At 73.1% G+C, this 57,671-nt stretch carries 46 protein-coding genes, 2 tRNA genes and 1 pseudogene (1 of these 49 running past the window's edge); 7 read left to right on the top strand and 42 right to left on the bottom strand.

The window, feature by feature from the left end; genetic code table 11:
* From AB0D01_RS31855 to hrcA, 7 genes are all read right to left on the bottom strand, one after another.
* Positions 1–553, bottom strand: partial view of a PfkB family carbohydrate kinase gene (locus AB0D01_RS31855; RefSeq protein WP_363061350.1) — the 5' portion only. Its footprint begins 545 nt before the window's first position; only the first 553 of its 1,098 coding nucleotides appear in the window; it begins with the start codon at positions 551–553; its stop codon lies beyond the left edge, outside the window.
* 199 nt (positions 554–752) lie between these two features.
* Positions 753–1,655: a ribonuclease Z gene (locus AB0D01_RS31850; RefSeq protein WP_363061348.1), complete on the bottom strand. Its 903-nt coding sequence runs from the start codon at positions 1,653–1,655 to the stop codon at positions 753–755.
* 3 nt (positions 1,656–1,658) lie between these two features.
* Positions 1,659–2,018: a histidine triad nucleotide-binding protein gene (locus tag AB0D01_RS31845; RefSeq protein ID WP_363061346.1), complete on the bottom strand. Its 360-nt coding sequence runs from the start codon at positions 2,016–2,018 to the stop codon at positions 1,659–1,661.
* A gap of 108 nt (positions 2,019–2,126) precedes the next feature.
* Entirely contained in the window at positions 2,127–2,870 is a 744-nt protein-coding gene (locus AB0D01_RS31840) for a 16S rRNA (uracil(1498)-N(3))-methyltransferase (RefSeq protein WP_363061344.1), read from the bottom strand.
* Positions 2,867–3,958, bottom strand: a complete 1,092-nt coding sequence (locus AB0D01_RS31835) for a nitronate monooxygenase (protein WP_363061343.1) — start codon at positions 3,956–3,958, stop codon at positions 2,867–2,869. The genes AB0D01_RS31840 and AB0D01_RS31835 overlap by 4 nt, the downstream gene beginning before the upstream one ends.
* Positions 3,959–4,231: 273 nt before the next feature.
* Entirely contained in the window at positions 4,232–5,371 is a 1,140-nt protein-coding gene (dnaJ, locus tag AB0D01_RS31830) for a molecular chaperone DnaJ (protein ID WP_363061341.1), read from the bottom strand.
* Positions 5,372–6,388, bottom strand: a complete 1,017-nt coding sequence (gene hrcA / locus AB0D01_RS31825) for a heat-inducible transcriptional repressor HrcA (RefSeq protein ID WP_363061339.1) — start codon at positions 6,386–6,388, stop codon at positions 5,372–5,374.
* A gap of 175 nt (positions 6,389–6,563) precedes the next feature.
* Here hrcA and AB0D01_RS31820 point away from each other — a divergent pair, with 175 nt between their 5' ends.
* On the top strand, positions 6,564–7,295 hold the full coding sequence (locus AB0D01_RS31820; RefSeq protein ID WP_363061337.1) for an MBL fold metallo-hydrolase: 732 nt from the start codon (positions 6,564–6,566) through the stop codon (positions 7,293–7,295).
* Between the two features lie 28 nt (positions 7,296–7,323).
* Positions 7,324–8,121, top strand: a complete 798-nt coding sequence (locus AB0D01_RS31815; RefSeq protein WP_363061336.1) for a DUF3097 domain-containing protein — start codon at positions 7,324–7,326, stop codon at positions 8,119–8,121.
* A gap of 54 nt (positions 8,122–8,175) precedes the next feature.
* Here the strand turns inward: AB0D01_RS31815 and hemW are convergent, their stop codons facing one another.
* From hemW to lepA, 3 genes are all read right to left on the bottom strand, one after another.
* Positions 8,176–9,408 carry a radical SAM family heme chaperone HemW gene (gene hemW / locus AB0D01_RS31810; protein ID WP_363061334.1) on the bottom strand — a complete coding sequence of 411 codons (1,233 nt, stop codon included), beginning with the start codon at positions 9,406–9,408 and terminating at the stop codon, positions 8,176–8,178.
* 32 nt (positions 9,409–9,440) lie between these two features.
* Positions 9,441–11,330: a long-chain fatty acid--CoA ligase gene (locus tag AB0D01_RS31805; RefSeq protein ID WP_363061332.1), complete on the bottom strand. Its 1,890-nt coding sequence runs from the start codon at positions 11,328–11,330 to the stop codon at positions 9,441–9,443.
* A 248-nt stretch (positions 11,331–11,578) separates the two neighbouring features.
* Entirely contained in the window at positions 11,579–13,444 is a 1,866-nt protein-coding gene (gene lepA, locus AB0D01_RS31800) for a translation elongation factor 4 (RefSeq protein ID WP_363061331.1), read from the bottom strand.
* 233 nt (positions 13,445–13,677) lie between these two features.
* Here lepA and rpsT point away from each other — a divergent pair, with 233 nt between their 5' ends.
* Positions 13,678–13,944 (top strand): 30S ribosomal protein S20, encoded by a 267-nt coding sequence (gene rpsT / locus AB0D01_RS31795; protein ID WP_266788134.1) that lies wholly within the window; start codon positions 13,678–13,680, stop codon positions 13,942–13,944.
* Between the two features lie 366 nt (positions 13,945–14,310).
* On the opposite strand, the gene holA is transcribed toward rpsT, so the two are convergent.
* The gene (gene holA, locus AB0D01_RS31790) at positions 14,311–15,303 is read right to left on the bottom strand and encodes a DNA polymerase III subunit delta (protein WP_363061420.1); all 993 of its coding nucleotides are present in this window, start codon (positions 15,301–15,303) and stop codon (positions 14,311–14,313) included.
* Positions 15,304–15,364: 61 nt separating this feature from the next.
* Between holA and AB0D01_RS31785 the strand changes: the two genes are divergently transcribed.
* Positions 15,365–15,607, top strand: coding sequence for a hypothetical protein (locus AB0D01_RS31785; protein ID WP_363061329.1), 243 nt, complete (start codon positions 15,365–15,367; stop codon positions 15,605–15,607).
* Positions 15,608–15,665: 58 nt separating this feature from the next.
* Here the strand turns inward: AB0D01_RS31785 and AB0D01_RS31780 are convergent, their stop codons facing one another.
* The 14 genes and pseudogenes from AB0D01_RS31780 to AB0D01_RS31715 all read right to left on the bottom strand — a co-directional run bounded on the left by AB0D01_RS31780 (position 15,666) and on the right by AB0D01_RS31715 (position 29,994).
* Positions 15,666–16,526, bottom strand: a complete 861-nt coding sequence (locus AB0D01_RS31780) for a YceI family protein (protein ID WP_363061418.1) — start codon at positions 16,524–16,526, stop codon at positions 15,666–15,668.
* Positions 16,527–16,683: 157 nt separating this feature from the next.
* A pseudogene (locus AB0D01_RS31775) lies at positions 16,684–19,065 on the bottom strand (ComEC/Rec2 family competence protein); the annotation flags it as partial.
* Complete coding sequence (locus AB0D01_RS31770) at positions 19,062–20,069, bottom strand: ComEA family DNA-binding protein (protein WP_363061416.1); 1,008 nt, start codon at positions 20,067–20,069, stop codon at positions 19,062–19,064. The pseudogene AB0D01_RS31775 and the gene AB0D01_RS31770, both read right to left, overlap by 4 nt.
* 255 nt (positions 20,070–20,324) lie before the next feature.
* Positions 20,325–21,170 carry a DegV family protein gene (locus tag AB0D01_RS31765; RefSeq protein WP_363061327.1) on the bottom strand — a complete coding sequence of 282 codons (846 nt, stop codon included), beginning with the start codon at positions 21,168–21,170 and terminating at the stop codon, positions 20,325–20,327.
* A gap of 87 nt (positions 21,171–21,257) precedes the next feature.
* Positions 21,258–22,037: a hypothetical protein gene (locus AB0D01_RS31760; protein ID WP_363061414.1), complete on the bottom strand. Its 780-nt coding sequence runs from the start codon at positions 22,035–22,037 to the stop codon at positions 21,258–21,260.
* A 155-nt stretch (positions 22,038–22,192) separates the two neighbouring features.
* Positions 22,193–25,066 (bottom strand): leucine--tRNA ligase, encoded by a 2,874-nt coding sequence (gene leuS, locus AB0D01_RS31755; protein WP_363061325.1) that lies wholly within the window; start codon positions 25,064–25,066, stop codon positions 22,193–22,195.
* A gap of 247 nt (positions 25,067–25,313) precedes the next feature.
* Positions 25,314–25,386: transfer RNA gene (locus tag AB0D01_RS31750), tRNA-Ala, on the bottom strand.
* Between the two features lie 184 nt (positions 25,387–25,570).
* A complete protein-coding gene (locus AB0D01_RS31745) occupies positions 25,571–25,804 on the bottom strand; it encodes a hypothetical protein (protein WP_363061323.1) in 234 nt (77 codons plus the stop codon).
* Positions 25,805–25,946: 142 nt separating this feature from the next.
* Positions 25,947–26,019 (bottom strand) — tRNA-Ala (locus AB0D01_RS31740).
* 124 nt (positions 26,020–26,143) lie between these two features.
* Positions 26,144–26,764: a histidine phosphatase family protein gene (locus tag AB0D01_RS31735; RefSeq protein ID WP_363061412.1), complete on the bottom strand. Its 621-nt coding sequence runs from the start codon at positions 26,762–26,764 to the stop codon at positions 26,144–26,146.
* A 68-nt stretch (positions 26,765–26,832) separates the two neighbouring features.
* A complete protein-coding gene (gene rsfS / locus AB0D01_RS31730) occupies positions 26,833–27,279 on the bottom strand; it encodes a ribosome silencing factor (protein ID WP_030008628.1) in 447 nt (148 codons plus the stop codon).
* A 120-nt stretch (positions 27,280–27,399) separates the two neighbouring features.
* The gene (locus AB0D01_RS31725) at positions 27,400–29,118 is read right to left on the bottom strand and encodes an LCP family protein (protein ID WP_363061321.1); all 1,719 of its coding nucleotides are present in this window, start codon (positions 29,116–29,118) and stop codon (positions 27,400–27,402) included.
* 31 nt (positions 29,119–29,149) lie between these two features.
* The gene (gene nadD, locus AB0D01_RS31720) at positions 29,150–29,767 is read right to left on the bottom strand and encodes a nicotinate-nucleotide adenylyltransferase (RefSeq protein WP_363061320.1); all 618 of its coding nucleotides are present in this window, start codon (positions 29,765–29,767) and stop codon (positions 29,150–29,152) included.
* A 59-nt stretch (positions 29,768–29,826) separates the two neighbouring features.
* A complete protein-coding gene (locus tag AB0D01_RS31715; protein WP_363061318.1) occupies positions 29,827–29,994 on the bottom strand; it encodes a hypothetical protein in 168 nt (55 codons plus the stop codon).
* A 141-nt stretch (positions 29,995–30,135) separates the two neighbouring features.
* Between AB0D01_RS31715 and AB0D01_RS31710 the strand changes: the two genes are divergently transcribed.
* Entirely contained in the window at positions 30,136–31,230 is a 1,095-nt protein-coding gene (locus AB0D01_RS31710) for a M48 family metallopeptidase (RefSeq protein ID WP_363061410.1), read from the top strand.
* On the opposite strand, the gene AB0D01_RS31705 is transcribed toward AB0D01_RS31710, so the two are convergent.
* The 7 genes from AB0D01_RS31705 to AB0D01_RS31675 form a co-directional block, all read right to left on the bottom strand.
* Entirely contained in the window at positions 31,214–32,422 is a 1,209-nt protein-coding gene (locus AB0D01_RS31705; protein WP_363061316.1) for a hypothetical protein, read from the bottom strand. The genes AB0D01_RS31710 and AB0D01_RS31705 overlap by 17 nt on opposite strands.
* Before the next feature lie 67 nt (positions 32,423–32,489).
* Positions 32,490–33,029, bottom strand: a complete 540-nt coding sequence (locus tag AB0D01_RS31700) for a hypothetical protein (RefSeq protein WP_363061314.1) — start codon at positions 33,027–33,029, stop codon at positions 32,490–32,492.
* A gap of 77 nt (positions 33,030–33,106) precedes the next feature.
* Positions 33,107–34,390, bottom strand: a complete 1,284-nt coding sequence (locus tag AB0D01_RS31695; protein ID WP_363061312.1) for a glutamate-5-semialdehyde dehydrogenase — start codon at positions 34,388–34,390, stop codon at positions 33,107–33,109.
* Between the two features lie 404 nt (positions 34,391–34,794).
* Positions 34,795–35,193 (bottom strand): hypothetical protein, encoded by a 399-nt coding sequence (locus AB0D01_RS31690; protein WP_363061408.1) that lies wholly within the window; start codon positions 35,191–35,193, stop codon positions 34,795–34,797.
* A gap of 96 nt (positions 35,194–35,289) precedes the next feature.
* Positions 35,290–36,417 (bottom strand): glutamate 5-kinase, encoded by a 1,128-nt coding sequence (proB, locus tag AB0D01_RS31685; RefSeq protein WP_363061310.1) that lies wholly within the window; start codon positions 36,415–36,417, stop codon positions 35,290–35,292.
* An 83-nt stretch (positions 36,418–36,500) separates the two neighbouring features.
* On the bottom strand, positions 36,501–36,938 hold the full coding sequence (locus AB0D01_RS31680; protein WP_363061308.1) for a GtrA family protein: 438 nt from the start codon (positions 36,936–36,938) through the stop codon (positions 36,501–36,503).
* Positions 36,935–37,990, bottom strand: coding sequence for a glycosyltransferase family 2 protein (locus AB0D01_RS31675; protein ID WP_363061307.1), 1,056 nt, complete (start codon positions 37,988–37,990; stop codon positions 36,935–36,937). Before AB0D01_RS31675 ends, AB0D01_RS31680 begins: the two co-directional genes overlap by 4 nt.
* 158 nt (positions 37,991–38,148) lie before the next feature.
* Between AB0D01_RS31675 and AB0D01_RS31670 the strand changes: the two genes are divergently transcribed.
* Both AB0D01_RS31670 and AB0D01_RS31665 read left to right on the top strand, forming a co-directional pair.
* The gene (locus AB0D01_RS31670) at positions 38,149–41,019 is read left to right on the top strand and encodes a bifunctional glycosyltransferase family 2 protein/CDP-glycerol:glycerophosphate glycerophosphotransferase (protein WP_363061305.1); all 2,871 of its coding nucleotides are present in this window, start codon (positions 38,149–38,151) and stop codon (positions 41,017–41,019) included.
* Positions 41,016–42,188 (top strand): glycosyltransferase, encoded by a 1,173-nt coding sequence (locus tag AB0D01_RS31665; RefSeq protein ID WP_363061303.1) that lies wholly within the window; start codon positions 41,016–41,018, stop codon positions 42,186–42,188. The genes AB0D01_RS31670 and AB0D01_RS31665 overlap by 4 nt, the downstream gene beginning before the upstream one ends.
* Positions 42,189–42,275: 87 nt before the next feature.
* Here the strand turns inward: AB0D01_RS31665 and galE are convergent, their stop codons facing one another.
* The 10 genes from galE to AB0D01_RS31615 all read right to left on the bottom strand — a co-directional run bounded on the left by galE (position 42,276) and on the right by AB0D01_RS31615 (position 57,465).
* The gene (galE, locus tag AB0D01_RS31660; RefSeq protein WP_363061301.1) at positions 42,276–43,256 is read right to left on the bottom strand and encodes a UDP-glucose 4-epimerase GalE; all 981 of its coding nucleotides are present in this window, start codon (positions 43,254–43,256) and stop codon (positions 42,276–42,278) included.
* A 16-nt stretch (positions 43,257–43,272) separates the two neighbouring features.
* Positions 43,273–44,901, bottom strand: coding sequence for a glycosyltransferase (locus AB0D01_RS31655; RefSeq protein ID WP_363061300.1), 1,629 nt, complete (start codon positions 44,899–44,901; stop codon positions 43,273–43,275).
* Between the two features lie 141 nt (positions 44,902–45,042).
* On the bottom strand, positions 45,043–46,488 hold the full coding sequence (gene obgE, locus AB0D01_RS31650; protein ID WP_363061298.1) for a GTPase ObgE: 1,446 nt from the start codon (positions 46,486–46,488) through the stop codon (positions 45,043–45,045).
* Between the two features lie 176 nt (positions 46,489–46,664).
* Positions 46,665–46,919 (bottom strand): 50S ribosomal protein L27, encoded by a 255-nt coding sequence (gene rpmA, locus AB0D01_RS31645; protein ID WP_030027134.1) that lies wholly within the window; start codon positions 46,917–46,919, stop codon positions 46,665–46,667.
* A gap of 13 nt (positions 46,920–46,932) precedes the next feature.
* Positions 46,933–47,253, bottom strand: coding sequence for a 50S ribosomal protein L21 (gene rplU, locus AB0D01_RS31640; protein ID WP_030159347.1), 321 nt, complete (start codon positions 47,251–47,253; stop codon positions 46,933–46,935).
* Positions 47,254–47,534: 281 nt separating this feature from the next.
* Positions 47,535–51,659, bottom strand: coding sequence for an Rne/Rng family ribonuclease (locus tag AB0D01_RS31635; RefSeq protein WP_363061296.1), 4,125 nt, complete (start codon positions 51,657–51,659; stop codon positions 47,535–47,537).
* A 234-nt stretch (positions 51,660–51,893) separates the two neighbouring features.
* Positions 51,894–52,673: a TIGR03936 family radical SAM-associated protein gene (locus AB0D01_RS31630; protein WP_363061407.1), complete on the bottom strand. Its 780-nt coding sequence runs from the start codon at positions 52,671–52,673 to the stop codon at positions 51,894–51,896.
* Positions 52,674–52,797: 124 nt separating this feature from the next.
* Positions 52,798–53,829, bottom strand: a complete 1,032-nt coding sequence (locus AB0D01_RS31625) for a hypothetical protein (RefSeq protein WP_363061294.1) — start codon at positions 53,827–53,829, stop codon at positions 52,798–52,800.
* Between the two features lie 117 nt (positions 53,830–53,946).
* Positions 53,947–55,872 (bottom strand): TIGR03960 family B12-binding radical SAM protein, encoded by a 1,926-nt coding sequence (locus AB0D01_RS31620; RefSeq protein WP_363061292.1) that lies wholly within the window; start codon positions 55,870–55,872, stop codon positions 53,947–53,949.
* Positions 55,873–55,944: 72 nt separating this feature from the next.
* A complete protein-coding gene (locus AB0D01_RS31615; RefSeq protein WP_363061290.1) occupies positions 55,945–57,465 on the bottom strand; it encodes a CYTH and CHAD domain-containing protein in 1,521 nt (506 codons plus the stop codon).
* Positions 57,466–57,671: the final 206 nt, after the last annotated feature.

Below are 57,671 nucleotides of genomic sequence, written 5' to 3'. Positions count from 1 at the left end.
CCGCGAAGATCCGCGAACCGCGCCGGGCCGCCTCCGCGATCCACCCCTCGCCCTGCCCGGCGCCCAGGGAGGCCACCGCGGCGCGGGCCTTGGGAGGGCAGCGCGGGAAGGGGCCGGGGCCCGCCGGGGGCGGGGCCTCGTGGCCGTGGGAGACCATCGTGCGTTCGCCCTCGTACGCCATGGAGACGGTGACGGGGCTGTGCCAGCCGGCGATGGTCCGCGACATGGAGAGGTCGATGCCCTCGCCCTGTTCGAGCGCGTCCCAGCAGTACTCGCCGTAGTGGTCGTCGCCGAACGCGGCGGCCAGGGAGGTGCGCAGGCCCAGCCGGGCCAGGGCGGTGGCCATGTTGGCGACGCCGCCGGGGCTGGAGCCCATGCCGCGCGCCCAGGACTCGGTGCCGCGCACGGGGGCGGATTCGAGGCCGGTGAAGATGATGTCGAGGAAGACCGTTCCGGTCAGGAAGACGTCACAGCCCGGTTCGTGCGGGTCGCGTACGGGACCCAGCGGGTCCAGTTGTCCCGGGCGGTTGATCCGGCTGTCCCGACTGCTCACGGCGTCTCCCCGTCGAAGTGTCGTTTCTGCTCGCACGGCGGCCACCGGAGCGGAACCGGTGGAAAGCTGCGAACCCTGCCCTCACGGCCAGGGCCGAAACCCAGTGTGACCCACCTCACTCAAGGAATGGTCCGTTCTCCGCCTCGAACCGCTCGACGCGGACGCCCCCGCCGCAGGTCGGGGCGGGGGCGCGGCCGGCTCAGCGCTTCGGCAGGGCCACCCGCGCGAGGTCCGACGCGATGGTCAGCTCGCCCTCGAACCCCGCCCGCCGGGCCTGGCGTTCGAACTCCGACGGATCCCCGTAGCGCTGCGAGAAGTGCGTCAGCACGAGGGCGCGCACGCCCGCGTCCCGCGCCACCCGCGCCGCCTGGCCGGCCGTGAGGTGCCCGTGGTCCACCGCGAGGCGCTCGTCCTCGTCCAGGAACGTCGACTCGATGACGAGCATGTCGCAGCCCTCCGCGAGGGCGTCGACCCCCTCGCACAGCCGCGTGTCCATGACGAAGGCGAACCGCTGCCCCGCCCGGTGCTCGCTGACGTCCTCCAGGGCGACGGCCCCGAGGCGTCCCTCGCGCTGGATCCGCCCGACGTCGGGGCCCTTGATCCCGTGCCGCGCGAGCAGCTCCGGCACCATCCGCCGCCCGTCCGGCTCCGTCACCCGGTAGCCGAAGGACTCCACCGGGTGCGACAGCTTCCGCGCCTCCAGCGTGTACGTCGGCCCGACCGCGAGCACCCCGTCGCGCTCCACCGGCTCCTCGGCCAGGGCCACCGTCTCCCGGTAGGCGGTCGCGTACCGCAGCCGGTCGAAGAACTTCTGCCCCGAGGCCGGGTAGTGCGCGGTGACCGGGTGCGGGACCTGGTCGAGGTTGATCCGCTGGATCACCCCGGCCAGGCCCAGGCTGTGGTCGCCGTGGAAGTGCGTGACGCAGATCCGGTTGATGTCGTGCGCCGCGACGCCGGCGCGCAGCATCTGGCGCTGCGTGCCCTCGCCGGGGTCGAAGAGGATGCCCTCGCCGTCCCAGCGCAGCAGGTAGCCGTTGTGGTTGCGGTGTCGGGTGGGAACCTGGCTGGCGGTGCCGAGGACCACGAACTCGCGTACGGACACGGTCTATCCGGGGGGCCACTGGAGGCCGCGGCCCCCGAGGACGTGGGCGTGGGCGTGCCAGACGGTCTGGCCGGCTCCGGAGCCGGTGTTGAAGACGATCCGGTAGCCGTGGTCGTCGATCTTCTCGTCGGCGGCGACCGCCCCGGCCTCGCGCAGTATGTCGGCGGCGACGGCCGGCTCGGCGGCGGCCAGGGAGGCGGCGTCCTTGTAGTGCGCCTTGGGGATGACCAGGACGTGCGTCGGCGCCTGCGGGTTGATGTCCCGGAAGGCGACCGTCGTCTCGGTCTCCCGGACCACCGTCGCGGGGATGGTCCCCGCGACGATCTTGCAGAACAGGCAATCCGCCTGAGGTTCCCCGGCCATGGCCGCGCCTCCCGTGATCGTGATCGGTCCGGGCATCGTATCGGCCCGGCCCGGGGTCACGGACGGCCCGGGAGCGGACTGCGGCGGTCCGGGAGCGGGGCCCCGGGCCTACGCCCAGCGCCCCGTACGCGCCAGCAGCACCGCCGCGGCCGCCGTCCCGGCCGTCGACGTACGCAGCACCGAGCGGCCCAGCCGGTACGGCCGGGCCCCGGCCTCCGCGAAGACGGCCAGCTCCTCGGGCGACACCCCGCCCTCCGGGCCGACCACCAGCACCACCGAGCCCTTCTCGGGCAGTTCGGCCGTCGCCAGCGCCTGCGAGGGGGTGTCCCGGTCCTCGTGCAGGACCATCGCCAGATCGGCCCCCGCGAGCAGCGCCGCCACCTGCTTCGTGGACAGCGCCTCGGCCACCTCCGGGAACCGCACCCGGCGGGACTGCTTGCCCGACTCCCTTGCCGTGGCACGCCACTTGGCCAGGGACTTCGCCCCGCGTTCGCCGCGCCACTGGGTGATGCACCGGGAGGCCTGCCAGGGCACGATCGCGTCGACGCCGGTCTCCGTCATGGTCTCGACGGCCACCTCGCCCCGGTCGCCCTTGGGCAGCGCCTGCACCACCGTGATCCGCACGGCGGGCTCCTCCTCCTGCGACACCGCGGAGACGTCGACGACCAGCCGGTCCTTGCCCTCCGCCGCCGCGACGACGGCCTCCGCCCAGGCGCCCCGCCCGTCGGTGAGCACCACCGCCTCGCCGGGCGTGAGCCGCTTCACCGACACGGCGTGCCGGCCCTCGGGGCCCTCCAACACGAAGCGGGGCCCCGCGGGGACCTCTTCGACCACGAACACGGGGGCCGTCATGACTCGCTCCTCATCTGCGTGGCCTGCACCACGCGCCGCGCCTCGGCCAGTTCGGCCGCGAGCACCTCCACCAACTGTCCGGCGGGCAGCGTGCGCGCCAGCCGGTGCCCCTGCCCCGCCCACAGGGCCATGCCCTGCGCGTCCCCGGCCGCCGCGGCCGCCTTGCGCAGCCCGGAGGTCATGTGGTGGAGCTGCGGGTAGGCCGCGGGCGCGTAGGGTCCGTGCTCGCGCACGAAGCGGTTGACCAGGCCGCGCGCGGGGCGCCCCGAGAAGGCCCGGGTGAGTTCCGTGTGCGGGAACATCGGGTCGGTCAGGGCCTTCTTGTGCAGCGGGTGCGCGCCGGACTCGGGGCAGGGCAGGAAGGCCGTGCCGAGCTGCGCCGCCTCCGCGCCGGCGGCGAGGACCGCGGCCAGCTGGGCGCCGCGCATCAGTCCGCCCGCCGCGATCAGCGGGAGGGCCACGGCCTCGCGCACCTGCGGCAGCAGGGCGAGCAGGCCGACGCCGGCGGTGCCGTCCGTCTCGGGGTCGTCGCGGTGGGTGCCCTGGTGGCCGCCCGCCTCCACGCCCTGGACGCACAGGCCGTCGGCGCCCGCGGCCTGTGCCGCGCGGGCCTCGTCGACGGAGGTCACGGTGACGATGGTGCGCGTACCGGCCCTGCGCAGGCGTTCCAGTACGGCGGGGGCGGGGCAGCCGAAGGTGAAGGAGACGACGGGGACCGGGTCCTCGACGAGGATGGCGAGCTTGGCCTCGTAACCGTCGTCGCAGGTGCCGATGATGTCCTCTTCGGCGAGGGAGACCTCGTACCAGCCGGCCTCGCCGGCGAGCTGTCCGCGGTACGCCTCGACGGCCGCCTGGTCGACGTGGCCGGTCTGCGGCATGAAGAGGTTCACGCCGAAGGGGCGGCGGGTCAGGCCCCGGGTCTGTTTGATCTCCTGGTACATGCCGTCGGCGGTCTTGTACCCGCCGGCGAGGAAGCCCAGCCCTCCGGCCTCGGACACGGCCGCCGCGAGCGGGGGGCAGGAGGCGCCGCCCGCCATGGGGGCCTGCACGATCGGGTACGGGTGGAGACCGTTCGCTGCCAAGGACATGGACTGCATCGTGCCATGTCCCGCTCACGGGGCCGAATCACGGCATTCGCCTGGCATAGTCCGCCCCGTCCGGCGTTTCCGACGCCCCTCCCCCGACGGTCCGCGACCGGCTCCCGACCGCTTCCCGACCCGCTCGCGACCTCCCGGGACGCCGCCGGGGAGCCCCCGTACACCCGCCCGGCGACCGCCCTCCCGGAGCCGTCCCGAACGCGCGCGAGCCCGGTCCGGGAGGTCCGGACCGGGCTCGTACGGCGCAGGGCGCGAAGGTACGGCTCAGCGGCCGTTGAAGGCGTCCTTCAGGCGGCTGAACAGCCCCTGCTGGCCGGGCGCGAACTGGCCCATCGGCCGCTCCTCGCCCCGCAGCTTGGCGAGCTGGCGCAGCAGTTCCTCCTGCTGGGAGTCCAGCTTGCCGGGGGTGGTGACCTCGACGTGGACGATCAGGTCGCCGCGCCCGCCGCCGCGCAGGTGCGTGACGCCGCGGCCGTGCAGCGGGATCGCCTGGCCGGACTGGGTGCCCGGGCGGATGTCGATCTCCTCCATGCCGTCCAGCGTCTCCAGCGGGCACTTGGTGCCCAGGGCCGCCGCCGTCATGGGGATGGTGACCGTGCAGTGCAGGTCGTCCCCGCGCCGCTGGAAGGTCGGGTGCGGCAGCTCGTGGATCTCGACGTACAGGTCGCCGGCGGGGCCGCCGCCGGGGCCGACCTCGCCCTCGCCCGCGAGCTGGATCCGGGTGCCGTTCTCGACGCCGGCGGGGATCTTGACCGTCAGGTTGCGGCGGGAGCGGACCCGGCCGTCGCCCGCGCACTCGGGGCACGGGGTCGGGACCACGGTGCCGAAGCCCTGGCACTGCGGGCAGGGGCGCGAGGTCATGACCTGGCCCAGGAAGGACCGGGTGACCTGCGAGACCTCACCGCGACCGCGGCACATGTCGCACGTCTGCGCCGAGGTGCCGGGAGCGGCGCCCTCACCGGAGCAGGTGGTGCAGACCACGGCCGTGTCGACCTGGATGTCCTTGGTCGTGCCGAAGGCGGCCTCGTCCAGCTCCAGGTCGAGGCGGATCATGGCGTCCTGGCCGCGGCGGGTGCGCGAGCGCGGGCCGCGCTGCGAGGCCTGGCCGAAGAAGGCGTCCATGATGTCGGAGAAGTTGCCGAAGCCGCCCTGGCCGAAGCCGCCGGCGCCACCGCCGCCGCCCGAGGAGGACAGCGGGTCGCCGCCGAGGTCGTAGACCTGCTTCTTCTGCGGGTCCGAGAGGACCTCGTAGGCCGCGTTGATCTCCTTGAAGCGCTCTTGCGTCTTGGGATCGGGGTTCACGTCCGGGTGCAGCTCGCGCGCGAGCCGCCGGAAGGCCTTCTTGATCTCGTCCTGGGATGCGTCGCGGCGCACGCCGAGAACGGCGTAGTAGTCCGTGGCCACTTACGACTCCGCCAGGATCTGTCCGACGTAACGTGCCACTGCGCGTACCGCTCCCATCGTTCCGGGGTAGTCCATGCGGGTCGGTCCGACCACGCCGAGTTTGGCGACTGCCTCGCCGCCCGAACCGTAGCCGACGGAGACGACCGACGTGGAGTTGAGCCCCTCGTAGGCGTTCTCGTGACCGATCCGTACGGCCATCCCCGACTCACCGGCCTCGCCCAGCAGCTTCAGGAGCACCACGTGCTCCTCCAGCGCTTCGAGCACGGGCCTGATGGTCAAGGGAAAATCATGTCCGAAGCGAGTGAGGTTGGCGGTGCCGCCGATCATCAGCCGCTCCTCCGCCTCCTCGGCCAGCGTTTCGAGGAGGGTCGCCAGGACGGCCTTGACGGTCGCCCGGTCGTCGATCTCGAACGACTCCGGAAGGTCCTGCACGAGCTGCGGCACGTCGGTGAACCGGCGGCCGACGACCCGGGAGTTCAGCCGCGCCCGCAGGTCGGCGAGCGAGGTGTCGGCGAACGGCGTCTGGGTGTCGACGAGCCGCTGCTCGACCCGCCCGGTGTCCGTGATCAGCACGAGCATCAGCCGGGCCGGGGCCAGCGACAGCAGCTCGACGTGACGGACGGTGGAGCGGGTCAGGGACGGGTACTGGACGACGGCCACCTGGCGGGTGAGCTGCGCGAGCAGGCGCACCGTGCGGCCGACCACGTCGTCGAGGTCGACGGCGCCGTCGAGGAAGTTCTGGATGGCCCGACGCTCGGGCGTCGACAGCGGCTTGACGCCCGCCAGCCTGTCGACGAAGAGGCGGTAGCCCTTGTCCGTGGGGATGCGACCGGCGCTCGTGTGGGGCTGGGCGATGTAGCCCTCCTCCTCCAGCACGGCCATGTCGTTGCGCACGGTGGCGGGCGAGACGCCGAGGCGGTGGCGCTCGGTGAGGGCCTTGGAGCCGACGGGCTCCTCCGTCCCGACGTAGTCCTGGACGATGGCGCGCAGCACTTCGAGCCTGCGTTCACTGAGCATCGCGCACACCTCCGGATGCGGGTCGGTCGTCGGTCGGGCGGCCGTGGCGGGGCGCCGCTGGGTTCTCCGGTCTTCGTTGGCACTCTGCGCGTGCGAGTGCCAGAGATCCCCCGGTCAGTGTACGGCCGGGTGGTACGCCGCGGGCAAGGGTGGCCCGCCAGGGTAGCGTCACGCCATGGACGTGCGATGGGAAGAGGCCGGCTGGGAACGGCTGACCGGACGGGTCGGCCGCAGGCGTCTGCCGGTGTGGGACTGCACCGTGGGACTGGTGGTGGGGGACGGGGCGACGCTCCTGATCGACCCCGGATCGTGTGTACGCGAGGGGGCCGGTCTGCGGGCCGAGGCGGAGCGGCTGACCGGCGGGCGCGTGACCCATATCGCATTCACCCACGGACATTTCGACCACGTGCTGGGCGCGCCCGCGTTCGCCGGCGCGGAGTCCTACGGCGCCGTCGGGCTGGACCGGCTGCTGGGGACCCCCACGGGCCGCGAGGAGCTGCGCGCGAGCGCGGTGCGCCACGGCCTGGATCCGGCGGAGGCGGCGGAGTCCGTGGAGCTCGTACGGGCGCCCCGGCACCTCGTGTCGGGCGAGTGGACGCTGGACCTGGGCGGGGTGCAGGTGCTGCTGGCCAACGTGGGCCCGGCGCACTCGTGGCACGACCTGGCCGTCTTCGTGCCGGGCGAACGCGAGACGGTGTTCTGCGGGGACCTGGTCGAGGAGTCGGGCGAGCCCCAGGCCGGTCGGGACGCGGTCCCGGGGCAGTGGCCGGCCGCGATGGACCGGCTGCTGTCGCTCGGCGGACCGGACGCGCGGTACGTGCCGGGTCACGGCGCGGTGGTCGGGGCGGACTTCGTACGTGAGCAACGCGACACTCTGGCGGCCCTGTTCGGCGTGTCGGGCGCCTGAGCGCGGCGGCTCTCCTAGGGTCGGCCGGATGCGCGAGTACTCCCCCGACCTGACCCCGCAGTGGAAGCGGCCCAAGGCCGTTCCCGAGGTTCCCGCCGACCCCGACCTGGTGGTGGAGGTGGCCGGTACGGACTTCTGCGGCGCGGTGGTGGCCTGCGAGGCGGGCACGGTGACCCTGGAGGACCGCTTCGGCAAGCGGCGGGTGTTCCCGCTGGAGCCGCGCGGCTTCCTGCTGGAGGGCGCGGTGGTGACGCTGACCCGCCCCGGGCGGGCGCCGGCCGCTCCCGCGCGCACGGCGTCGGGTTCGCTGGCGGTGCCGGGCGCCCGGGCCCGGGTGGCCCGGGCCGGGCGGATCTACGTGGAGGGCCGGCACGACGCCGAGCTGGTCGAGCGGGTCTGGGGCGACGACCTGCGGATCGAGGGCGTGGTCGTGGAGTACCTGGAGGGCGTCGACGACCTCCCGGCGGTGGTGGCGGAGTTCGGCCCGGCCCCGGACGCCCGGCTCGGGGTCCTGGTGGACCACCTGGTGCCGGGCTCGAAGGAGTCCCGCATCGCGGCGGCGGTGACCTCCCCGGACGTGCTGATCGTCGGTCACCCGTACGTGGACGTGTGGCAGGCGGTGAAGCCGTCCGCGCTCGGCATCCCGGCGTGGCCGACCGTGCCGCGCGGCCGGGACTGGAAGACGGGCGTCTGCGCGGCGCTCGGCTGGCCGGAGAACACCGGGGCCGCCTGGCAGCACATCCTGTCCCGCGTGACCTCGTACAAGGATCTGGAGCCCACCCTGCTCGGCGCGGTGGAGCACCTCATCGACCACGTCACGTCCTGAGGCCCCGCACGGGGCCGGCGCGGCCCGCGCCGCGGGGCGGGGCGGGCGGCCCGGTCAGTCGACCAGGTCCCGCACCACGGCGTCGGCCAGCAGTCGCCCGCGCAGGGTCAGCACGGCCCGCCCCGCGTCGTAGGGGGTGGGTTCCAGCAGCCCGTCGGCCAGGGCCTTCGCGGCGGCGCGGAGCCCTGCGGGGGCGAGCAGCGACAGCGGGACGCCGTCGACCAGCCGCAGCTCCAGCAGGATCCGCTCGACGCGCCGGTCCTCGGCGGAGAGCAGTTCGCGCCCCGCGCCCGGGGAGCGGCCCTCGGCCAGCGCGGCCGCGTAGGCGCCGGGGTGCTTGACGTTCCACCAGCGCACGCCGCCGACGTGGGAGTGCGCGCCGGGCCCGGCGCCCCACCAGTCGGCGCCGCGCCAGTACAGCTCGTTGTGCAGGCACCGGCCGGCCTCGGAGGTCGCCCAGTTCGACACCTCGTACCAGTGGTAGCCGGCCTCCGCCATGACGGAGTCGGCGATCAGGTACCGGTCGGCGTGGACGTCGTCGTCGGTCATCGGGACCTCGCCGCGGCGGATCCGCCGGGCCAGCTGGGTGCCCTCCTCGACGATCAGGGCGTACGCGCTGACGTGGTCGGGCCCGGCGCCCAGCGCGGCGTCCAGGGAGGCCCGCCAGTCGTCGTCGGACTCGCCGGGGGTGCCGTAGATCAGGTCCAGGTTGACGTGCTCGAAGCCGGCGGCGCGGGCCTCGGCCACGCAGGCCTCGGGGCGGCCCGGGGTGTGGGTGCGGTCGAGGACCTTCAGCACGTGCCGTTTGGCGCTCTGCATGCCGAAGGAGACCCGGTTGAACCCGCCGGCACGCAGTTCGGCGAGGTAGCGCGGGTCCACCGACTCCGGGTTGGCCTCGGTGGTGATCTCGGCGTCCTCGGCGAGGCCGAACTCCTCGCGGATGGCCGCGAGCATGCGGACGAGGTCGGCGGCGGGCAGCAGGGTGGGCGTGCCGCCGCCGACGAAGACCGTGCGCACGGACCTCGGGTCGTCGCCGAGCACCTTGCGGGCCAGGCGGACCTCGTCGATCAGGGTGTCGGCGTAGTTCTCGCGGGAGGCGAGGACGCCGCCGGTGCCGCGCAGCTCGGTGGCGGTGTAGGTGTTGAAGTCGCAGTACCCGCAGCGGGTGGCGCAGTACGGGACGTGCAGGTAGAACCCGAGCGGCCGGTCCGGGGCGCCGGTGAGGGCGTGCGCGGGCAGCGAGCCGTCTTCGGGCATGGGGTCACCGTCGGGCAGTGCGGAAGGCATGTGGCCATTGTCCCGCACTGCCCCATGGTCGTTTACGCCTCGCGGGAGCCCTCGTACATCTCCTCGATGAGGTGCTTGAACTCGCGCTCGACGACGGGCCGCTTCAGCTTGAGGCTGGGCGTGAGGTCGCCGTGCTCCACGTCCAGGTCGCGCGGCAGGATGCGGAACTTCTTGACCGTCTGCCAACGCTGGAGGCCCTCGTTGAGGGTCTGGACGTAGGTCTCGACGAGACGGTTGGTCTCGGGGGCGGCCAGGACCTGGGCGTACGTCCTGCCCTCCAGCCCGTTCTCGGCGGCCCAGCCCAGGATCGCGGGCTCGTCGAGGGCGATGAGGGCCGAGCAGAAGTTCCGGTCGGCGCCGTGGACGACGATCGTCGACACGAACGGGCAGATCGCCTTGAACTGGCCCTCGATCTCGGCCGGGGCGACGTACTTGCCGCCCGAGGTCTTGATCAGGTCCTTCTTGCGGTCGGTGATGCGCAGGTAGCCGTCGGGCGACAGCTCTCCGATGTCGCCGGTGTGCAGCCAGCCGTCGCTCTCCAGGACCTCGGCGGTCTTGTCGGGCTGACGGTGGTAGCCCTGCATGATGCCGGGGCCGCGGAGCAGGACCTCGCCGTCGTCGGCGATGCGCACCTCGGTGCCGGGGAGCGGCTTGCCGACGGTGCCGGTGCGGTAGGCCTCGCCGGGGTTGACGAAGGAGGCGGCGCTGGACTCGGTGAGTCCGTAGCCCTCCAGGATGTGGATGCCCGCGCCTGAGAAGAAGAAGCCGATCTCGGGAGCGAGGGCGGAGGCGCCGGAGACGGCGGCGCGCAGGTTGCCGCCGAAGGCGTCGCGGAGCTTGGAGTAGACGAGCGCGTCGGCGACCTTGTGCCTGGTGCTGAGGCCGAGGGGCGCGGTGGCGCGACCGGTGCGGCGGTAGTTGTCCTGGGTGACCTTGGCGTACTCGCGGGCGACGCCCACCGACCACTTGAAGATCTTGTACTTGGCGCCGCCGCCGGCGCGGGCCTTGGCGGCCACGCCGTTGTAGACCTTCTCGAAGATGCGCGGGACGGCCGCCATGTAGGTGGGCTGGACGACCGGCAGGTTCTCGATGATCTTGTCGATGCGGCCGTCGACGGCGGTGACGTGACCGACCTCGATCTGGCCGGAGGTGAGCACCTTGCCGAAGACGTGGGCCAGCGGCAGCCACAGGTACTGGATGTCGTCCTTGGTGATCAGGCCGGTGGCCACGGTGGCCTTGGCCATGTACGACCAGTTGTCGTGCGGCAGGCGTACGCCCTTGGGGCGGCCGGTGGTGCCGGAGGTGTAGATGAGGGTGGCGAGCTGGTCGGCGGTGATGGCCGCGATCCGCTCCCTGACGGCCTCGGGGTGCTTGGCGAGGTGCTCCTTGCCGCGCGCCTCCAGCTCGGCCAGGGTCAGCACCCAGCCCTCGGGGTCGCCGGCCTCGGGCTCGACGCCGGCCCCGTCGATGACCACGACGTGGATCAGGTTCGGCAGGTCGGCGCGCCGCTCCCGGGCCTTGGCCAGCTGCGCGGCGTCCTCGGCGATCAGCACCCGGCTCTCGGAGTCGGCGAGGATGAACGCCGACTCGTCGGCGTTGGTGCTCGGGTAGATCGTGGTGACGGCACCGCCCGCGCACATCACGCCCAGGTCGCACAGGATCCACTCGACGCGGGTGTTGGAGGCGAGCGCGACGCGCTCCTCCGAACCCAGGCCCAGCGAGACCAGTCCGGCGGCGATCGCGAACACGCGGTCGGCGGCCTGGCCCCAGCTGAGCGACTTCCACTCCTCGGGGCCGCCCTCCGGTCCGGCCGGCACCGGGAAGCGGTAGGCCTCGCCGTTGGGGGTGGCGGCGACGCGGTCAAGGAAGAGGGCCGCCACGGTGGGCGGACGGTTCTCGATCATGGTCTGTGTGTCGCTCACGACATCCTCCGGACCGGTCCACGCGACGGGGCGTGGGCGTGGGGCGCTTGGGCAGGCAGGGTTTTCAGACGGGCGGATTTCTAAACTGGCGAGTAACCATCGAGCAGTGATCAGACTAGAGGCCGCGTGCCCGACGCGTAAGACTCCCCGAGCGGCCGGTTCATAACGAAAAGGGCCCCCGCGCGTACGCACGGGGGCCCTTCCGCGTGACACCGGACGGGGGCTGGGCCCCCTCCCCGGTGTCGGCGCTACTTCTTCTTGCCGGTGGACTCGTCGCTGGACAGGACGGCGATGAAGGCCTCCTGCGGGACCTCCACGGAGCCGACCATCTTCATCCGCTTCTTGCCCTCCTTCTGCTTCTCCAGCAGCTTCCGCTTACGGGAGATGTCACCGCCGTAGCACTTGGCGAGGACGTCCTTGCGGATGGCGCGGATGGTCTCGCGGGCGATGACGCGGGAGCCGATCGCGGCCTGGACCGGCACCTCGAAGGCCTGCCGCGGGATGAGCTCGCGCAGCTTGGCGACCAGGCGCACGCCGTAGGCGTAGGCGGCGTCCTTGTGGCAGACGGCGGAGAAGGCGTCGACCTTGTCGCCGTGCAGCAGGATGTCGACCTTGACCAGGCTGGAGGACTGCTCGCCGGTGGGCTCGTAGTCCAGCGAGGCGTAGCCGCGCGTCTTGGACTTCAGCTGGTCGAAGAAGTCGAAGACGATCTCCGCGAGAGGCAGGGTGTAGCGGATCTCGACCCGGTCCTCGGAGAGGTAGTCCATGCCGAGCAGGGTGCCGCGACGCTGCTGGCAGAGCTCCATGATGGCGCCGATGAACTCGGTCGGGGCGAGCACGGTGGCGCGGACGACCGGCTCGAACACGTCCGAGATCTTGCCCTCGGGGAATTCGCTCGGGTTGGTGACGGTGACCTCCTTGCCGTCCTCCAGCACCACCCGGTAGACCACGTTGGGCGCGGTCGCGATGAGGTCGAGGCCGAACTCGCGTTCCAGGCGCTCGCGGACCACGTCCAGGTGCAGCAGGCCGAGGAAGCCGACGCGGAAGCCGAAGCCGAGGGCCGCGGAGGTCTCCGGCTCGTAGACGAGCGCGGCGTCGTTGAGCTGGAGCTTGTCCAGGGCCTCGCGCAGGTCCGGGTAGTCCGATCCGTCCAGCGGGTACAGGCCCGAGAAGACCATCGGCTTCGGGTCCTTGTAGCCGCCGAGGGCCTCGGTCGCGCCGTTGTGCAGGCTGGTGATCGTGTCACCGACCTTGGACTGACGGACGTCCTTCACGCCGGTGATGATGTAGCCCACCTCGCCGACGCCGATGCCGTCGGCCGGGGTCATCTCCGGGGAGGAGACACCGATCTCCAGCAGCTCGTGCGTGGCGCCCGTGGACATCATGCGGATGCGCTCGCGCTTGTTGAGCTGGCCGTCGACCACACGGACGTAGGTGACCACGCCGCGGTAGGAGTCGTAGACCGAGTCGAAGATCATCGCGCGGGCGGGGGCGTCCTTGACGCCGACCGGGGCCGGAACGGTCGCGACGACCTTGTCGAGCAGGGCGTCGACGCCCATGCCCGTCTTGGCGGAGACGCGCAGCACGTCCTCGGGCTGGCAGCCGACCAGGTTCGCCAGCTCCTCGGCGAACTTCTCCGGCTGGGCGGCCGGCAGGTCGATCTTGTTGAGGACGGGAACGATCGCGAGGTCGTTCTCCATCGCCAGGTACAGGTTGGCGAGGGTCTGGGCCTCGATGCCCTGGGCGGCGTCGACGAGGAGGATCGTGCCCTCGCACGCCGCGAGGGAGCGCGAGACCTCGTAGGTGAAGTCGACGTGACCGGGGGTGTCGATCATGTTCAGGATGTGCGTGTTGCCCTGGCCCTCGCCCGTCGTGGGCGCCCAGGGCAGACGGACCGCCTGCGACTTGATCGTGATGCCGCGCTCACGCTCGATGTCCATGCGGTCGAGGTACTGGGCACGCATCTGCCGCTGGTCGACGACACCGGTGAGCTGGAGCATCCGGTCGGCGAGGGTCGACTTGCCGTGGTCGATGTGCGCGATGATGCAGAAGTTGCGGATCAGAGCCGGGTCGGTACGGCTCGGCTCGGGCACGTGGCTGGGGATCGCGGGCACGCAGTGTCCTGATTCTCGGTCGCAGTCGGAAGCGTCGGTCGGTCGCGTCGGTCGGTCCTGATCGGATCCTTCGGATCGATACGCAGACTCCCATGGTCCCATGGACGGGGCAGTGCGCTCGGTTTGGGCCGGTCGGAGCGCGCCTGGTAGCCTGGGCAGCTGTGTCTCGTATGCCCTCTCAGCTGTCGGGACACAATCCGAAGATCAAACTCTGAACCTGAAAAGGCTCTTTCGTGGCGAACATCAAGTCCCAGATCAAGCGGAACAAGACGAACGAGAAGGCGCGCCTGCGCAACAAGGCCGTCAAGTCCTCGCTCAAGACCGCGATCCGCAAGGCCCGCGAGGCCGTCCTCGCCGGTGACGTCGAGAAGGCCACCGTGGCTTCCCGCGCCGCCGCGCGTGCGCTCGACAAGGCTGTCTCGAAGGGTGTCATCCACAAGAACGCCGCCGCCAACAAGAAGTCGGCGCTGGCCTCCAAGGTTGCCACCCTCCAGGGCTGAGCTCCTGATGTGAATCGCCGGTAAGGACCCAGCGGGCCCTCTCTCCCGCTCCGGACCGGCCCCCGCGCCGCACGCGGCCTGCGTTCGCCACGCGGGTGCGGCGCACACCAAGCGGTAGTCGAAGGCCCCGGCCCCTCCCTTCCCCAGGGAGGAGCCGGGGCCTTCGTCATGCCCGCGCCGCCCGACCGGCGCCCGCGCACGGCACGGCACGGCACGGGACCGTACGGGGGACGGCACGGAGCCTGGAGCGGTACGAAAGAACCCGCCACGAGGCGAGGGGGCGGGACCCTGCCGGGCGGTACCGGCGCATGGGCGGTACGGGTGCACGGGCGCTGCGGGGCCGCCACGAGGCGCTGCGGGGCCGCCTCAGCGGCGTTGGGGGCGGGCCGCGCGGGCCACCGCCACGACGGCCTTCTCCAGCGCGTACTCGGGGTCGTCGCCCCCGCCCTTGACCCCCGCGTCCGCCAGCGCCACCGCGCGCAGGGCGTCCGAGACGGCGTCCGCCGACCAGCCCCGCATCTGCTGCCGGACCCGGTCGATCTTCCACGGCGGCATGCCGAGGTCCCGGGCGAGATCACCGGGACGGGCCCCGCGCGGCGCGGAGGCGAGCTTGCCGATCGCCCGCACGGCCTGGGCCAGGGCGCTGGTGATCAGGACCGGTGCCACACCCGTCGACAGGGACCAGCGCAGCGCTTCGAGGGCCTCGGCCGCGCGGCCCTCGACGGCCCGGTCGGCGACCGTGAAGCTGGAGGCCTCGGCCCGCCCGGTGTAGTAGCGGCCCACGACGGCCTCGTCGATGGTGCCCTCGACGTCCGCGCACAGCTGCGCCACCGCGCTCGCCAGCTCCCGCAGGTCGCTGCCGATGGCGTCGACCAGGTTCTGGCAGGCGTCGGGGGTCGCGGAACGACCCAGCGTCCGGAACTCGCCCCGCACGAACGACAGTCGGTCCGCGGCCTTCGTCATCTTCGGGCAGGCCACCTCGCGGGCACCCGCCTTGCGCGCGGCGTCCAGGACCGCCTTGCCCTTGACCCCACCGGCGTGCAGGAGGACCAGCGCGATCTCTTCGTACGGATCGGCGAGGTAGGCCTTGAGCTCCTTGACCGTCTCCGCGCCCAGGTCCTGCGCGCCGCGCACGATCAGGACCTTGCGCTCGGAGAACAGCGAGGGGCTCGTCAGCTCGGCCAGCGTGCCGGGCTGGAGCTGATCGGAGGTGAGGTCGCGCACGTCGGTGTCGGCGTCGGCCGCGCGCGCGGCCGTCACCACCTCGCGCACCGCACGGTCGAGGAGCAGGTCCTCCTGCCCCACCGCGAGGGTGATCGGGGCGAGGAGATCGTCGGTGGAGTTCTTCCTGGTGGCCATCGTCCCCAGCATCCCACGCCGCACCGACAGTCCCCCGCGCCCGGTGCCCGAGAATGGTCGGGTGAACGTGCGACATGTACTGGTCCTGCCCGACCGCGACGCCGCCGAAGAGGTGGCCCAGGAGGCCGTCGACCGCTTCGGCCTGCCCGAGGAACCCCAGCTGGTCCGCGACGCCCTCGCCGGCGAGGACGACGCCGAGGACGCCCAGTGGCTGGTCGTCGTGGAGGACCCGAGGGAACGGCTCGACACCGGCGCCCTGGACGACCTCGCCGCCGAGTACGAGGGCTGGCTGGAAGCCCCGTAGACCACCGCCCGGCCCCGACCGGGCCGGGGCCTCGCCCGCGGCCCGCGGCGCCCGCGGCCTACGCCTTGTGGACGATCTGCACGTCGAGCGTCACGTCCACGCTGGAGCCGATCGCCGCGACGCCGTGGGCCAGGATCGACTGCCAGTTCAGCGTGAAGTCCTCGCGGTGCAGTTCCGCCGTGGCCCGGCAGGCCGCTCTCGGTTCGCCCTCCAGGCCCGTGCCGTGCCCCAGGTACTGGGTGTCCAGGGTGACGGAACGGCTGACGCCGTGGAGGGTGAGGGCCCCCGCGACCGCCCATCGGCTGCCGCTGCGGTGGATGAACCGCTCGCTGTAGAACTCCACCGTGGGGTGGCGGGCCGCGTCCAGGAAGTCGGCGGACCGCAGGTGGTCGTCCCGCATCCGCAGACCGGTGTCGATGCTCGCCGCGTCGATGATCACGTGCATGGAGGAGTCCTCCATGCGCTCCGCGATGCGGACCGCGCCGGCGAAGGTCGTGAACCGGCCGTGGATCCGGGCGAATCCGATGTGCCGGGCGGAGAATCCGATCGACGAGTGCGTCGGGTCCAGCTCCCAGTGGCCGGGCGCCGGCAGCCTCGGCGGCTCCACCGCGTCCAGGATGATCTCGGCGGTCCCGGGCTGCGCCGGGTCCCCGACGAGCGTCGCCCCGTGGAACGGCGCGTAGCCCTCGGCGGTGACGGACAGCCGGTACTCCCCCTCCGGCACGGCGGCGGTGAACCCGCCGTACGGGTCCGTCTCCCCGCTGACGACCCGTCTGCCGATCGGGTCCGTCACCTCGAACTTCGCCTGCCGGACCGGCTGGTGGACCGTGTCGAGCACCCGACAGCTCAACAGCTTCGCCGTGGGCGGCAACGTCAGAGTGGCGGATGTCTGTGAACCGGCACTTCCGGCCGTCTCCATCCCCCGTCGGCGACCGAACATGGCTGATGCACCCCCGTGCTGTGTGGACTTGGACCGTTCTGGCGAAGACGCATTCGATCATGCTGCCGGGTTGGGGGCAAACAGAATGGTCGCGCCCGGTATGCCCGGGCCGCCGGCGACGCCGGCCGGCCGGGAACGCACGCATCCCCGCGCCGCTCCCGGCGACCGCCACGGAACCGTCCCGGTCGGTGCGCAGCACCGTCGTCCCCCGCTCCCGCAACCGGCCGACGGTGCTCGGCGCGGGATGCCCGTAGCGGTTGCCGGCGCCGACGGGGACGATCGCGATCCGGGGTCGGATCCGGTCCTGGAGACCGGGGTCCTGGTGGGCCGATCCGTGGTGGGCGACCTTCAGGACGTCCACCGGCCCCAGCTCGGGATGGCTTTGCAGAAGGGCCTGTTGGGAGGGCGGTTCGAGGTCGCCGAGGAGCAGCAGCGTCACCCCCGACGTGCGGACCAGCAGGGCCACGCTCGCGTCGTTGGGCCCGCGCGGCGCCGGCCCGGACCCCCTCGGCCACAGCACCTCCCACCCGAGCCTCCCGACCTGCCGCCGCTCGCCGGCGAGCGCGGGTACGACGGGCACCCCGGCGGCGGCCGCCGCCCGCCGGACGGCCCTCGCGTGCTCCGGCGGCTCCTCCACCGTGGTGGTTTGAATCACACCCACCGACCGGCCCCTCAACACGCCCGCGAGTCCTCCGACGTGGTCGGCGTGGAAGTGCGTCAGCAGGAGCAGCGGCACCCGGTGGACCCCGAGGGACCGCAGGCAGGCGTCCACCGGTCGCGGATCCGGTCCGGCGTCGACCACGACGGCCGTCCCGGGGGCGACGGCCAGCACGGCGGCGTCCCCCTGGCCGACCGCGCACTGCACGTAGCTCCAGTCCGGCGGCGGCCAGCCGGTGAGGGCCCGCGTGAGCTGCGGCGGTCGCAGTACGGCGACCAGCAGCAGGATCGCCACGGCCGCGCACACGGCACGCCGCCGGCCGAACCGCGCCGCGAGCCCCACGAGGACCACCGTGACCACCCCGAGCAGCAGCGCGCCCCGCAGCCCGCCGGGCCAGGGCACCTCCGCCCCCGGCAATCCGGCCCCGCCCCGCGCCACGGCGGCGATCCACCCGGCCGGCACCCCCGCGCACCAGGCGAGCACCCGCGCCGCCGGCATCCACAGCGGGGCGACGGCGAGGGTGGCGAAACCGAGCACCGTCGCCGGTCCCGCCGCGAGTTCCGCCAGCAGGTTGCACGGCACCGCGACGAGGCTGACCCGGGCGGAGAGCATCACCACCACGGGCGCGCACACCGCCTGCGCGGCGGCGGCCGCCCCCAGCGCGTCGGCCGTGCGCGCGCCCACGCCCCGCCGCCGCAGGGCCGCGCTCCACCGGGGCCCGAGGGTGAGCAGGGCCCCGGTGGCCAGGACCGACAGCAGGAATCCGTAACCGCGGGCCAGCCACGGGTCGTAGAGCACGAGCAGCAGCACCGCCCCGGCCAGTGCCGGCACGAGCGACCTCCGCCGGCCGGTACCGAGGGCCAGCAGGGTGATCGCCCCGCACGCCGCGGCTCGCAACACGCTCGGCTCGGGCCGGCACACCACGACGAAGCCCAGCGTGAGGGCCGCTCCGCACAGGGCCGTGGCCCTCAGCGACAGCCCCAGGCGGGGCGCGAGCCCCCGCCGCTCGACGAGCCGCGCGCGGGCCGGGGGCCCGATCAGCAGGCACAGCACCACGGTGAGGTTGGAGCCGGAGACGGCCAGCAGGTGCAGCAGGTCGGTGGCCCTGAACGCCTCGCGCAGGTCGTCCGGGACCCCGGAGGTGTCCCCGACCACCAGCCCGGGCAGCAGCGCCCGCGCGTCGGGCGCGAGCTCCCGGACGGCTTCCCGCAGCCCCGCGCGCAGGCTCCCGGCGAACCGCTGGGCGGCGTCGGGCCCGCCGGTCACCTCGGGCGGCGTGTCCCCGGCCGGGCGGACCAGCGCCACGGCCCGCTCCCCGCCCGCGGTCGGAGCCAGGGCGGCGACCACCTCGACCCGGGTCGACGGCAGCAGGCCGGCCCAGTCGGGATGCGCGGCCGACACCCGTACCGGGGTCACGGTCCGCGTCCGCGTCCCGTCGGGGCCCCGCACCGCCGTCACCACCGCGTCCAGCATCACCCCCGGCGGGCCGTTCCCGCCCCGGGTGGCGCGGGGGTCGGAGCCGACGGTGAGTTCCAACAGGACCCGGGCGTGCTCCCGGGCCAGCCCCGCCACGGGCCCCGCCCGCGCCTCGGCCCGCTCCAGCCCGGCCACCCCCGCGCCCGCGGCCGCGCACAGCAGGGCGGCGGCCGCGGCCGTACCGACCCGCCACAGGGGCTGCGGACGGCGCCGGCCGGCGAGCAGCAGCGCCCCCGCCGCGACCACCGCGAGCCCCACCCCGACGGCGGTCCAGCGCCCCGGGGCCCCGAGGGCCAGGGCGGTGGCGGCCCAGGCGGCCCCGGCCGGCACCGCGAGCCGCAGATCGACCGGCCGCCCCTCCTCGGCCCCCCGCGACCCGCTCACAGCCGCACCAGCCCGCGCAGTTCGGCGAAGCGCCGCTCGCCGATCCCCTGGACCTGTCGGAGTTCCTCCACGGACCGGAACCCGCCCCGGGCCGTACGGAACTCCACGATGTGCCGGGCGAGCACGGGGCCGACCCCGGGCAGCCCGTCCAACTGCTCGACCGTGGCCGTGGCCAGGCTCAGCGGCCCCGCCCCGGGCCCCGCGCCACCGCCGGGGCCCGCACCGGCGCCTCCGGGAGGCGGCGGCTGCGCCGTGACCCCCACCAGCACCTGTTCGCCGTCCACCAGCACCCGGGCCCGGTTGAGCCCGGTGGTGTCCGTGCCGGGCCGTACTCCCCCGGCGGCGGCCAGCGCGTCCTCCACCCGCGAGCCGCCGGGCAGTCGCCGGACCCCGGGCTCCCTGACCTTGCCGCCGACGTCCACCACGACACGGGCGTCGGACGCCGTGGCGGCGCTCGCCGAGGGCGCCGCCGCGACGGCGGCGGGGGCGACGACGGCCGGCGCGGTCACCGGGCCCGGACGGGCGGCCCAGAACTGCCGGCCGGCGAACCCGACCGCGACGACCAGCACCACCGCGACGGCCGCGACCGTGCGCGGCTCGACCCCGCACCGGGCCTGCACCCACAGCGGCAACCGTTCCCGCAGGGCGGACCTCCACGCTCCCGCCCGAACCGGCGCCGACCCACCCGGGCGCCCGCTCTCCGACCCCTCCGACCGATCCGGCCCCTCCGGCCCCTCCGGCCCCTCCGGACGATCCGGCCCCTCCGGCCGCACCGGCCGCACCGGCCGCGACGCTCCCGCCCCCACGGCCGGCGTCGCGAGCTCCGTCCCCGCCGACCCGCCGGACCCCGACGGCTCCCCGGCCGCCTCCTGCCCTGCGGGCGGCGGAACACCCCCGGCCAACAGCGCCTCGGCCCGCCTGCGCACCGCCTCGGGGTCGGGCCTGGCCCGGGACCGCGAACGCAGCCGCCGCCGGTACCGCTCCCGGCCGTCGGAGCGCCCCATCGGCCCCGCGCCACCGGGCGCGAGGGCACCGCCGGCCACCGGCCCGGCGATGGCGTCGTATCGGGTCCGTGCCTCCGAGAGGCCTTCCGCGTCCTGCGTGTGAAGAGTCATGCCCCGACGCTAGGGGCCTTCCCGGATCCCCGCTCGGAGCCCTCAATTCCGGTGGATGAAGGCCCCGTTGTGGATATCCCCGCCACCCGTTCCGGTGAAGCCCCGCCCCCTACCCACCCCGCCCGACCCCTCCAGGGTCCCCACTCAGCGCGGCGACACCACCGCCGCCAGCAACCCCGGACCGGTGTGGGCTCCGATCACCGCGCCCACCTCGCTGACGTGCATCTCGACCAGGCCGGGGATCCGTTCGCGCAGCCGCTGCGCGAGCTTCTCCGCCCGCTCGGGAGCCGCCAGGTGGTGGACAGCGACGTCCACGCTCCCCGCGCCCGCCCGCTCGACGGCCAGCTCCTCCAGGCGCGCGATGGCCTTGGAGGCCGTCCGTACCTTCTCCAGCATCTCGATGCGGCCGCCGTCCAGCGTCAGCAGCGGCTTGACGGCCAACGCCGAGCCGAGGAGGGCCTGCGCGGCGCCGATCCGCCCGCCCCGGCGGAGGTAGTCGAGGGTGTCGACGTAGAAGTACGCCGACATGTCCGCGGCCCGCTTCTCCGCGGCCGCCACGGCGTCGTCGACCGAGCCGCCCGCCTCGGCGGCCTCGGCGGCGGCCAGGGCGCAGAACCCGAGGGCCATCGCGACCATCCCGGTGTCGACGACCCGGACCGGGACGTCGGCCGTCTTGGCCGCGACCACGGCGGCGTCGTACGTGCCGGAGAACTCGGCGGAGAGGTGCAGGCTGACGATGCCGCCGGCGCCGGCGTCCACGGCGGCCCGGTAGGCCCGTACGAACTCCTCGGGACCCGGCCGGGAGGTGGTGACCGGGCGGCGCTTCTGGAGGGCGACGGCGAGGCTGCGCGCCGAGATCTCGGTGCCTTCCTCCAAGGCTTCGTCGCCCAGGACCACGGTCAGGGGGACGGCGGTGATCCCATGCCGCGCCATCGCCGGCTGGGGCAGATAGGCCGTGGAATCCGTGACGATCGCGACATGGCGGGACATGAGCCGGAGGTTACCGGCAGCGGAGGCGATCCGGCAGCCCGGGCCCGCCCACCACGTCGAACACCCGGTCCCCGGCCCGGCCGTGCCTCAGGTGGTGGTCTCGGGCCGCGGCGCCTTCTGCCACGGGTACGGCGTCGCCTGCGGCGCCGCATCGATCGCGGCGGGCCGCGTCGCCCCGGTCCCCCGCGCCGGTCCGTTCCCGGCCCCTTCGGGCGCCCCCTCCGGCCCGGAGGCCCCGGCCGCACCCGCGGCGGCCTCGGCCGCCTGACGCGCGTCCCACGCCTCGGCGGCGGCCGCCAGGTGGTCCACCGGCTCCCGCGACCAGTCCCGCAGCGCGCCGGATTCGAGCTTGATCTCCGCGGAGAGGGTGTCCAGGTCCTGGGCGGCGAACTGGCGGGCCCGGTCGCGGGCCGCCCACCGCAGCGAGTCGGCGGCTTCCGTGATCTTGGAGGTGCGTTCCCGCAGGTCGGGCAGGCTCGCCGCGATCCGCTGCCGGTCGGGCTCCTGCTCCAGCCGCTTCAGCTCGTCGTCCAGCTCGTGCCCGTGCGCGCTGAGCCGCTCGAACAGGACGATCGACTCCTTCAGCGAGCTGTCCGTCTGCGCTCCCTGGTAGAGGGCCTGCTGCGTGGTCCGCATCGAGGTCCGCAGGTCCAGGCGCAGCTGTGCGAGCGCGCCCGTGACGCCGACCTGGCCCAGGCTCTTCGCCTTCAGCGTGGTGTCCTCGACGGTCCTGCGGGCCTGGGTGATGGTGCGGTCCACGCCTCGCTTGGCCGCGCCGACCACCTTCACCGTGGCCCAGGCGCCCAGCCCCAGGAAGGCGAACAGCACCAACAGGCCAAAGATGATCAAAGCGACGCCCGCCTCCATGAGGTTCCCCTTCTTCGCCTGTTGCTTCCCTCCCACCGTAAACGCCACGGGCAGGCCAGGGGTTCCAATCGAACCCCCAACCTGCCCGTACGGGATGACCCTCATACCGAGGACCGAGAGGACCTGGAGGTCCCATCGGCGCCGGCTCCCCCGATTCAGATGACGATGTTGACCAGCTTCGGCGCGCGCACGATCACCTTGCGGATCTCGGCGCCGTCCAGCGCGGCGACGACGGCCGGGTCGGTGACCGCCAGCTGCTCCAGGTCGGCGTCGGAGATGGCGGGAGCGACCTCCAGGCGGGCCTTGACCTTGCCCTTGACCTGCACGACGCACGTCACGGTCTCGTCGACCACGTACGCCGGGTCGGCCACGGGGAAGTCCCGGTGGACCACCGAGTCGGTGTGGCCCAGCCGGTGCCACAGCTCCTCCGCGATGTGCGGGGCCAGCGGGGCGACCAGCAGCACCAGTCGCTCGGCGACGGAGCGCTCCAGCGGGCGGCCCGCCTTCGTCAGGGTGTTGTTCAGCTCGGTGATCTTGGCGATGGCGGTGTTGAACCGCAGCCCCGCCATGTCCGAGCCGGCCCCGTCGATGGCCTTGTGCAGGGCGCGCAGGGTGGCCTCGTCGGGCTCCCCGTCGACGACGGTGACGGCGCCCGTCTCCTCGTCCACGATGTTGCGCCACAGGCGCTGGAGCAGCCGGTACTGGCCGACGACGGCGCGGGTGTCCCACGGACGGGAGACGTCCAGCGGGCCCATCGCCATCTCGTACAGGCGCAGGGTGTCGGCGCCGTACTCCTCGCAGATCTCGTCGGGCGTGACGGCGTTCTTCAGGGACTTGCCCATCTTGCCGTGCTCGCGCTTGACCGGCTCGCCCTGGAAGAACCAGCCGCCGTCGCGCTCCTCGACCTCGGCCGCCGGGACGTACACGCCGCGCGCGTCGGTGTAGGCGTACGCCTGGATCATGCCCTGGTTGAACAGCTTGTGGAACGGCTCGGCCGACGAGACGTGGCCCAGGTCGAACAGCACCTTCGACCAGAAGCGGGCGTACAGCAGGTGCAGCACCGCGTGCTCGGCGCCGCCGACGTAGAGGTCGACACCGCCGTGCGGGGCGCCCTCGCGCGGGCCCATCCAGTACTGCTCGATCTGCGGGTCCACCAGGGCCGAGTCGTTGTTCGGGTCCAGGTAGCGCAGCTCGTACCAGCAGGAACCGGCCCAGTTCGGCATGGTGTTGGTCTCGCGGCGGTACGAGCGCACCCCGCAGCCGTCGCCCAGGTCCAGCTCGACGTTGACCCAGGCCTCGTTGCGCGACAGCGGGGTCTCCGGCTTCGAGGCGGCGTCGTCCGGCGCGAAGGTGCGCGGCGAGTAGTCCTCGACCTCGGGCAGCTCCAGCGGGAGCATCGACTCGGGCAGCGGGTGCGCGGCGCCGTCCTCGTCGTAGACGATCGGGAAGGGCTCGCCCCAGTACCGCTGGCGGCTGAACAGCCAGTCGCGCAGGCGGAAGTTGACGGTGCCCTCGCCGATGCCGCGCTCGGTCAGCCAGGCGGTGATGGCGGCCTTCGCCTCGACGACGCCCAGGCCGTCCAGCGAGACGCCCTCGCCCGTGGAGTTCACGATGGTGCCGTCGTACGAGGTGAACGCGTCGGCCCACTCGGCCGGGTCCGCGTCGCGGTCGTCCGAGGGCTCCACGACGCAGCGCACCGGCAGTTCGAAGGCGCGCGCGAACTCGAAGTCGCGGCTGTCGTGTGCCGGGACGGCCATGATCGCGCCGGTGCCGTAGCCCATCAGCACGTAGTCGGCGATGAAGACGGGGACCAGGTCGCCGCTGACCGGGTTGGTCGCGTAGGCGCCGGTGAAGACACCGGTCTTGTCCTTGGCCTCGGCCTGGCGCTCGACGTCCGACTTCGCGGCGGCCTGCTTGCGGTACGCGTCCACGGCCTCGCCGGGGGTCGCGGCGCCGCCGGTCCACACCTGGTGCGTGCCCTCGGGCCACTCGGCCGGGACGATCTTCTCGACCAGCTCGTGCTCGGGCGCCAGCACCATGTAGGTGGCGCCGAACAGGGTGTCGGGGCGGGTGGTGAAGACGGTGATCGCGCCGGCGTCGCCGACGGCGAAGTCCACGCGCGCGCCCTCGCTGCGGCCGATCCAGTTGCGCTGCTGGAGCTTGATGGCCTCGGGCCAGTCCAGGGCGTCCAGGTCGTCGATCAGGCGGTCCGCGTAGGCGGTGATCCGCATGTTCCACTGGCTCAGCTTGGCCTTGAAGACGGGGAAGTTGCCGCGCTCGGAGCGACCGTCCGCGGTGACCTCCTCGTTGGCCAGTACGGTGCCCAGGCCGGGGCACCAGTTGACGGGCGCGTCGGAGGCGTAGGCCAGCCGGAAGCCGTTCAGCACGTCGGCGCGCTCGGCCCCGGTCAGTTCGGCCCAGGCGCGACCGCCGGGCACCTCGCGGGAGCCGTTCTCGAAGGCGGCGACCAGCTCGGTGATCGGGCGGGCCTTCTTCGCGTCGGCGTCGTAGTAGGAGTTGTAGATCTGCAGGAAGATCCACTGGGTCCACTTGTAGTACGCGGGGTCGATCGTCGCGAACGACCGGCGCTTGTCGTGGCCCAGGCCCAGCCGGCGCAGCTGGACCTTCATGTTCTCGATGTTCGCCTCGGTCGACACGCGCGGGTGGGTGCCGGTCTGCACGGCGTACTGCTCTGCCGGCAGGCCGAAGGCGTCGAAGCCCAGGGTGTGCAGGACGTTGTGGCCGGACATCCGCTGGTGGCGGGCGTAGACGTCGGTGGCGATGTACCCGAGCGGGTGGCCGACGTGCAGGCCCGCACCGGAGGGGTACGGGAACATGTCCATGATGAACTTCTTGGGCCGGGCGACGACCGCCTGGTCGCCCGCCAGGTCACCGGTGGGGTTCGGGGCCTCGTACGTGCCCTCCGCGTCCCATACGTCCTGCCAGCGTGCCTCGATGTCGGCGGCCATGGCAGCCGTGTAACGGTGCCCCTCGGCCGCCTCGGGGGCCGGGGTGTTCGTCTCGCTCATGATTCCTGAAGCTCCATCGATCGACTCTGCCGTCTCTGCCTGCCCAAACGAAAAAGCCCCTCGCACAGGAGGGGACGCCGCGCCGATGCCGACCTCACGAGGGGTCGGTGCTGATCAGCGCGGCTCGGTAAGCAGAAGGCGTACGGCACGCATGGCGCCAGGGTACCGCAGCGGCCCCGGCGGACGCCCGTTCGTTCCGCGGAACGAGAAGAGGGCCACCCGGATCGGGTGGCCCTCTTCTTCACTGTGGAGCTAAGGAGAATTGAACTCCTGACCTCCTGCATGCCATGCAGGCGCTCTACCAACTGAGCTATAGCCCCTTGTTACTTCGTTTACCGCTTGTCGCTTCGGTTTCCCTTGCCGGTTCCCCCTGGCGACATCCCAAACATTACACGGTCATGGCCCGAGACCAAAAATCGGTTTCCGCGGAGCCCGAGCCATGTCCGTTTTGAGCATCTTTGGCCAACTTCACCTGGCCGACCTCACCCGGCCGACCTCACCCGATCACGCTCTCGCGAACTGATAGAACCGCTTGAGCGTGCAGTGCTCGTCGAGCAGCCGGCCGTAGATCGGCTCGCCCTCCAGCTCCCGGTACGTCTCGATCGGGTCGCCCTTTATGATCAGCGCCCGCGCGCATTCCTCGCACCAGTACTGGTAGTCGGGATTGACCGGGTCCATGTCCCGAACGATCGGCGTGCCGTTCTCGCACCAGTCGCACCGCCGCCGGTGTGCACCCATCCGTCAGCGACTCCCTCCCGCGTCGGGCCGTCGTGTCCCCCTCCGGCGCTGTCGATTCTGCCATGCCGGTACCGGCCGGGTCAGCAGGCCAAAGGGACAAACGGAAGGATCCCGCCCCCTGTTGGGGACGGGATCCTGATTGTGGAGCTAAGGAGAATTGAACTCCTGACCTCCTGCATGCCATGCAGGCGCTCTACCAACTGAGCTATAGCCCCGCTCTCCGCCGCGTTCCCCCCGTTTCCGGTGTTCTTCGCTGCGAACAAGAAGAACTCTAGCCTGTGACCAGCCGGAAAGTGAAATCCGGGGGTGGGGCGGTCCGCGGCGGCCTGTGGCGACCCCTCAGTCGTCGTCGCCGAGCACCGGTTCCGGCAGCGTGCCGGCGTTGTGCTCCATGAGCCGCCAACCCCGCACGCCCTCGCCGAGGACGGACCAGCAGCAGTTGGAGAGCCCGCCGAGGCCCTCCCAGTGGTACGCGTCCAGGCCCAACAAACGGCCGATCGTCGTACGGATGGTGCCGCCGTGGCTGACCACCACGAGGGTGCCGCCGTCGGGCAGCCGGTCCGCGTGCTTCAGGACGACGGGCGCGGCGCGGTCGGCGACCTCGGTCTCCAGCTCACCGCCACCACGACGCACCGGCTCCCCGCGCTTCCACGCCGTGTACTGCTCGCCGTGCTTGGCGAGGATCTCGTCATGCGTGAGGCCCTGCCACTCCCCGGCGTAGGTCTCGCGCAGCGCCTCGTCGTGCTCGACGGACAGGCCCGTGACCGCCGCGAGCTCGGCCGCCGTGGCGGCGGCCCGCCGCAGGTCGGAGGCGACGATGGCATCGGGCTTCAGGGAGGCCAGCAACCGGGCGGCGCGACGCGCCTGCGCCACGCCCGTCTCGGTCAGCTCGATGTCCGTGGAGCCCTGGAAGCGCCGTTCCAGGTTCCACGACGTCTGGCCGTGCCGCCACAGGACGATCTTCCTGCCGGTCTTGCCCGCGGAGGTCGAGGCGGTCGCGGAGGTCGAGGCGGTCGAAGGGGTGGTGCTCAGAACAGATCACCGTCCAGTTCGTCGTCGCCCGCCGCCTCGCGCAGCTTGGCGTGCTCCTCGGCCTTGCCGATGGTGAGCTTGGCGTCCTCGGGCAGCTCGATCTCGGGGCAGTCCTTCCACAGGCGCTCCAGCGCGTAGAACACGCGCTCCTCGCTGTGCTGGACGTGGACGACGATGTCGACGTAGTCGAGCAGGATCCAGCGGGCGTCGCGGTCGCCTTCGCGGCGCACCGGCTTGGCGCCGAGCTCCTTGAGCAGCCGCTCCTCGATCTCGTCCACGATCGACTTGACCTGGCGGTCGTTGGGCGCGGAGGCGAGCAGGAAGGCATCGGTGATCGACAGCACGTCGCTGACGTCGTACGCGATGATGTCGTGCGCGAGCCGGTCGGCCGCGGCCTGGGCGGCGGCGGTGATGAGCTCGATGGAGCGGTCCGTGGCGGTCACTGGCCATGCTTTCGGGTTGGCGGGCAGATCCTTACAAGGGTCTCATGTACCGCCGGCCCCGCCCGCGCGGAACAGCCCGCGCGGACGGAACACCTGCTCACAGCCCTGACCGGAGCCCGATCAGGAGGGCTTGTAGTCCCTGCCCAGCGTCACCACGACGTCCGCGTTGACCGCGCTCTCGGCCTTCTGCACGACCGTCTCGGGGAGCCCCAGGGTCTTGGCCACCTCGACGGCCCGGTCGCGCCGGTCGTCGTCCTGGTACGTGATCCGGGTGCCCTCGGCCGTACGGTCGGACCTGCCGCCGTCGACGAAGCCGTAGCCGGCGTTGAGCAGGGCCGCCTTCGCCGCGATCCGCGCCCCGTCCTCCCCGCCCTGGCCGTCCTGCCCGCCGGTCCGCCCGGTGGCGTCCTTGAGCCCGACGCGCAGGGTGGCCCCGGCCCGGTCCGCCGTGAAGGAGCCGCCGAGCAGTTCCTTGACCACCTTCCTGTTGGTCTCGTCCGTCAGGCCTCCGTCCGCCTTCAGGGCGAGCACCTCGGTGCGGTACGCGCCCACCTTGGCGTGCTCGCCGATCCGCGACAGCAGCGCGCCCAGGTTCCGGGAGTCCAGGCCCGGGTCGAGGATCTGGCCCATGCTCTCGACGGTCGTGGCCGCCGCCGTCGGGTCGGAGGGGATCTTGCGCAGTACGGCGAGGAGCACCCTCCCGGTCCGCTCCAGCTGCCGGGTCTCCGGTTCGCCCTGGGCCCGGTGGGTGGCGTAGGCGATGGCCATGGCTCCGGTGAGGCTCTGCTTCGGGCCCTGTCCGACGGCCGGGGTCTTGGCCCGCTCGTCGGCGGGGACGGCGGTGTCGGTGTCGGTCTCGACGCCTCCGACGAGGTCGACGAGCCGCTCCAGGAAGGGGGTGTCCAGGCGCCAGGTCCCGCCGATGCGGGTGCCGAGCACGGTGTCGAGGGACTCGCGGGTGCCGAGGGCTCCGGCGTCGACGGCCTTGCCGAGGGGGCCCGCGGTGCCGTCCTGGCCCTGGACCCTCAGGTCGTTCGGCAGCAGGACGGTGGCGCCCTGGCGGGTGGTGACGTTGTCCACCAGCAGCGCGGTGGAGCTGGTGCCCCGCTTCGTGTCGCGCACGTGCACGACGATCACGTCGCGCTTCTGTTCCCCGGTCGCGGCGGGGGCCCGCTCGGCGCCGGGGCCGTCGAGGAAGGGCAGTCCATCGGTGTACCAGAGGTATCCGGCGCCTCCGACGACGAAGAGGGAGAGGGCGACGACGAGCGCGACGCCCCGGTTGCGGCCGCGCCGGCGGGCTTCCTCGCGGCGTTCGGTGCGGCTCTCGGTGAAGGCCAGCCAGTCGATGACGTCCTCGGAGTCGGCCTCCGGCCCGTCGGCGAAGGCGAACGGCTCCGCGTGGGGGTCGGCGTCCGGTGGCTCCGGCCTGCCCCGCCCCGTGACGGGCTCCCGGCGCGGCTCGGGCACCGGGGCGGGCCCGGGCGCGGGGTGGTGCGGCTCGGGCACGGGGGCGGCCTGCTGCGGAATCCACTGCTGGGCCTGCGCCTGGGCCTGCTGCTGTGGCTGGGGCGGCTGGTACTGCTGTGGGTACTGCTGCTGTGGGTGGCCGTGGTCGTACGCGTACGGCGGCGGCTGCTCGTACGGCTGCTGCGGCGGGAAGGCCTGGGGCGGGTAGGCCTCGGGCGGGTAGGCCTCGGGCGGCGCGTGGCCGTACCGCGGCTGCGGCGGGAAGGCCGGGGAGGGCGCCGGGGCGTAGACCGGTCTGCCGTACGGGTCGTAGCCGACGATCCGCTGCTCCGGGTCGGCGTACGGGTCGTAAGGATCCTGTGGGTCGTTCACCGCGGGCCCTCCCTTTTCCGAAAGAAACGACCTAGGCGCCCCGGTACAGCTCGCGCTTGTCGATGTAGCGCACCACGCCGTCGGGCACCAGGTACCAGACGGGATCGCCCTCGGCCACGCGGGCACGACAGTCCGTGGAGGAGATCGCCAGCGCGGGGACCTCGACCAGGGAGACGCCGCCTTCGGGCAGGCCGTCGTCGGTGAGCACGTGACCGGGTCGGGTCACGCCGATGAAGTGGGCGAGGGAGAAGAGCTCGTCGGCGTTGCGCCAGGTGAGGATCTGGGAGAGGGCGTCGGCACCGGTGATGAAGAACAGGTCGGCGTCGTCGTTGAGCGCGCTCAGGTCCCGCAGGGTGTCGATGGTGTAGGTGGGGCCACCGCGGTCGATGTCGATGCGGCTCACCGAGAACTGGGGGTTCGAGGCCGTCGCGATGACCGTCATGAGGTAGCGGTCCTCGGCGGGCGACACGGCCCGCTGGGACTTCTGCCACGGTTCGCCCGTCGGGACGAACACCACCTCGTCGAGGTGGAAAAGGGCGGCCACTTCACTGGCGGCCACCAGGTGTCCGTGGTGGATCGGGTCGAACGTCCCGCCCATCACGCCGAGCCGGCGCTTGACCGGGCCCGTAGGCACTTCCTGCTCTCCCATGAGCGCAGAGCCTACTGGCCCGGCAGCACGTGCACGGTGGCCGGACCCGAAAGGGGGGTTTAGCGGTCGCGGTTCAGACGCGTGGTCACCCAGAGCATCAGGAGCAGGATGACCAGCGCGCCGCCACCGGTCAGGTACGGGTTCAGGCTGTCGTGGTTGCCGCCGTGCTGCTCGGCCCCCTCCGATGCGAGAAGGACCAGGTTGTGGGCGGCGGTGGGGAGGCTCATCAGGCAGGTACCTATCGAGTCGGGGAGCGAGCGGAGACTTCGCTCACATCGTATGCGGGGGCCTGGGGCACGCTCACGCCGACTCAGGCGTTGGAGAGGATAGACGCAATGGAGCACAGGTCGATCAAGGGGGAGGGTCCGATGGCGGACACCGGATTCGAGAAGACGCCGGCGCGGAGCCGCAGGAGGTTCCCCGGCATTTCCTCGCGGGCCTACGAGCACCCCGCGGACCGCTCGGCGCTGGTGGCGCTGCGCAAGCTGGCCGGGTTCGACACCGTGTTCAAGGCCCTGAGCGGGCTGCTGCCGGAGCGCAGCCTGCGGCTGCTGTTCCTGTCGGACTCGGTACGGGTCGGGGAGACGCAGTTCGCCCATCTGCACGAGATGCTGCGGGACGCGTGTTACATCCTGGACCTGGAGAAGGTCCCGCAGATGTACGTGCAGCAGGACCCGAAGCCCAACGCCATGTGCATCGGTCTGGACGAGCCGATCATCGTGGTGACGACGGGCCTGGTGGAGCTGCTCGACGAGGAGGAGATGCGGGCGGTCGTGGGCCACGAGGTGGGCCACGCGCTGTCGGGGCACGCCGTGTACCGCACCGTCCTGCTGTTCCTGACGACGCTGGCGCTGAAGGTGGCGTGGATCCCGCTGGGCAATGTGGCGATCATGGCGATCGTCACGGCGCTGCGGGAGTGGTTCCGCAAGTCGGAGCTGTCGGCGGACCGGGCCGGGCTGCTGGTGGGGCAGGACGTCAACGCCTCGATGCGGGGCCTGATGAAGATCGCGGGCGGCAACCACCTGCACGAGATGAACGTGGACGCCTTCCTGGCGCAGGCCGAGGAGTACGAGGAGAGCGGCGACCTGCGCGACTCGGTCCTGAAGATCCTCAACGTGCTGCCCCGGACGCACCCCTTCACCACGGTGCGCGCGGCCGAGCTGAAGAAGTGGTCGCAGAACCGCGACTTCCAGCGGATCATGGACGGCCACTACCCGCGCCGCGAGGAGGACAAGGACGCCTCGGTGACGGACTCCTTCCGCCAGTCCGCCTCGCACTACGCGGAGTCGGTGCGCACCAGCAAGGACCCGCTGATGAAGCTGGTCGGCGACATCGCCGGCGGCGCCGGTGACCTGGGCGGCAAGCTGCGCGACCGGTTCACCGGGGCGGGTGCCTCGGCGAACGGCAAGGACGCGGCCGGCGAAGGCGGCCCGGACGCGCCGGGGGCTACGGGCCGGGGCTGACGGAGGAGCCGCCGGTGGGCGGTGCCGGGGTCCGGGCGGTCGGGGCCGCCGGCGCCGCCGAAGGTGGGGCGTCGCGGTCCGCGTCCGGGGCCAGTACGCCGCACAGCCCGGCCGTGCGGCGGGGCCGGCCGGACGCGTACGGGTCGCTCGCGGGCGGGCCCACGGTGGTGGGCCGGGCTCCGGCGAGGAGCGGCCGGAAGCCCGCCGCCGGGTCGGCGGAGCAGTCCTGGGGGCCGGCCATCACGTAGGCGGAGACCAGTTCGGCGCGGCGGGCCGTGAGGTCCTCCCGGTCGAAGCGCAACCGCAGCTCGCGGCGGACGGTGAACAGCGAGGCCCCGTCGACGGCGGCGGGCGCGCCGGTGGCGGGGCGCACCGCGTACACGAAGGTGTGGTCGGCGGTGATCTCCAGTACCTCCGTGCCCAGCTCCTCGACGGTGAGGGTGCCGTTGACCCGTACCCGGGAGTCGGCCACGACGGCGGTCGCCGGGTCGAAGCGGACCAGCCAGCCCGTGGCGGCGTGCCGGCCGTCGCCGGAGGGCGCGGTCATGCTCTCGTCGAACTGGGTGAGCTGGCCGGGGTCGAGCAGGACCCGCACCGGGCGGGTGGCGGTGGAGGACAGGACGTCCGGGTCCAGGGAGGACTGCACCAGGTAGTCCTTGGCGATGGACAGCGCGGCGACGACCTGGCTCTCGGTGAAGTGGTGGGTGCGGCGCACGGCGGGCAGGGTGATACCGGCCGCTCCGACGCGGTAGTCGGCCGCGGGGCTGTTCGCGTAGAGGTCGACGGGGCGACCGCCGGGCACCGTCTCGGAGGGGGCCAGGGGCAGGACGGTGCTGACGAAGGGCTCGACGGCGCCGTCGGCGGGCGGCACGTAGGGGTTGCGCAGGCCCATGTAGACGGCGACGGCGAAGGCCGTCGCGATGAGCAGCACGAGGAGCATGCCCTGGCGGGCGCCGCGGCCGGGGGTGCCGTTGCCGCGTCCGGCGGATCCGGAGCCCGCCCACAGGGAGCGGCTGCGGACGGCCCTGGCGTGCTCGCCCATGCGTTCCTGGGCGGAGTACTCCTGGAGTCGGGCAGCGCGGACGAAGTCCTCGTCGAACACCACCGACCTGTATTCGTCGGGGCGCAGTTCGTCGTCGCCCCCGCCGATGCCGTCGGGGGTGCCGTTGGGTGGATCTCCTGGAACGGCCATCGCTTCTCCCCGCTGGTCCCGCTTCAGAGAAGCCCCCAGCTCCGCTCGGGCGCGTGGGGCCGTACCTTCAGGGTTGGCGGCCGACGGGGTACGTAAACGCTCCGACGCCGGTGACTTCCCCGAGCGGAGTACTGGCGGGGGCCGGGGCGGGGTCGTTCGCGCCCGCCGCGCTGCGGTAGACGGCGCTGAAGGCGAGGGCGACCATGCCGAGCCCCATCACGAGGGCGAGCACCCAGGCGACCGGGCGGAGCCAGGGCGAACGGCCGCGGTAGGGGCGCAGGCTGCCGCCGTAGGCGCCGTAGGGGCCTTCGGCGTATCCGTAGCCGTAGTGGCCGGCCTCCCAGCCGGGGTCGTCGAGACCGTAGCCCTCCGGGGGGCCGTAGTCGTCCTCCCCGGCCCAACCGCCGGCGACGCGGGCGGCCTCGGCCTCCGCGCGGGCGTGGTCCGCGGCGCGCTGGCGCTCGGCCGCGCTCGGTTCATGGATCTCGGCGTTCCGGACGAAGTCCTCGTCGAACACCACGGAGGCGAAGTCCTGATCCGCGCCTCCGCGGTCGTCGTCGGGCTCCCCGTCGTCCGGGAACGGCTTGCCCCCCACGTCGTCCGGCACGGGACCAGCGTAGACCTGGGGGGCGGCTTTGGGCAGGGTGCAATCCGGAATCCGGCCACACCGTGTTCGGGGTCCGGTTACCGGATGTGACCGTCGCCGGTGACGATGTACTTGGTGGAGGTGAGCTCGGGGAGGCCCATGGGGCCCCGGGCGTGCAGCTTCTGCGTGGAGATCCCGATCTCGGCGCCGAAGCCGAACTGACCACCGTCGGTGAAGCGGGTGGAGGCGTTCACGGCGACCGTGGTCGAGTCGACCAGCTGGGTGAAGCGGCGCGCGGCGGCCTGCGAGGTGGTGACGATCGCCTCGGTGTGGCCGGAGGTCCAGCGGCGGATGTGGGTGACGGCGTCGTCGAGGGAGTCCACGACGGCGGCGGCGATGTCGTAGGAGAGGTACTCGGCGGCCCAGTCCTCGTCGGTGGCGGGCAGGGCGGTGGCCCCGGTGCCCTCGGCGGCGGCCAGGACCCGCTCGTCGCCGTGGACGGTCACGCCGGCGGCGGCGAGGGCGTCGAGGGCGCGGGGCAGGAAGGCGTCGGCGATGTCGCGGTGGACGAGGAGCGTCTCGGCGGCGTTGCAGACGGAGGGGCGCTGGGCCTTGGAGTTGACGAGGATGTCGACGGCCATGTCGAGGTCGGCCTGGGCGTCGACGTAGACGTGGCAGTTGCCGGTACCGGTCTCGATCACCGGGACGGTGGACTCCTCGACCACGGTCTTGATGAGGGAGGCTCCGCCGCGCGGGATGAGGACGTCGACGAGGCCGCGTGCGCGCATCAGCTCGCGGACGGAGTCGCGGGACTCGCCGGGGACGAGCTGGATCGCGTCGGCGGGCAGACCGGCCTTCGCGATGGCGTCGCGGAGGATGCCGACGAGGGCGCTGTTGGAGGCGTAGGCGGAGGAGGAGCCGCGCAGCAGGACCGCGTTGCCGGACTTGAGGCAGAGGGCGGCTGCGTCGACGGTGACGTTGGGGCGGGCCTCGTAGATGATGCCGACGACGCCGAGCGGGACGCGGATCTGGCGGAGGTCGATGCCGTTGGGGAGGGTCGAGCCGCGGACGACCTCGCCGACGGGGTCGGGGAGGGCGGCGACGTCACGGACGTCGGAGGCGATGGCGGCGACGCGCTCGGGGGTGAGGGTGAGGCGGTCGATGACGGTCTCGCTGGTGCCGGCGGCGCGGGCCTTGTCGGTGTCGACGGCGTTGGCGGCGACGATCTCGTCCGTACGGGCCTCCAGCGCGTCCGCGATGGCCAGCAGGGCCGTGTCCTTGGCGGACCGCGGGAGTGGGGCGATGGTCGCGGCGGCGGTACGGGCCGCTGCGGCGGTGGCGAGGACGGGGGAGGTCGCGGTGGCGTCGTCGAGCGAGGTCATGCGGCCAGGGTAATCCCCGGCCGGCCCGGCCCGGCCGGGATTCCACCCCGCGAGACGCCCGGGCCCGCGGGGCGCGGGCCGCCTCCGCCGGACGGGGGCCCGGACGGCACGGCCCGGCGCCCGGAGCCCCGGCCGGGCCGGGCCGGGCCGCCCGAGCCTGACTGCCGCCCGAGCCCGACCGCCGCCCGTGCCGGACGGATCCCTCGCGGCGACCACACGCCGACCGGTACTCGGTACCCCGCCCGCCGGACGACGCCCGCCGGACGGAGTCCGGCGCAGCGGCACGAAGCCCGTGAGGCCCCCGGGGGCCGAGCGGCGCGAGCGGCGCGTCAGGACGGCACAGCCCGGCGCGGCGGCGCGAAGCCCGCGAGGCCCCCCGGGGCCGAGCGGTGCGAGCGGCGCGTTCAGTAGGGGTGCACGCCCACCGGGTGGGCCGGGGGTGGGCCGTAGCCTTCCGCGACGCGTTGGTGATAGGTCGCGCGGCCGATGACCTCCAGGCCGACGATCTCCCACGGCGGCAGTTGCGCCGACGACCGGTGTTCGCCCCACAGCCGCAGGGCGACGGCGGCCGCGTCGTGGAGGTCGCGGGCCTCCTCCCAGTACCGGATCTCCGCGTGGTCGTCGGCGTACCGGCTGGTGAGGAGGAAGGGGTGGTCGTGGGCCAGTTGTTCCAGTCCGCGTCGGACCTCGGACAGCGGGGCCGGCTTGCCGGACACGCTGAGGGTGACGTGCCAGAGCCGGGAGACGTCGGCGACGTCCTCGCCGGGTCCCTCGTCACCGTCCCCCGTGCCGACGCTGGTCAGCGCTCGTCTCACCAGCCGCCTCCTGTCTGCGCTACGCGTGTCCGCCCCTCACAGTTGACCAGTCCCGGGCTCCGCGCGCGGTGGTTTTGCCGAACCTCAGCCTTCGAGCAGCACGAGATCGTCGCGGTGGACGACCTCGCGCTCGTACGCGGGTCCGAGCTCCCGGGCAAGCTCGCGGGTGGAGCGGCCGAGGAGCTGCGGGAGTTCCTTGGCGTCGAAGTTCACGAGCCCCCGGGCCACGGCGCGCCCGTCGCAGGAGCGCAGTTCCACGGGGTCGCCGGCGACGAAGTCGCCCCCGACGGCGGCGATGCCCGCGGCCAGCAGGGAGCTGCCGCGTTCGGTGACGGCGCGGACGGCGCCGTCGTCGAGGACGAGGTGTCCCTGGGGGGTGGAGGCGTGCTGGAGCCACAGGAGCCGGTCGGCGGAGCGGCGGCCGGTGGCGTGGAAGTGCGTACCGGTCTCGCGGCCGGCGAGGGCGGCTGCGGCCTGGCCGGCGGAGGTGAGGACGACGGGGATGCCGGCGGCGGCGGCGATGCGTGCGGCCTCGACCTTGGTGACCATGCCGCCGGTGCCGACGCCCGCCTTGCCGGCGCTGCCGATGGAGACGTGGGCGATGTCCTCGGGACCGCGCACCTCCTCGATGCGGGTGGTGCCGGGCAGGGACGGGTCCCCGTCGTAGAGGCCGTCCACGTCCGAGAGGAGGACGAGGAGGTCGGCGCGGACGAGGTGGGCGACGAGGGCGGCGAGCCGGTCGTTGTCGCCGAAGCGGATCTCGTCGGTGGCGACGGTGTCGTTCTCGTTGACGACGGGCAGCGCGCCCATCTCCAGGAGCTGGTCCAGGGTGCGGTAGGCGTTGCGGTAGTGCGCGCGCCGGCTGGTGTCGTCGGTGGTGAGGAGGACCTGGCCGACGCGGATGCCGTAGCGGGCGAAGGAGGCGGTGTACCGGGCGACGAGCAGGCCCTGTCCGACGCTGGCGGCGGCCTGCTGGCGGGCGAGGTCCTTGGGGCGGCGGCGCAGGCCGAGCGGGGAGAGTCCCGCGGCGATGGCGCCGGAGGAGACCAGGACGATCTCCTTCTCCCCGCCGCTGCGGGCCTTGGCCAGGACGTCGACCAGCGCGTCCACGCGATCGGCGTCGAGGCCGCCCTCCGCCGTGGTCAAGGAGGAGGAGCCGACCTTGACCACGATCCTGCGGGCGTCCACGACACCTTGCCTAGCCGCTGACACGTCTTTCCCCTTGCCCCTCGCCCGGCGCGAAACCTCTGTCCGCCCCAATCTACGGGGTGCCCCGCGCGGGCCGCCGCCGGGTTTCAGACCGTGGACGAGGTCCGCGGGGGCTCGGCCCGGGCGGGCTCGGGTCCGGTGCCCGGGATGAGGATCCGGCGGGAGAGGAGGAAGGTGAACGGGATGGCCACGACGGCCGCGACCAGCGGCGCGATCCGGGTGTCCATGCCGACCCAGCTCACCAGGACGTAGAGGCCGGCCGACTGGATGACGTAGTTGGTGACGTTGGTCAGGGGGAAGAGGAGGAACTTCTTCCAGGTGGGCCTGGTGCGGTAGGTGAAGTAGGTGTTCATGAAGAACGACCCGATCATCGACAGCACGAACGCCAGCGTGTAGGCGGCGAAGTACGGCAGGTGGGGGTGGAGCAGCAGGTACAGGGCGAAGAAGGTGCCGGTGTTGACCCCGCCGACGAGGGCGAAGCGGAAGACCTGGCCGAGCTGGTCCCGTCTGGAGGGTGTGGTCATCGGCCGCCGCGCTCCACGATCACGGGCTGCTGCGCCTGGCCGGTGCCCCGGTTCCCGGCCGCCGTCGCGCTCGCGGTCACCGTCGCGTCCGCCGTCGCCGTCGCGGCCTCGGCGCCGGGCGTGCGGCGCGCGCCGTGGGCCTCCTTGACCAGGAAGTGGGGGCGGCGCTTGGTCTCGTAGTAGATGCGGCCGATGTACTCGCCGATCAGCCCCAACATGATCATCTGAACGCCGCCGATGCCGGCGATCATGGCGACGAGCGTGACGTAACCGGGCGAGTCGATGCCGTTGGTGATCGCCATCACGGTGATCCACAGCGCGTACAGGCCGGTGAGGCCCACCAGCGACGCGCCGAGCCAGATGCCGATGCGCAGCGGGCGGTTGTTGAAGGAGATCAGCCCGTCCATGCCGTAGTTCAGCAGGGCGCCGAACTTCCACTTCGTCTCGCCCGCCTCGCGCTGCGCGTTGCGGTAGTCGAAGTGGACGGTGTCGAAGCCGATCCAGGAGAAGAGGCCCTTGGAGAAGCGGTTGTACTCGGGCAGCGCGAGGAGGGCGTCCACGGCCGGCCGGGACAGCAGCCGGAAGTCTCCGACGCCGTCGGTCAGCTCGACGTCGACCCAGCGGTTGACGCCCCGGTAGTAGAGGCTGCTGAGCGCGGAACGGACCTTCTTGTCGCCCTCGCGGGTGCGGCGGGCGATGACCTGGTCGTGTCCCTGGCGGTAGTGCTCCAGCATGGTGGCGATCAGCTCCGGCGGGTGCTGGAGGTCCGCGTCCATGATCACGACGGCGTCGCCGGTGCTCTCGCGCAGACCGGCGAGCATGCCGGCCTCCTTGCCGAAGTTGCGGCTGAAGGAGACGTAGCGCGTACGGTCTCCGTGTTCGGCCGCGATCTTCCGGAGCTTTTCGAGGGTGCCGTCCCGGCTGCCGTCGTCGACGTAGCAGACCTCGTACTCGACGGGCAGGGCGTCCAGGACCCGGCGGATCTCGACGTCGAAACTGTCGATCACTGCTTCTTCGTTGTAGCAAGGGACAACTACCGACAGCTTGGTCATGAGCACTTCCTGCTGGGTCCGAACGGGTGATTGTCGGCGACCGGACCGGCCACTCACCTCTTCCTTAGAAGTATGCACGCCGGCGGTCGGCCTGCCCGAGTCGCGTGCGGCACACGGTAGCTTTGACTGGATAAGCGGAATGGAACGAAGGGATCGAGGTGCACGTGCCTGACGTCTCCGTGGTCGTCATCGTCTACAACGACGCAGAGCGTCTGCCGACAGCCGTCCGGTCGGTTTTGGACCAGACTTTGCGCGGGGTCGAAGTCGTGATCGTGGACGACTGCAGCAAGGACCGGTCCTTCGCGGTCGCCCAGGAGCTCGAAGCGGCCCATCCGGGCAGAGTGCGCGCCTTCAGGCTGCCCGAGAACAGCGGCGGGTGCGGGGCTCCCCGCAACCACGGCATCCGGCAGGCCACCGGCACCTACGTCATGTTCCTGGACAGTGACGACGTGCTGGAGCGCAACGCCTGCCGCAACATGCTGGCCGCCGCCGAACGCACCGGGTCCGACCTGGTCTCCGGCATGTGCGTGCGCGTCCACCTGGACAACAGGTGGGGCAAGACGACCGAGTGGTACCCGTGGATCTACGCGCGCACCCGCACGCTGGAGTCGATCACCGAGTACCCGGACCTGCTGGTCTACGACACCCTCTCGACCAACAAGTGCTACCGCCGGGCCTTCCTCCTGGAACAGGGGCTGGAGTTCCCGGTCGGCATCCACTACGAGGACCTGCTCTTCTCGGCTCAGGCCTACGTCGCCGCCCGCCGCATCACGCTGATCCCGAACCACGTCTACTACTGGAACGTGGTCGAGAAGGCCGCCGACAAGTCGATCAGCAACCGGCGGCACGAGATCGCGAACTTCGTCCACCGGATGGAGATCCACCGCCGGGTCGACGAGCTGCTCGCGGCCAAGGGGCACACCGCGATCAAGTCCGCGAAGGACGCCAAGTTCCTCAAGCACGACCTGGTGCTGCACCTGCGTGACCTGCCGCTCCTCGGCGACGCCTACCGCCAGGAGTTCGCCCGCCTCGCCAACGGCTACCTGGCGGGCATCGACCCGGCGGCGTACGAGAACGTCAACCACCTCCAGGCGATCTGCGCCTACCTCCTGAGCAAGGAGGACTGGGACAACCTGATCCCGGCCGCCGACGCCATGACCAACCGGGGCCGGCTGTCCTCCCCCCTGGCGGAGCGCGACGGGCGCGTCTACTGGTGCGCCGCGCACCTCGACGACGCCGAGGGCCGCCGGATACTGGACGTCACCGACCAGGGTTTCCACACCACCCCGCTCGCCTCGCTGACCGTGGGCAACCGTCTGACCTCCTACGAGGACGACGGGCGCGGCACCGTCACCCTGTCCGGCGTCATCGTGAACCCCCTGGGCCGCATCCAGGAGGACACCGAGCTCAAGGCCACGCTGGAATTCCGGGCCCGCCGACAGATCGGGGTGCGTTCCTTCTCCTTCCCGGTGTCAAGCGTGCGCCACGCCGGTGACACCATCGAGTGGACCGCGACCGCCGACGTCGCGGGCACCGTACGCCCCCTCGGCATCATCGACGCCGTCTGGGACGTCCGCCTGAAGCTGACGGCCGGCGCGGACCGCGTGACGACCCGCGTCTCGGTCGGCGGCGTCGACCTGGAGAACGCCGCCCGCCTGCGCGTGCGCCCGCGCCTGACCCGGCTGGTCTCCGACCGCTTCGAGCCGGAGATGACCAAGAAGGGCAACCTCTCCTACGTCCTGGCCGCCGAGGGCTCCGCCGCCGTCCGCACCCAGACGCTCATCGGCAGCGCCATGCACGGCAAGGCGGCCGGCGTCGTCAAGCGCGGCCTGCGCCGGGCGCTGCGGGCCAAGCGCAACCTCGGCTCCGGCGAGCAGAAGGTGCAGGTCTACCACGAGGTCTTCTCGAAGCTGCCGATCAAGAAGGGCACGGTCGTCTTCGAGAGCCACATGGGCAAGCAGTACAGCGACAGCCCGAAGGCCATCCACGAGGAGATGGTGCGCCAGGGCGTGCCCTTCCAGGCGATCTGGTCCTACGCCGGCGGCAAGCCGACCGGCTTCCCCACCGACGCCACCCTCGTGCGCCGCTGGAGCTGGGCCTATCTGCGGGCGCTGGCGCAGGCCGAGTACTGGGTCGACAACCAGGGCTTCCCGCTGGCGCTGACCAAGCGCCCCGGCACCACGTACATCCAGACGTGGCACGGCTCCGCCCTCAAGCGGATGGGCTTCCACGAGCCGCGCACCAAGGCGCAGGGCAAGGCCGGACAGGACCGCTTCCAGGCGGCCGTCGACCGCTTCGACCACTTCCTGATCCGCTCCGAGCACGACACCCGCACCCTCGCCAAGGGCTTCCGGCTGCGCGACGAGGTCCTGCTGCGCACCGGCTACCCGCGCAACGACGCCCTGGTCGCGGCGCACGCCGCCGAGGCGCAGAGCGGGGAGCGGGTGCGCGGACCGCTCGCCGCCGAGCTGGGCATCGACCCGGACAAGAAGGTGCTGCTGTACGCGCCGACCTTCCGGGCGGGCGCCGACGGCACCGTCGAGGGCTTCGAGTTCCCCTTCGACGTCGAGGAGTTCGCCGACCGGCTCGGCGACCGCTTCACCCTGCTGGTGCGCACGCACTACCTGAACAGCGTCTCGCTGCCGCCCTCGGTCGCGGGCCGGGTCCTCGACGTGTCCCGCCACCACGACATCACGCCGCTGCTGGCGCTCGCCGACGGGCTGATCACCGACTACTCGTCCGTGATGTTCGACTACGCGGTGCTGGACCGGCCGATGCTCTTCTTCGCGTACGACTACGAGAAGTACTCCACGGACATCCGCGGCACGTACTTCGACCTGAAGGAGAAGGCGCCCGGCCCGGTCGTGGCCACGGCCGACGAGCTGATGCAGGCCGTCGCGGCCTTCGACGAGGCCGACGCCAAGTACGCCGAGTCCCGTCAGCGCTTCCTCGCCGAGTTCGGCGAGTACGACCGCGGGGACGCCGCGCGTCGGATCGTCGAGAAGTTCTTCACCAGGAGCGGCAAGTGAGCCAGGAGACCGCCGGCGCGGGCGGCCGTGACATCTTCATCGTCTCCAACAGCGTGGACGAGCTCGGCGGCGTGACCACCTGGTCGCACCAGATGGCCCGGCTCTTCACCGACCGCGGCCACCGGGTGCGGCTCGTCGGCATCGCCCCCGTCGCCGACGAGCTGCGACAGCGGCTGCCGGCCGACCTGCCGTACACGATGACCACCCTCTACGACACCCACCCGCCGAAGGCGCGCAGGCTGCACGGCATCAAGGGCCGCCTCAACGCCCCCGAACGGCGCCGCCAGTCGGCCCGCCGGGCGCGGATGCGCGACAAGGCCGAGCAGCTCAGCGCCATACTGCGGGCGGCGGCGCCCGGCGGCGTGGTGATCGTCACCCAGGTGTGGGCGATGGAATGGGTCGCCCTCGCCGACACCAAGGGCCTGTCGGTGATCGGCATGAGCCACGAGTCCTTCGAGGCCAGCCAGAAGTCCACCCGGGGCGAGCGGGTCCGCCGCTTCTACCCCGAGGTCGACCGGCTGCTGGTGCTGACCCCGGAGGACGCCGACCTGTGGATCCGGGCCGGCATGGAGAACGTCGACAGCATGCCGAACCCGCTGCCGTTCATGCCGGACTCCCCCGCCCCGCGCACCGACAAGGTCGTCGCGAGCATCGGCCGCCTCGCCTTCGAGAAGGGCATGGACCTGCTGCTCGACGCGTGGGCGGACGCCGTCCCGCACCACCCCGACTGGACCCTGCGGATCTACGGGGCGGGCATCGAGGAGCCGGCCCTGCGGGCCCACTGCGCCTCGCTCGGCCTGGAGGAGTCCGTCGAGTGGATGGGCAGCACCGACGACGTCCTCGGCGCGCTGCGCGGGGCCTCCGTCTTCGCCCAGGCCTCCCGCGCGGAGGGCTTCCCCATCACCCTGCTGGAGGCGATGGCGGCCGGCCTGCCGGTGGCCGCGTTCGACTGCGCGCCCGGCGTGCGGGAGATCGTCCGCCACGGCGAGGACGGGCTGCTGGCCCGCCTCGGCAACACCATGGAGCTCGCCGCGCACCTGGACGCGCTCATGTCGGACGCGGACCTGCGCGACCGGCTCGGCGACACCGGCTTCGCGAGCGTGCGCCGCTACTCCAGCGCGGAGATCACCGACCGGTGGGAAGGGCTCTTCGCGTTCCTGGAACGCTGAGGCACCGCGGAACGCCGAGGCACCACCCGTACGTGCGACCGCCCGCCCCGGAATCCGTTCCGGGGCGGGCGGTTTCGCGTACGGGGCTCAGCCGCGGCGGTTGGCCTGCCAGCCCGCCCACGCCGAGGTGATCATCTCGCGGACGTCGTGGCGCGCCTTCCAGCCCAGCTCGGAGGCGATCCGGTCGGCGGAGGCGACGACCTTCGCCGGGTCGCCGGGGCGGCGCGGGGTCACGACGGGCGCGTGCGCGTGCCCGGTGCCCGCGTTCAGCAGCTCGACCATCTCCTTGACGGAGACGCCCTCGCCGCGCCCGATGTTGACGGTGAGGTCCTTGTACTCCCCGGCGGCGCCCCACTCGGCGAGCCGGCGGGCGGCCACCACGTGGGCCTCCGCCAGGTCCTCGACGTGGATGTAGTCGCGGATGCAGGTGCCGTCCGGGGTCGGGTAGTCGTCGCCGAAGATCCGGGCGCCCTCGCCGGCGTCGTAGCGCTCGAAGACCATGGGGACCAGGTTGAAGACCCCGGTGTCGGCCAGCTCGGGGGTGGCCGCGCCCGCGACGTTGAAGTAGCGCAGACAGGCGGTGGAGATGCCGTGGGCCTTCCCCGCCGCCCGCACCAGCCACTCGCCGGTGAGCTTCGTCTCCCCGTACGGGCTCAGCGGCGCGCACGGGGTCTCCTCGGTGACGAGGTCCACGTCCGGCATGCCGTACACGGAGGCGGAGGAGGAGAAGAGGAAGTTGCGCACGCCGGCCTTGGCCACCGCGCCCAGCAGGACCTGGAGGCCCTCCACGTTCTCGTGGTAGTAGTACAGCGGCTTCTCGACGGACTCGCCGACCTGCTTCTTGCCCGCGAGGTGCACCACGCCCGTGATGTGGTGGCGCTCGAAGGTCTCGTCGAGGATCAGCCGGTCCAGGACCGAACCGATCACCAGCGGCACGCCCTCCGGAACGCGGTCCTCCCGGCCCGTGGAGAGGTCGTCCAGGACCACGACCCGCTCACCCGCCTGCAGCATCGCGCGGACGACGTGCGCGCCGATGTACCCGGCGCCACCGGTGATCAGGAATGTCATGCGTATCTCCCCAGCTCTAGCGTGACCTGCGCGTGCGGGCGCGGTCGAGACGGTTGCGTACGAAAGTCAGCGCGCCCTGGGCTCCGGGCGCGAGGCGTACCCCCAGCACGCCCGCGGCCGTCCGGTAGGGCTGCGCCAGCAGAACACCGTACCGGCTGCTGGGCAGCGCCCGTCGGCGGAGCAGTCCACCCGTGGGGCGCAGTGAGGTGAGCCGGGAGCTCCCGTCGGCGCAGCGCACCTCCACCCGGACGTCCCAGGCCTGCATGCCGCGCAGGCCCCGGCGCCGGCCCACGCCGGCCAGCGCGGCGAGCCGGAAGGGCACCTCGGCGCTCCACCCGTCCCCGTCGGCGGCGGGCACCAGCTCGACCGGCGGCAGCACGACGGGCTCGCCGCCGGCGCGCGGGGGGAAGCTCAGGCGTACGGTGGTCGGCCCGGCCCCGGCGAGCCGCCCGTAGAGGTCGCGCACCCGCAGCCGTACGGCCGCTCCCCCGGCGGGCCCGGCGTCGACGGCGACGGGCAGCTCGGCCAGGGGCAGCGCGTCGAGCCCGTCCAGCGGGACCGGCAGGGCCTCGCTCCACACGGGCCGCCCGGCGGCGTCCCCCGCGTACGGCGGCGGCAGCCGGTCGGGCTCGGCGGCGAGGGCCCGCAGCCGGTCCACGTCGGCGGGCGGGGCCGGGGCGGCGAGCAGCACCCGGGCGATCCAGCGGGCGCGGGCGGGAGCGGCCTCGACGTCGGCCCCGTCGAAGCCGGCGAGGTAGTCGCGGGTCAGGGCCCACCAGGCGGCCCGCCGCTCGGGGTCGGCGGACAGCTCGCGCAGGTACATCCGCAGGTCGTAGTCGAGGAACTTGACCCGGCAGGCGCGGCCCAGCTCGGGGGAGGCCGCCTCCAGGGTCGTGGCGGCGGTGCGGTGGGCCTCGACGCGGGAGCGCCAGTTGCCGACGTCGGCGCGGGCCAGGGAGATCGACACCTGGGCGGCGCGCCGGCGCACGTGCCAGACGTAGACGAGGTCGCCGACGACGGCGATGCGGGGCGCGGCGGCAAGGACCCGGGAGGTGAAGACGAAGTCCTCGTAGACGAACCGGCCGTCGGGGAAACGGATCGCGTGCGCGTCCAGGAAGGCCCGCTCGTACAGCTTGTTGACGCAGAGGGTGTCCCGCACCAGCTCCGGCCGGTCCAGGGGCCGCTCGATGACCTCGCCGGGCGTGTAGAGGTCGGGCAGCCACGGCACGTCGCGGCCCTCGGGCAGCTCGCGCCGTACGCACGCCCCCACGGTGACCGGGGCGCGGTGGAGTTCTGCAGCCCGCACGAGGGCGGCCACGGCGCCGGCGGGCAGGACGTCGTCGCTGTCGAGGAAGAGGACGTACGGGGCGGAGGCGGCGGCGATCCCGTCGTTGCGCGGGGTGCCGCAGCCACCGCTGTTCGACTCCCGACGCACGACCCTCAGGCGCGGATGGGCCGCGGCCAACGCGTCCAGCGCCTCGGCCGTACCGTCCGAGGAGGCGTCGTCCACCGCGATGACCTCGGCGACGACCGGCCCCTGGGCGAGGGCCGACGCGACGGCCTCGCCCACGAGCCCGGCGTCGTTGTACGCGATCACGACCACGGAGACGGCGGGGGTGTCACTGCTGGAATCGCTGCTGCTCACCCGAAGGATCCTAGGCGAACGGGGTAAAGCCGGTTTCAACACCGGGGCCGGTCCGGCGCCGGTGCCGTTCGACGCCGGGCTCCACGGCGAACGGCGCCGCCCCGAGGGGTCGGCGCCGTTCGCGCGGGGCACGGGAGCGGATCAGAAGGGACGGAACTCGTCGTACTCCTGCTGCGCGCTGTCGCCGCGGCGCGCTTCCTTCTCCTTGCGGCGCTGCGTGGCCGGACGCGGAGCCTCCATGCGGTGGTCCTCACCGCGACGGCCCAGCATCTCGGCGCCGGCCATCATGGTCGGCTCCCAGTCGAAGACGACCGCGTTCTCGTCGGAGCCGATGGCCACGCCGTCGCCGGCGCGGGCACCGGCCTTCTTCAGCGCGTCCTCGACGCCGAGGCGGTTGAGGCGGTCGGCGAGGTAGCCCACGGCCTCGTCGTTGTTGAAGTCGGTCTGACGCACCCAGCGCTCGGGCTTCTCGCCGCGCACCGTGTACACGTCCTCGACCTCGTCATAGGTGACGGTGAAGCCGGCGTCGTCCACGGCCTTCGGGCGGATGACGATGCGGGTCGCCTCCTGCTTGGGCTTGCGGGAGCGGGCCTTCGCGACGACCTCCGCGAGGAAGTACGACAGCTCCTTGAGGCCCGTACGGGCGACCGCGGAGACCTCGAACACCTTGTAGCCGCGGGCCTCCAGGTCCGGGCGGACCATGTCCGCGAGGTCCTGGCCGTCGGGGATGTCGACCTTGTTGAGGACGACGAGGCGGGGACGCTTCTCCAGACCGCCGCCGTAGATCTTGAGCTCCTCCTCGATCACGTCGAGGTCGGCCACCGGGTCGCGGTCGGTCTCCAGGGTGGCGGTGTCCAGGACGTGCACGAGGACCGAGCAGCGCTCGACGTGGCGCAGGAACTCCAGGCCGAGGCCCTTGCCCTGGCTGGCGCCGGGGATCAGGCCGGGGACGTCGGCGATCGTGTAGACGGTCGAGCCGGCGGTGACGACGCCCAGGTTCGGGACGAGGGTGGTGAAGGGGTAGTCCGCGATCTTCGGCTTGGCGGCGGAGAGCACCGAGATCAGCGAGGACTTGCCGGCGCTCGGGAAGCCGACGAGCGCCACGTCGGCGACGGTCTTGAGCTCCAGGACGATGTCGCCGGTCGTACCGGGGACGCCGAGGAGCGCGAAGCCGGGGGCCTTGCGGCGGGCGGAGGCCAGCGCCGCGTTGCCGAGACCGCCGCGGCCGCCCTCGGCGGCGACGTAGGTGGTGCCCTGGCCGACGAGGTCGGCGAGGACGTTGCCCTGCTTGTCGAGGACGACGGTGCCGTCCGGCACGGGCAGGACCAGGTCCTGGCCGTCCTTGCCGGAGCGGTTGCCGCCCTCGCCGGGCTTGCCGTTGGTGGCCTTGCGGTGCGGGCTGTGGTGGTAGTCCAACAGGGTGGTGACCGCCTGCTCCACCACCAGGATGACGTCGCCGCCACGGCCGCCGTTGCCGCCGTCGGGGCCGCCGAGCGGCTTGAACTTCTCCCGGTGAACGGAGGCGCAGCCGTGGCCTCCGTTACCCGCGGCGACGTGCAGCTCGACGCGGTCCACGAAGGTGGTCATGGTTGTTCCTCCAGATACATACGGGAATGTCCCGGGCAGGCCTTGCTGCCCATTAAACGTGCCTGAGCGTGTATATGTGCCAACGCGCCGAGGGCGGACCTCTCTTCCCGGCTCGCGCCGGGAAGAGTTGAGATCCGCCCTCGGGAAGTTACGTACCGCTGTTCAGCAGGAGCTGATCAGGCGGCCGGAACGATGTTGACGACCTTGCGGCCACGGTGCGTGCCGAACTGCACGGCACCGGCCTGCAGCGCGAACAGCGTGTCGTCGCCACCACGACCGACACCCGAACCCGGGTGGAAGTGGGTGCCGCGCTGGCGGACGAGGATCTCGCCGGCGGAAACGACCTGACCGCCGAAGCGCTTCACGCCGAGCCGCTGAGCGTTGGAATCGCGCCCGTTCCGGGTGGACGATGCGCCCTTCTTGTGTGCCATGTCTCAGTCCCTCTTACTTCGCAGCCGTGGGGATACCGGTGACCTTGATCGCCGTGTACTGCTGGCGGTGACCCTGGCGACGGCGGTAGCCGGTCTTGTTCTTGTAGCGCAGGATGTCGATCTTGGCGCCCTTGTGGTGGTCCACGATCTCGGCCTGAACCTTGATCCCGGCCAGCACCCACGGGTCGCTGGTCACGGCGTCGCCGTCGACAACGAGCAGGGTCGAGAGCTCGACCGTGTCGCCAACCTTGGCAGTGGAAATCTTGTCAACCTCAACGATGTCGCCGACAGCAACCTTGTGCTGGCGACCACCGCTGCGCACGATGGCGTACACGCGGATCTCTCTCTCACTCGGGACGGATGCTCCTGAAGCCAGCCGCTCACGCGGGCCGGGGCCCACGGTGATCCGGAATTGGACGAGCGGCCTCTCCCGTGCCCGGTCCGCTTGCGCGGGCGGTGCGGGAGGAAGGTGCTCAGGAGCGCGACGCACGCTGAACGGGTAATCGTTCAAGACACGCCGACGGTCTAGGTTACGGGGCCGGTTCCGGAGGGTCAAACCGGGCCCCGCGGGGCCGTGGACCCCGCCCGGGGGCGGGGTCCACGGTCACGGGACGGTCAGGCCTCGGTCGGAGCCGTGACGGACGGAGCGCTCTGCTCCGCCGCCGCGGTCTTCTTCGTGGCCCGCTTCGCCGTGGTCTTCTTGGCCGTCGCCTTCTTGGCGACGGTCTTCTTGGCCGCCGCCGCCTTCTTGGCGGGGGCCTTCTTCGCCGCGGTGGTCGCCTTCTTGGCCGGGGCCTTGCGGGCGGCCTTCTTGGCCGGGGCGGCGGGCTCCTCGGCGACGGCCTCGTCGGCCTTCGCCTCGTCGACCTTCGCCTCGGCCGGCTCGACCTCGACCGCGGGGGCCTCGACGACCACGACGGCGGCCTCCGCGGCGCCCGCCGGAGCGGTGGCCTTGCGGACGGCGCGACGGCGCGGACGCGCCGGGGCGGCCTCCACGACGGGCTCCGGCTCCGCGACGGCCTCCGCGACCGGCTCGGGCTCGACGACCGGCTCCGGCTCGACGACGGTCTCCACGACCGGCTCCGGCGCCGCAGTCGGCTCCACGACCGCGGCGGTGGCCTTGCGGGTCGCCCGGCGACGGGTACGGCCCTTCGGCGCGGCCTCCTCGACCGGGGCGGCCGGCTCGGCCTCCGCGACGGCCGGGGCGACCGGCTCGGCCACGGGCTCCACCACGGCGGGCGCCTCGACAGCGGCCTCGGCGACGAACTCGGCGGCCGGCTCCAGGACCGTGTCGGCCGGCTCGGTCACCGGCTCGGCCTCGGCGGGAGCCGGGGCCTCGGTCCGGGCGGCCGGCGCGGTACGGGCCGCACCGCGCGGGGCGCCCGCCGGAGCGGTGGCCTTGCGGGTGGCGCGGCGACGGTTGCGACGTCCGCTGACGCCGGCGGCGGCCTCGGCCTCGGCGGGGCTGCCGTACAGCTCCTCGCCCGGGACGAACTCCGGCTCCGGGAGGGCGCGCGGCGCGGCGATCTCCGCGGCCACCTCGGCCTCGGTCTCCGCCTCGACCTCGAACGCGTCGGTCTCGACGGTCTCGATCGCCTCGACCTCGTGCTCGTGCTCCGCGGCACGACCGCCGCGACGCTTGGCACGCTTGCCGTTGCCGCCGCCACCGATCGCGGTCGGGGTCTCCATGTGCACGATGACACCGCGACCGTTGCAGTGGACACAGGTCTCGGAGAAGGACTCCAGCAGGCCCTGGCCCACCCGCTTGCGGGTCATCTGGACCAGGCCCAGCGAGGTGACCTCGGCCACCTGGTGCTTGGTGCGGTCGCGGCCCAGGCACTCCAGCATCCGCCGCAGGACCAGGTCGCGGTTGGACTCCAGGACCATGTCGATGAAGTCGATGACGACGATGCCGCCCAGGTCGCGCAGCCGCAGCTGGCGCACGATCTCCTCGGCCGCCTCCAGGTTGTTCCTGGTGACGGTCTCTTCGAGGTTGCCGCCCTGACCGGTGAACTTGCCGGTGTTGACGTCGATGACGATCATCGCCTCGGTCTTGTCGATCACAAGCGAGCCGCCCGAGGGCAGCCACACCTTGCGGTCGAGCGCCTTGGCGAGCTGCTCGTCGATCCGGTACGTCGCGAAGACGTCGACCTCGGAGGTCCAGCGCGACAGCCGGTCGGCCAGGTCCGGGGCCACGTGGTTCACGTAGCCGTGGATGGTCTCCCAGGCGGTGTCACCGCTGACGATGACCTTCGAGAAGTCCTCGTTGAAGATGTCGCGCACGACGCGGACGGTCATGTCCGGCTCGCCGTACAGCAGGCTCGGCGAAGAGGTCGTGATCTGCTTCGACTTCTTCTGGATGTCCTCCCACTGGGCCTGGAGGCGCTCGACGTCGCGACGCAGCTCGTCCTCGCTCGCGCCCTCGGCGGCGGTGCGCACGATGACGCCCGCGTCCTCGGGGACGATCTTCTTGAGGATGGTCTTCAGGCGCGCGCGCTCGGTGTCGGGCAGCTTGCGGCTGATGCCGGTCATCGAGCCCTCGGGCACGTAGACCAGGTAGCGGCCGGGCAGCGAGACCTGGCTCGTCAGGCGGGCGCCCTTGTGGCCGATCGGGTCCTTGGTGACCTGCACCAGGACCGACTGGCCGGACTTGAGGGCGGACTCGATGCGGCGCGGCCCGTTGGCCATGCCGAGCGCCTCGAAGTTGACCTCACCGGCGTACAGGACCGCGTTGCGGCCCTTGCCGATGTCGATGAAGGCGGCCTCCATCGACGGCAGCACGTTCTGGACCTTGCCCAGGTAGACGTTGCCGACGTACGAGGTGGCCTCTTCCTTGTTGACGTAGTGCTCGACGAGCACGTTGTCCTCGAGGACACCGATCTGGGTGCGTTCGCCGGACTGGCGCACGACCATCACGCGCTCGACGGCCTCACGACGGGCCAGGAACTCGGCCTCGGTGATGATCGGCACACGACGACGGCCCTGCTCACGGCCCTCGCGGCGGCGCTGCTTCTTCGCCTCCAGGCGGGTGGAGCCCTTGATGGACTGCACCTCGTCGGACGGCTCGGCCTTCTCCCGGGCCGGGCGCGGCTCGCGGACCTTGACGACGGTGCGCACACCGTCCTCGTCGCCGGCCTCGGCGTCGACACCGGTGTCACCGCTGCGGCGGCGACGGCGACGGCGACGACGGCTGGAGGTGGAACCGAGGGCCTCCTCGGACTCCTCCTCCTCTTCCTCGTCGACCTCGGACTCGGCGGCCTCGGCCTCGACGTCGGCCTCGGCGTCCTCGTCGGCGGACTCGTCGAGGTCGGCGGACTCCCCGCGACGGCGACGACGGCCACCGCGACGGCGGCGGCGCGAGGGGCGCTCGCCCGACTCGTCGGCCTCGTCCTCGTCGAGCTCGGCCTCCTGCTCCTCTTCCACGGCCTCGACGTCGGCCAGGGACACGGGCGCGGCCGGCGCGGCGGGCGCCGCGGGAGCGGCGGCCTCGACGGCGCCGCGGCGACGGCGGCGACGGCCGGCCGGGCGGTCCTCGACGACCGGGGCCTGGGCCTCGACCTCGACGTCCTGCTCGACCTCTTCCTCCTCGGCCTCCTCCGCGCGCACCGCGGCGGCGGCGGCCGCGGCGGCGAGGGCGGCGGTCTCCGGGGTCTGGAACATCGGCTCGGTGAAGACCGGGGCCTGGAAGACCGCGACGGCGGGACGCGCGGCGCGGCGGGCGCCGCGCGCCGGGGCGGCGGGCGCCTCCGGCTCGGCGGCGGGACGCTCGGCGGCGGCCGGGGCGGTGCTGGTGCGGGTGGCGCGGCGGCGGCCGCCGCGCTTCGGGGAGTCGACGGCGTCGGCGACGGTGACGGAGCGCTTGGCGGGGGCGGCGGGCGCCTCCTCCCGGACGGCCTCCTCGGCGACGGGAGCGGCCTCCACGACGGGCGCGGCCTCGACCACGGCGGCCGGAGCCGCCACGGCGCGGGTGGCACGACGACGGGCACGCGGAGCCGGAGCGGCGACGGGCGCCTCCTCCTCCACCTCGACGGCGGCCGGAGCGGCCTCCACGACGGGCGCGGCCTCGACGACCGGCGCGGCCTCGACGACCGGCGCGGCCTCGACGACCGGCGCGGCCTCGACCACGGCGGCCGGAGCCGCCACGGCACGGGTGGCACGACGACGGGCACGCGGAGCCGGAGCGGCGACGGGCGCCTCCTCCTCCACCTCGACGGCGGCCGGGGCGGCGGCGGGCGCCTCGGGAGCGGTGGCGGCGCGGGTGGCGCGACGACGGGCACGCGGGGCCGGAGCGGCGACGGGCGCCTCCTCCTCCACCTCGACGGCGGCCGGAGCGGCGGCGGGCGTCTCGGAAGCGGTGGCGGCGCGGGTGGCGCGGCGACGGGCGCGCGGGGCGGGGGCGGCGGGCGCCTCCTGCGCGGCGGGCTGGGCGGCGGCCGGGGCCGGGTCCGGGGCGCTCTCCACGACGACGGCGGCGGCGGCCGGGGCGGCGGCGGGCGCGGCGGGGGCGGTCACGGCGCGGGTGGCGCGGCGGCGGGCGCGGGGCGCGGGTGCGGCCGGGGCCTCCTCGGCCACGGGCGCGGGCTCGGCGGCTGCGGGGGCCTGCGCGGGCGCGGCCTCGGCGACGCCGCCGGGGGGTCCGGCCGGCCGGGAGGCGGCGCGGCGACGCCTGCGCGGGGGCAGGTTGTCGCTGGGGCTGCCACTGTCGGCGGCGGGGGTGTTCTCGTTTTCGGTGTTGGGCATGCGGGCGGTTCTCCCGTCACGCTCCCGGGCGCCGCGGCTGACGTCCGGTCCGGCGCGGCCCCGCGCGAGGAGCGCGGAGCCGGCCTCCGGGGCGCGTTCGCCACACGGGAGCTGTAGTCCATGGCCGCCGGTTCCGTACGTGTTGTCCGTACGGCCTGGCGGAAGTCTTCAGGTCTGTGCGCTGCCCGACCCAGGTGGCTCCCGAGTGCCAGGGCGGCGCGACGACGACGATCCCTACGCGGCGGGACCTTCCGGCGCCTTCGCGTCGGCTGTCGCGGCGGCCGTGGGTGGGGCGGCCGTGACTGCCTCGCGGTCGGGCGCGAGCGGGTCGGTCACCGTGCCGGACTCCTCGTCGAAGAGCCCCTGCGCCAGCCTGGTCACCGCTGCGGGGACCGGCGGCGCCAGGTCGGCCACAGCTTGGAGACCGGACAGGACGTCGTCGGGTCGCACGGCAGGTGTCAAATGCCGAACAACCAGCCGCAGTATCGCACAGGCATTGTCCAGGGGCCTATCAGCCTGCGCGGGAAGCGCTTCCAGGCTGACGACGGCCCCGCGGGTGTCGAAGGTCCGCATGCCGTTCTTGGTGCGGCGTTGGACCTCGACGGTCTCGGCGGCGAGGAAGGTCTCGACGGCCGCGGCGGCGTCGGCGCTCTCCACTCCCTCCAGGCGCAGTTCCCAGACGGAGGCGGTGAGGCGGTCGGCGAGGCCCGAGGTGCGGGCCTCGACGGCGTCGACGATGTCGAGGCCGAGCGGCATCGACTCGTCGAGCAGGGCGCGGAGCTTCGCGGGGTCGCGGGGCTCGGCGAGGGCGATCTCCAGGTACTCGGCCTCGCTGCCGGTGCCGGTGGGCGCGGCGTTCGCGTACGAGACCCGGGGGTGCGGGGTGAAGCCGGCCGAGTACGCCATGGGCACCTCGGCGCGGCGCAGGGCGCGCTCGAAGGCGCGCTGGAAGTCCCGGTGGCTGGTGAACCGGAGGCGGCCACGCTTGGTGTAGCGCAGTCGGATGCGCTGCACCACCGGTGCGGGAGGCGGGCCTTCGGGCTGTCGCTTGCCCAGTGGTTCTTCTCCTTGTGCGGGGCGTCGCGCTCGCGCGTCGCCCTGAGGTCTGGGGGCCGGCGGGCTCCGCCCGGCCCCCGGCTCACCCCCGCCGTGCGGGCGGGGAGATCTCGGGAGCGGGCGTGGGGCCTGCGGCTGTCGTACTACCCAGACTACGCGCCCGTGACCTCGCCGGTTCCCGGGGCGGGGCGCCGAACAGGGCCCGCCTTACCTCGGCGCGGGCGTCGCGGACGGCGGCGCGTGCCGTCCGCCACACCTCACGTACGACATGTCCGACAGGGGTGGCGACCCGTCGGTACGCCCAGGCGGCCGGCCGGGCGACGCAGCCGCGCCACAGCCATCGCAGTCCGCGCCCGAGCGCCCGGGTCAGCCGGCCGGCGAGGTGCCAGGCCCCGACGAGGAGGTGGACGAGGGGCAGGAGCACCCATCGGTACAGGAGTTCGAGCGGCGGCCCGAGGACGTACCGCCACAGAGCGGTCATCAGCCACAGCAGTCCCTTGCCGGTCGGTACGGCGACGTACCGCCACAGACCGCCCGCCAGCCACAGCAGCCCACGGCCCGTCGGCGCGACCACGTGCTTCCAGAGCGCGACCCACGGCCAGACGAACACGGCGGCGAACATCCTGGGCAGCAGCCACCTCAGCCCGCGCCCGAGCGGGGTGAGCACGTGCCGGTGGAGCCGGGCGAGGGGGCGCAGGAGGAGCAGGCGCAGCAGCCATCCGCCGCCGGATCCCAGGGGGAGGAGGACGTGGCGGCCGAAGGCGCGGATCACCCGGGAGAGTCCCCGGCCGACGGGGCGCAGCACCCGGCGGTGGAGGGCGGAGGCGGCGGGGGCGACGACGTGGCGCCACAGCGCGACCCACGGCCGGTGGAGGACGAGGAGCAGGAGGGGGCGCAGCAGCCGGTTCCACAGCCGACCCAGCAGCCAGGACAGCGCCGCGCCGGCGGGGCCCAGGACGTGGCGGTGCACGGCGCGTGCGGCCGCGACGAGGAGGTCCCAGACCACCCGTACGGGGAGGACCACCAGCACGGCGACGATCTTGATCGGCACCCGGAGCACGCCGACCAGGCACCCCTCACCACCGGGCGCGGGCCGCGCCTTCTCGATTCCCATGTGGACAAGGACACCAGAACGGCGCACTCCGTTGCACCGCCGGGTGACGAGCCCGCGCACGCGACGAGCCCCCCGCCGCGTGCGCGGTGGGGGGCTCGTCGGGAAGGCGGTGCGTCGCTACTTCACGACCGACAACGGCAGCAGCTTCTTGCCGGTCGGGCCGATCTGGATCTGCGTGTCCATCTGGGGACAGACGCCGCAGTCGAAGCACGGGGTCCAGCGGCAGTCCTCGACCTCGGTCTCGTCGAGGGCGTCCTGCCAGTCCTCCCAGAGCCAGTCCTTGTCGAGGCCGGAGTCGAGGTGGTCCCAGGGCAGGACCTCCTCGTAGGTGCGCTCGCGGGTGGTGTACCAGGCGACGTCGACTCCGTAGCCGGGCAGCGCCTTCTCGGCGGCCTGCATCCAGCGGTCGTACGAGAAGTGCTCGCGCCAGCCGTCGAAGCGGCCGCCGGACTCGTAGACGGCGCGGATGACGTCGCCGATGCGACGGTCGCCGCGCGAGAGGAGGCCCTCGACGATGCCGGGCTTGCCGTCGTGGTAGCGGAAGCCGATGGAGCGCCCGTACTTCTTGTCCCCGCGGATCTTGTCGCGGAGCTTGGCGAGGCGGGCGTCCGTCTCCTCGGCGCTGAGCTGCGGCGCCCACTGGAAGGGGGTGTGCGGCTTCGGGACGAATCCACCGATCGAGACCGTGCAGCGGATGTCGTTCTGGCCGGAGACCTCGCGGCCCTTGGCGATGACGTTGACGGCCATGTCGCCGATCTGGAGGACGTCCTCGTCGGTCTCGGTCGGCAGGCCGCACATGAAGTACAGCTTCACCTGGCGCCAGCCGTTGCCGTAGGCGGTGGCGACGGTGCGGATCAGGTCCTCTTCCGAGACCATCTTGTTGATGACCTTGCGCATGCGCTCGGAGCCGCCCTCGGGGGCGAAGGTCAGGCCGGAGCGGCGACCGTTGCGGGTCAGCTCGTTGGCCAGGTCCACGTTGAAGGCGTCCACGCGGGTCGACGGCAGGGACAGGCCCACCTTGTCGTCGGTGTAGCGGTCCGCGAGGCCCTTGGCGATGTCGGCGATCTCGGTGTGGTCCGCGGAGGACAGCGACAGGAGGCCGACCTCCTCGAAGCCGGTCGCCTTCAGACCCTTCTCGACCATCTCGCCGATGCCGGTGATGCTTCGCTCCCGTACGGGGCGCGTGATCATGCCGGCCTGGCAGAAACGGCAGCCGCGGGTGCAGCCGCGGAAGATCTCCACGGACATCCGCTCGTGGACGGTCTCGGCGAGCGGGACCAGGGGCTGCTTGGGGTAGGGCCACTCGTCGAGGTCCATGACGGTGTGCTTGGAGACGCGCCACGGAACGCCGGAGCGGTTGGGCACGACGCGGCCGATGCGGCCGTCCTCCAGGTACTCCACGTCGTAGAAGCCCGGCACGTAGACGCCGCCGGTCTTCGCGAGGCGCAGCAGGACCTCCTCGCGCCCGCCGGGGCGGCCCTCGGCCTTCCAGGCGCGGATGATCTCGGTCATGTCGAGGACGGCCTGCTCGCCGTCGCCGATGACCGCGCAGTCGATGAAGTCCGCGATCGGCTCGGGGTTGAACGCCGCGTGTCCGCCCGCGAGGACGATGGGGTGGTCGACCGTGCGGTCCTTGGACTCCAGCGGGATGCCCGCGAGGTCCAGGGCCGTGAGCATGTTCGTGTAGCCGAGCTCGGTGGAGAAGGAGAGCCCGAAGACGTCGAAGGAGCCGACCGGACGGTGCGAGTCGACGGTGAACTGGGGCACCTTGTGCTCGCGCATCAGTTCTTCGAGGTCGGGCCAGACCGAGTAGGTGCGCTCGGCCAGGACGCCCTCGCGCTCGTTGAGCACCTCGTAGAGGATCATGACGCCCTGGTTGGGCAGCCCGACCTCGTAGGCGTCCGGGTACATGAGCGCCCAGCGGACGTCACAGGACTCCCACGGCTTCACGGTGGAGTTGAGTTCACCACCGACGTACTGGATGGGCTTCTGCACATGCGGGAGCAGAGCTTCGAGCTGTGGGAAGACCGACTCGGACATCACGCGACTTTCGTGAAGCGGGCAGGGGGCGACTCTCTAGCGTACCCCGAGGGTCGCCGGCCCCCTCCCACGTGATCATTCCGGGGCCGGCCGCCCCGCCTTGGCGCGGGCCTTGGCCCAGACGTGCGGAAGTCGCCGCTCCAGGTCCGCGGTCAGGCCGGTCTCGCGGCCGTGGAGCACGCCCCAGGTGAAGGCGGACTCCCCGGCCGCTTCGGCCTCGACCGCCAGTGCGAGCAGGGCGTCCCGGGCGACGACGCCGTCGCGGTGCTCACCGAGCAGGGTCTGCACCTTCTTGGCGGCCTTGCCCAGGCGCCGGGCGGGTTTGCCGAGGGCGGGGGTGGCGGCCTCCGCCGCGTACCGGGCCCGCTTGGCGGCCTTGCGGGCCTCGTGCAGGGCCGTCTCGCGGGCCTCGCCCGCCTCCATGGCCAGGGCGGCGGCGACGCGGTCGGCGAGTCGGTCCCAGTCGCGCAGCACCGTCTTCGGCAGGACGCGCCGGGCGGGCCGGTGGGCGGCGGCGCGCAGCGGGGGGTCGGCGAGGAGGGCGTCGAGGGTGTCGAGGAGTCGCAGGTGGCGGGGGTCGTCGAGGGCGGCGAGGGCCCGGGGGCGGGTCTCGGCGCGGCGGGTGGCGTTCCAGGTGCCCACCCGGGCGCGGACGGGGCCGACGCACAGGGCGCGCGGGAGTTCCCCGAGTCGGGTGCCCAGCCGTTCGAGGAGGACCTCGCGGTCCCGGTCGGCGCCGAGTTCGCCGGCGAGCAGCCGCAGCTCGGCGCGGATCGGGTCGGTGGCGGCGCGGTCCAGGACCCGGCGGTGGGTGGCGAGCGCGCTGCGCAGCCGGCGGGTGGCGACGCGCATCCGGTGCACGGAGTCGGGCAGGTCGCGGCGTACGGCGGGGTCCTCGGCGACGAGGGCGTCGCGCTGTTCGCGCAGGTACGCCAACACGTGGGCGCCCGCCGTCCCGTCCGCGGGGCCGCGGCGCGGGCGCTCGGGCGCCCGCCCGCCGGTCTCGGCGAGGGCGCGGGCGAGTTTCGAGGGGGCGGCGGAGACCTTGAGCCCCGCCTTGCCGAACACCTTCTCGACGGCGTCGAGGAGGCCGGGGTCGACGCCGTCGGCGAGTTCGACCTCGACCTCGGTCCAGCCGGCGGTGGTGTCCTCGCGTTCGGCGGTGACGGCGTCGGTGCTCAGTTCGGCCAGGAGCGCGCCGTCGGCGTCGAGGAGGTGGCTGATCCGGCGGGAGGAGAGCAGCCGGACCCGGGGGCGCAGGTCGCCCTCGCGGACCCGGGAGCGGATCAGGGCGGCGAGGGGGCCCGGCACGGTGTCGGAGAGGTCGGCCCGGACCTCGTCGCGGACGCCGGGGGCGACGGGGAGTTTGAGGTGCCAGCCGGCGTCCTCGCCGCCGGTGCGGCGGCGCAGGGTGATCCCGTCGGCGGCGAGTCGGTGGTCGGGGGTGTCGTAGTAGACGGCGTCGAGTTCGGCGGTGCCCCGGTCCCGGACGGTCGCGATGCCGGCCGTGCCCGTCAGGTCCGGTACCCCGCGCCGCTCCGCCCCGGACTTCGTGAACTCGAATTTCCGCTCGATCTCGCGCTGCGTGTCCGCCATGGATCGAATCTAGTCCCGAACGGAGCGGGTCGCCGGGGCGAACCGCGCGGACGGCCGGTTCGCGCCGGCGTGCGCGCCGGACCGCGCCGCACCGCGCCGGGTGGGGACGGCGGCGGGGGGGGGGGGGGGGGCGCCCCCCCCCCCCCCCCCCCCCCCCCCCCCCCCCCCCCGCCCCCCCCCCCCCCCCCCCCCCGGAACGGGCGGGG

Source organism: Streptomyces sp. NPDC048606 (assembly GCF_040650855.1).
In the GTDB taxonomy this organism is placed as follows: domain Bacteria; phylum Actinomycetota; class Actinomycetes; order Streptomycetales; family Streptomycetaceae; genus Streptomyces.
The sequence above is the reverse complement of the archived record's forward strand: the minus strand, read 5'-3'. Positions and strand labels throughout refer to the sequence as shown.

Bases quoted from the DNA above. Each gene is read 5' to 3' on its own strand.
- AB0D01_RS31845 (WP_363061346.1), bottom strand. From the start codon at position 2,018: ATGGCCGGGGAACCTCAGGCGGATTGCCTGTTCTGCAAGATCGTCGCG.
- AB0D01_RS31840 (WP_363061344.1), bottom strand. From the start codon at position 2,870: ATGACGGCCCCCGTGTTCGTGGTCGAAGAGGTCCCCGCGGGGCCCCGC.
- AB0D01_RS31835 (WP_363061343.1), bottom strand. From the start codon at position 3,958: ATGTCCTTGGCAGCGAACGGTCTCCACCCGTACCCGATCGTGCAGGCC.
- hrcA (WP_363061339.1), bottom strand. From the start codon at position 6,388: ATGCTCAGTGAACGCAGGCTCGAAGTGCTGCGCGCCATCGTCCAGGAC.
- AB0D01_RS31820 (WP_363061337.1), top strand. From the start codon at position 6,564: ATGGACGTGCGATGGGAAGAGGCCGGCTGGGAACGGCTGACCGGACGG.
- AB0D01_RS31815 (WP_363061336.1), top strand. From the start codon at position 7,324: ATGCGCGAGTACTCCCCCGACCTGACCCCGCAGTGGAAGCGGCCCAAG.
- hemW (WP_363061334.1), bottom strand. From the start codon at position 9,408: ATGCCTTCCGCACTGCCCGACGGTGACCCCATGCCCGAAGACGGCTCG.
- holA (WP_363061420.1), bottom strand. From the start codon at position 15,303: ATGGCCACCAGGAAGAACTCCACCGACGATCTCCTCGCCCCGATCACC.
- AB0D01_RS31780 (WP_363061418.1), bottom strand. From the start codon at position 16,526: ATGGAGACGGCCGGAAGTGCCGGTTCACAGACATCCGCCACTCTGACG.
- AB0D01_RS31770 (WP_363061416.1), bottom strand. From the start codon at position 20,069: ATGGGGCGCTCCGACGGCCGGGAGCGGTACCGGCGGCGGCTGCGTTCG.
- AB0D01_RS31765 (WP_363061327.1), bottom strand. From the start codon at position 21,170: ATGTCCCGCCATGTCGCGATCGTCACGGATTCCACGGCCTATCTGCCC.
- AB0D01_RS31760 (WP_363061414.1), bottom strand. From the start codon at position 22,037: ATGGAGGCGGGCGTCGCTTTGATCATCTTTGGCCTGTTGGTGCTGTTC.
- leuS (WP_363061325.1), bottom strand. From the start codon at position 25,066: ATGAGCGAGACGAACACCCCGGCCCCCGAGGCGGCCGAGGGGCACCGT.
- AB0D01_RS31745 (WP_363061323.1), bottom strand. From the start codon at position 25,804: ATGGGTGCACACCGGCGGCGGTGCGACTGGTGCGAGAACGGCACGCCG.
- nadD (WP_363061320.1), bottom strand. From the start codon at position 29,767: ATGGGAGAGCAGGAAGTGCCTACGGGCCCGGTCAAGCGCCGGCTCGGC.
- AB0D01_RS31715 (WP_363061318.1), bottom strand. From the start codon at position 29,994: ATGAGCCTCCCCACCGCCGCCCACAACCTGGTCCTTCTCGCATCGGAG.
- AB0D01_RS31710 (WP_363061410.1), top strand. From the start codon at position 30,136: ATGGCGGACACCGGATTCGAGAAGACGCCGGCGCGGAGCCGCAGGAGG.
- AB0D01_RS31705 (WP_363061316.1), bottom strand. From the start codon at position 32,422: ATGGCCGTTCCAGGAGATCCACCCAACGGCACCCCCGACGGCATCGGC.
- AB0D01_RS31695 (WP_363061312.1), bottom strand. From the start codon at position 34,390: ATGACCTCGCTCGACGACGCCACCGCGACCTCCCCCGTCCTCGCCACC.
- AB0D01_RS31680 (WP_363061308.1), bottom strand. From the start codon at position 36,938: ATGACCACACCCTCCAGACGGGACCAGCTCGGCCAGGTCTTCCGCTTC.
- AB0D01_RS31675 (WP_363061307.1), bottom strand. From the start codon at position 37,990: ATGACCAAGCTGTCGGTAGTTGTCCCTTGCTACAACGAAGAAGCAGTG.
- galE (WP_363061301.1), bottom strand. From the start codon at position 43,256: ATGACATTCCTGATCACCGGTGGCGCCGGGTACATCGGCGCGCACGTC.
- obgE (WP_363061298.1), bottom strand. From the start codon at position 46,488: ATGACCACCTTCGTGGACCGCGTCGAGCTGCACGTCGCCGCGGGTAAC.
- rpmA (WP_030027134.1), bottom strand. From the start codon at position 46,919: ATGGCACACAAGAAGGGCGCATCGTCCACCCGGAACGGGCGCGATTCC.
- AB0D01_RS31635 (WP_363061296.1), bottom strand. From the start codon at position 51,659: ATGCCCAACACCGAAAACGAGAACACCCCCGCCGCCGACAGTGGCAGC.
- AB0D01_RS31625 (WP_363061294.1), bottom strand. From the start codon at position 53,829: ATGGGAATCGAGAAGGCGCGGCCCGCGCCCGGTGGTGAGGGGTGCCTG.
- AB0D01_RS31615 (WP_363061290.1), bottom strand. From the start codon at position 57,465: ATGGCGGACACGCAGCGCGAGATCGAGCGGAAATTCGAGTTCACGAAG.